We start from the raw sequence: 50,440 nt of genomic DNA, 5'->3' as shown, positions 1-50,440 counted from the left end.
CTTGGTGGGCCGTTACCTCACCAACTAGCTAATCAGACGCGGGTCCATCTCATACCACCGGAGTGTTTTCACACTGTGTCATGCGACACCGTGCGCTTATGCGGTTTTACCAGTCGTTTCCAACTGCTATCCCCCTGTATGAGGCAGGTTACCCACGCGTTACTCACCCGTCCGCCACTAAATCGGCCGGAGCAAGCTCCAGCTTCAATCGTTCGACTTGCATGTGTTAAGCACGCCGCCAGCGTTCATCCTGAGCCAGGATCAAACTCTCATTAAAAAGTTTGTAAATCCTATGTCAGAAATCATACTAGCTTGTATTTTTCCTAACCATCTTTACTGTTATTGGTTTGTTAGATCTTTGATATCATCTCTGATCCGACGTTCTTGAAATTCTTTTTTGGAATTTCAGGGTTGTCATGTTGTTAATTTTTCAAGGTTCTTATATAGCTCTGATACTAAGTATGTCTAACGGAGAAGGAGGGATTTGAACCCTCGCGCCGCTATTAACGGCCTACTCCCTTTCCAGGGGAGCCCCTTCAACCGCTTGGGTACTTCTCCAGTATCAAGCGCTTGAACTTTCATTATATATGAAAGTCAGCGGAGAGAGAGGGATTCGAACCCTCGCGCCCTTTCGGACAAACGGTTTTCAAGACCGCCTCGTTATGACCGCTTCGATATCTCTCCAAGTTGTTTTTGTTCGTCGCCATCAACCGGCGACTTGTACATATTATCACTTTACCATCTTTGTGTCAACATCTTTTTTCAAAAAATTTGAAGCAATTTTTAAATCCTCAGGAGTGGTGATTTTCAGGTTCTCATACGCCCCCATTATCACCTTCGTTCTGACGCTGCTATAACGCTCCACTATCATTGTGTCATCCGTTATAACCTGACATTTGTCATGCGCCAGTCCATCATAACAGGTAAGCAGAAGTTCCCTGTTAAAACTCTGTGGAGTCTGAACCTGCCACAGCCTGGATCTATCAGGAGTATCCACTCCCATCTGATCCTCATCTACTATCTTGATGGTATCCTTCACAGGTACACCCACTGTACACGCAGAATATATCTTTACTGCATCTATGGAATCTGTGATGATTTTCTGGGTTATGCATGGTCTCGCACCATCATGGATGAGTACATACTTCGCACCATCCGCCGCAATAAGTCCATTATGTACGGAGTCATAGCGCTCTGCCCCACCGGTCACGATCTTCCTGACTTTGGTGATGTTGTACCTGTCTACTATGTCATTTCTGCAATATTCTACATAATCCTCACCTGTGACAAGGATTATGTCATCAACCGGACTGTCCTGAAAGGCCTTGAGCGAATAATACAGTACGGGATAATCCCCCAGCGTCATAAACTGCTTAGGTATATCGCTGTGCATCCTGCTGCCCTTTCCGGCTGCAAGGACTATTGCCGTGACCTTTACTTCATCCACTGTACCAAAGATTTCTATATTTGATTCCTTGTAATCAGCATTATCCGCATCGCCCATGTTCATCTTCTCCCTAGTAGTAGTCTGACACCATCACACACTTGACCAGGCTGGTTATCTCTCACCCAGCTTGAGGTTTGGTATGGCATTCAGATCCCATCCATGTCTTGTTCCATTTATGTATTCGTAGTATCCCGCTGCACCTATCATGGCCGCATTGTCCGTGCACAGTATCGGCGATGGATGATACAATGTAAGCCCAGCCTTCTCACAGGCCGCCTTCATGCTGGCTCTGAGAGCAGAATTGGACGCAACTCCGCCAGCTATGGCTATCTTATCCATATGGTATTCCTTTGCCGCAGCAACCGCATGCTCTGTGAGCACTTCCGTTACTGCTTTCTGGAATGATGCTGCCACATCGGCATCATTGATCTGCTCGTCTCTCATATGAGCCTGATTGATATAGTTGAGCACTGCGGACTTCAGGCCACTGAAACTGAAGTCATAGGCTGATTCTGCCACCTTTGCCCTTGGAAATTCTATAGCGTCAGGATTGCCCTCCTTCGCCTTGCGATCTATCTTCGGTCCTCCCGGGTAACCCAGTCCTATAGCCCTTGCTACCTTGTCAAATGCCTCTCCTGCCGCATCATCCCTTGTTATTCCCAGTATCTCAAACTTGCCGTAATCGACTACCTTTACAAGATGTGTGTGACCTCCTGACACAACAAGGCACATGAACGGAGGCTCAAGCTCCTTGTTCTCTATATAATTCGCTGCTATATGACCTTCTATATGATGCACACCAACAAGTGGTATATCTTTTGCAAATGCTATGGCCTTGGCTGCTCCCACACCAACGAGAAGAGCGCCAACAAGCCCCGGTCCATATGTGACTGCAACCGCATCTATGTCATCCAGTGTGCACTCTGCCTCTTTGAGCGCCTGTCTTATGACCTGTGTAATCTTCTCTATGTGCTTTCGCGAAGCTATCTCCGGCACAACGCCTCCATAAAGTGTATGGATATCTATCTGTGAATATATTATATTTGACAGTACGTTTCTTCCATTCACAACAACCGCTGCGGATGTCTCATCACATGAGGATTCTATAGCCAGTATCTTTACATCTTTCTCCATAATTCATCTCACCTTTGTCGATCTATTCTACTCCTCCGAAAACTTGAGCGTTGTTGTCGTCCTGTCCTTTGCTGCAATAGTTCTCGGGAATATCTCTCTTATCTCATCCATAAACACCGCCGGTTTTGCCATCGACGGACTGTAATGTGTAAGCCACATCTCCCCCACATCTGCCTTTGCCGCTATGGCCGCAGCCTCCTGCATCATCATATGCTTATGCTCTATAGCTTTTATCTCTTTCTCCTTTTCGCCGTACATGCCCTCGCATATGAACAAATCTGATCCGGCTGCATACTTCTCTATAAGGGGGGTCGGTCTGGTATCTGTGCAGTATGTGAGCTTCAGGCCCTTGCGGTCAGGACCAAGCACCATATCAGGAGTATATATGTGTCCATCCTCCTCGTATGTGTTGCCCTTCTGCAAGCCATTCCAGTATTTCATTGGAATCTCATTCTCTCTAGCTCTGTCCACGCTGAATTTTCCTGTTCTTGGAAGCGAAAGGGAATATCCATAACATGTCACATTGTGATTCACCCTAAATGCATCCACCCTGAGATCCTCCCACATAAAGCTCTCCTCAGCCTCCGAGAGCTCCTGGAACCTGATCTCAAACGGAAGCTCAGGCGCTATAACCCTGAGAGAATTGACTACCTTCTCAAGTCTCTTTGGGCCAACCATAAGAAGTGGCTCCGTTCTCTCGGCATTGCCTATCGTGAGCAGCAGCCCCGGCAATCCGCTTATATGATCTGCATGAAAATGTGTGAAGCAGATCACATCTATCTGCTTAAAGCCTATCATGCCCTGCTGACGCATTGAGGTTTGGGTTCCCTCTCCGCAGTCTATCAGCATCTCGTGTCCGTTATATCTGACCACGAGAGATGTAAGTGCCCTGTATGGCAGCGGCATCATCCCTCCGGTCCCCAAAAGACATACGTCTATCATCTTCTATCTCCATTTCTAAGGCAGAGTCTATATGCATACTCTATGCATACTCTGTCACATCATCTATCCTTGGAGGTATGACACATTCATTTACAAGTCTGTCGTAACAGTCCTCACACATCCTGAGTGTGTATTTTCTGCCATCCTTGCGTGAGAAATATCCCCACTCCTTCTGAATAAGGACGTAATCCTCCTTGTTATGCATATCTCCAAATACAATTATCCTTCCACACCTATTACATCTGATCTCACTCATATTTATCTCCTGTCCGACTGCACGCAGCCCTGTTATGGGTCTGATTATAAGCCAGATCCTTCACAGAATATACCGACAATGTTTTCCAGCCGTGCAAATGTGGTCTCCACGCACTGTATATTCTGCATATATCTATTACTACAACTGTTTTTGCATAACCAGACCATCCTCCACCGGTGAGTCGTAGTATTTTTTTCTTGTAGAAATTTTTATAAATCCAAACTGCTCATACATAGCTATCGCAGCAGCGTTGGATTCCCTGACTTCCAGAAATATGCTCTGCACATTCCTGTCCTTGCAGTCATCGATCATGGCTTCCATCAGCTTAAAGCCGATGCCACGACGTCTTGATCTGGCATCCACTGCTACCCTGAGCAGATCTGCACTGTCACACACCGCCGAATATATGATATAGCCGGCGATTTCTCCTTCAGAAGTCTCAAGGATCTTGACATGATCGTATGTCCCCTGTATAGATGAGGACACCATCTCCTCATTCCACGGATGCGAAAACACCGCCATCTCAAGTGCAGCTATCCCGGCCAGGTCTTTCATATCTGCCAGTCTCGGGCGTACATGGGAAAAACAGCTATTCATGTCCATCATTCTCCAGTTTTGCCTTTTCAGCTCTCTCCCGCTCTGCCTGTGACTGTCTGAGATATTCAGGGGCAAATGTATCCCCCTCCTCATACTGTCCGGCTGCATATCTCACCTGGGCTGCGGCTGCCACCGAGCCAGCTCTCTGCTTATTCATGTGTGCCGGAGCAAATGCGTAGTCTGCCGTCATCTTCTCTTTTAAAATATCAGCATACACATCTATTCCATCTCCCACAAATATAACCTTTTCCCCTCTCTCATTGAGTTGGTCTATAAGGTCAGCAATATCCATAGGAGTCTGATCCATTATCGTCTCAAGCCTGTCATCACTGTTAAAACTGTAAAGTCCCGTATACACCTGTTTTCTTCTCGCGTCCATGATAGGGCAGATAAGTCTGTCAGTTCCCCACACATTGTATGCAAGCCCCTCAAGTGTCGGCACCGCAATAACCGGTATATTCCATGCAAGTGCAAGTCCCTTGACCGTCGCTGAGCCTATCCTGAGTCCTGTAAATGATCCCGGTCCTGCAGCAACAGCCAGCGCATCAAAGCTCTCTTTGTCCGTCTCTGTCATCTTCACGATCTCTTCCAGCATAGGAAGCAGTGTCTGGGAATGTGTCTTCTTGTAGTTGGTTGTATATTCAGCTATCAAATTATTGTTCTCGACTATGGCAACGCTCGCCACAAGTCCCGAGCTGTCAAATGCTAAGATCTTCATATCTGATCATGCCTCTCTTCTATCGTAATACGCCTGTAATCAAGGCCCTTTGAAAGGTCCTTCTCTATGTTGATTCTGGTGTATGTGCCAGGTAATATCTCCTCGATGAGGTTAGCCCACTCTATAAGACATACTCCATCTCCATACACCATCTCATTGTAGCCTATCTCATCCATCTCGTCCACATCGCCGATCCTGTACACGTCAAAATGATACAGAGGCAATCTGCCCTCGTCATACTCCTTCACAATAGTGAAAGTAGGGCTGTTCACCACTTCAGTGATTCCAAGTCCAGCTGCCACCCCCTGGGATATTATCGTCTTGCCAACTCCCAGATCTCCATATATACAGTACACCTGGCCAGGAGCTGCATTCTGTCCAAGCTGCACTCCTGCATTGTAGGTTTCTTCCTTGCTATTACTCTCTATGACCATATTCTCTCCTGTCTGTCATACATATGTGTTCTCTCCGGTATTCCGGAACTATTCTGTTACCTCTAAAGATTGAGCGTGATCTTCCTGCCTTTTGCTTCAAATGGTCTGTATGCAACACCAGCCATGTCAAACATTTTCTTGGAGGCTATGGTGCTCTCTGTCATCGCATACTTGTCTGACATATACACTACTTCCTTTATACCGCACTGAATAATAGCTTTGGCACATTCATTGCACGGGAACAGAGTAGAATATATGATCGCATCCTTGAGATTGCCACCTCTGTAATTAAGAATAGAGTTCAGCTCCGCGTGGCATACATAGAAATATTTGTTGTCAAGCGGGGCTCCGGACTTTCCCCACGGCATTGTGTCATCGTCGCATCCTGCCGGCATACCATTATATCCCATGGACAGAATTCTGTTGTTCTTGTCCACTATACACGCACCAACCTGCGTTGACGGGTCTTTGCTTCTCTCTGCCGACATCATCGCAATGCCCATAAAATACTGATCCCACGATATGTAATCTGTTCTCTTCATACCCTGACTCCTTTCAAATTCTTTTATGTTCCCGCCTTATACGGGTGCAGCCGCATGAAAAGCGCTTCGCGCGGCGTCTGCTTCATCATAAGGAATCCCCCGCCTTAACGGCGGTTCCCCCTTATGATAATTTACGCCGGAGTTTCCCCCGGCGTATATTGTAAGGTCCTGCAGAACAGAACTTCATATGATTCTGTTAGAATTAACGATCGCCGAGTGCGAACTTGTCATGGATCGCGTTCATTGCGCGCTCTGTATACTGCTCGTCGATGAGAACTGTAACTCTGATCTCTGATGTTGAGATCATTCTGATGTTGATGTTCTCATCATAAAGAGCCTCGAACATCTTGGCTGCAACACCTGCATTTGACTGCATTCCTGCACCAACGATAGAAACCTTTGCAACATTCTTGTTGACATCTATGCTCTCAAACTTGCCTATGTTGTTCTTGATGATCTCCTCTGCTTTGTCTGCATTCTCATCACTACATGTGAATGTAATATCCTTTGTTCCATGTCTTCCTACTGACTGCAGTATCATATCTATATTGATGTCATTCTTTGCAAGCAGGTTGAAAAGCTTGAATGCAACACCCGGTGTGTCCTCTAATCCTACAACTGCCACTCTCGCTGAATCTGCATCCGCTGCAACTCCACTAACTAACATCTTCTCCATTCCAGTATCCTCCTTAACTATTGTACCCTCTGAAAAATTGAGACTTGAACGAACAACCAGCTGAACACCGAACTTCTTTGCAAGCTCAACTGAACGGTTGTGCAGAACGCCTGCTCCAAGTGTAGCAAGCTCAAGCATCTCATCGTATGTTATCGTATCCAGCTTACGTGCGGTCTTTACCTTACGTGGATCTGCTGTATATACTCCATCCACATCTGTGTATATCTCACACGCATCAGCGTTAAGTGCCGCTGCAAGTGCAACAGCTGTTGTATCTGAACCACCACGACCAAGAGTTGTGTAATCGTCATACTTGTTAATTCCCTGGAATCCTGTGACAATAACTATCTTTCTCTGCTCCAGCTCATGTCTTATTCTCTCAACATCGATTCTCTTCAGACGCGCATTGCCATACACTGAAGTTGTATGCATTGCCACCTGGAATGCGTTCAGAGAGATTGCAGGAACTTTAAGAGAATTCATAGCCATAGCCATAAGCGATACGGACATCTGTTCACCTATTGTAAAAAGCATATCCATCTCTCTCTTAGGTGGATTCTCATTTACCTGCTTAGCCATATCTATCAGCTCATCTGTGTATTTACCCATCGCAGACAGAACTACGACTACGTCGTTCCCCCTCTGCCAGTCCTCAATACATCTTTTGGCCACGTTAAAGATTCTTTCGGTATTTCCAACAGAAGTACCACCAAACTTCTTTACTATTAACATATTGTCCTCCTGATCGCTCATTTGAAAATTTGTATATTTAACTCTTCACCGGAGCGGTCCGGTAAAAAGAAATAAGCCTTTTGTAAAATACCGCAATTCGACTAGGATTGCAAGGTCATTGAATAATATTGTACTAATCCAGCACTCTAAGAGCACTCTTGACACCAATCTTATTGCAACATGCCTCAAATTCACCCTCTGTGATCACTGCTGTAACAAATGCCTTTTCATCGAGATCAGAATCGACATACTCAACATCACCAAATACCGCCTTGATGGCAGCCTCATTCTTCTCATCTGTTCTGACAAAGAATCTGCTCTCTGAGTCCGCAAATGTACCCATCTCAAGTTCTTCGTCCTCCCATATGATAGGAACATGTCTTCCCGCATTCTTCACTGCATCAATAACGTCTGATACAACCGCAGACGCTGTTGGAAGCTTTCCGGCGCCCTTGCCGTAGAACATTACGTCGTCAAGTGCATTACCATGTACAAGTATGCCATTGTATACATCATCTATCTTTGCCAGCGGATTGTCATGTGGAAGCATGACCGGGGCAACATATGAATATAGCTTGCCGTCTGTTTTTCTGGTTGTTCCGACAAGTTTTACAGAGTAACCCATCTTATCCGCATACTTGAAATCATCTGTTGTTATCCTGGTTATTCCCTCCATATGTATCCTGTTGTAATCCAGGTTCTTGCCATATACGAGAGATGTAAGTATAGCTATCTTTCTACACGCATCGCCACCCTCTACATCAGCCTCAGGATTGCGCTCCGCATATCCGAGCTCCTGTGCCTGCTTCAGCACTGTCGCATAGTCAGCCCCCTCTTTATCCATCTTGGTTAGGATGTAATTCGTTGTACCATTGAGTATTCCTGTGATCTCCGTAACATCATCCGCAGTTATGGATGTGTTAAGTGGTCTTATAACAGGAATTCCACCGCCTGCTGATGCTTCAAAGAAGAAATTGATATTGCTCTCTCTGGCAATCTTTATAAGCTCAGGTCCATGAACGGCCACAAGCTCCTTGTTGGAGGTTGCCACACTCTTTCCGGCAAGCAGGCACTTCTTGACAAATGTATATGCAGGCTCAACACCTCCCATAACCTCCACAACGACGCTTATATCATCATCGTTAAGTATATCTTCAAAATCATGGGTGAGAATGTTCTCGACAGGATCCCCAGGAAACTTCCTGAGATCAAGCACTCTCTTAACGTTTATCTCCTGTCCAGCTCTCTTGTTAACAATATCATGGTTGGTGTTAATCACTTCCACAACTCCTGAACCCACTGTACCATAACCTAATACTGCTATATTCACCATGTTTTTATCTCCTTCTTATCTCCTTTTTCTGCATAATAATGCAAGTTTAGTACGTCATTACTTTATCAGTATAAAGCGTCATTGTCAAAGACTAATTTCTTATCATCAAATGACTCTCATGTGCTGCTACACCTCAACCTTATTCACCCATTTGAGATAGGCTGTCATAAATCCATCAAGATCTCCATCGAGAACCGCCGATACATTTGAATTCTCATAGGATGTACGTTTATCCTTGACCATGGTATACGGTTGGAGCACATACGATCTTATCTGACTTCCAAAACCATTGTCAGTTACCTCTCCGCGGATGTCCGAAATCTTCTCCAGATTCTCCTGTTTCTTCAATAGATAAAGTTTGGACTTCAGCATCTGCATAGCCTTATTCTTGTTCATGAGCTGTGATCTCTCATTCTGGCACTGAACAACTATACCGGTAGGATAATGTGTGATTCTGATGGCCGATGATGTCTTATTGATATGCTGGCCACCTGCGCCGCTCGATCTGTAGGTATCTATCCTTATATCTTCATCCCTGATCTCTATCTCCAAATCCTGCTCTATATCCGGTATGACATCACAGGATGCAAACGAAGTCATTCTTTTGCCGGCCGAATTGAATGGTGATATTCTTACCAGTCTGTGCACTCCCTTCTCTGACTTGAGATATCCGTACGCATGCTGCCCATTTATCTGAATGGTCACAGACTTTATACCAGCCTCATCGCCCTCAAGGAAATCGAGCACCTCAACACTCATGCCGTGCTTTTCTGCCCATCTGGTATACATTCTGTACAACATACTCGCCCAGTCGCAGGACTCCGTTCCGCCCTCTCCTGAATGGAGTGTGAGTACCGCATTACAGTCATCAAACTCGTCAGTGAAGAGAAGATTTATCCTATACTCCTCAAATTCCTTCGTAAATATATCTATCTGCTCCCCTATCTCAGGCACAAGACTCGGATCATTCTCCTCCTCCGCCATCAGGATCAGTGTATCTATATCCACATAGTCATTTTCAAGCTTCTTATAGTTTTCAACCAGATCCTGAAGTCCCTTCAGTTCCTTCGATACCTCACGGGATCTGTCGATATCATCCCAGAAATCCGGCTGTTCCATCTCATAATTAAGCTTTGCTATTCTGTCTGTCTTGTTTTCAATGTCAAGGGATGACTTGACCTCCCCCAAGGGATCCCTATAGGAGGCCATCGTCGCCCTGAACTCATCCAATTCTATCACTTGGTTTCTCCTGTATCACGTATTTATGCGTTCTTACCGCAGCAGTTCTTATACTTCAGACCGCTTCCGCATGGACAGAGATCATTTCTGCCTATCTTCTTGGCTTTCTTTACAGGTCCCCTTGACACTGTGTCATCCTTATTGGTTCCTGTAACCTTATTCACCTCTTCACGCTCAATCTTCTGCTCAACCTTTATTCTGAGAAGAAGCTTTACAGTATCCTCACGGATCGCTGCTGTCATGTCATTGAACATGTCATATCCTGCGAATTTGTATTCTACAACAGGATCTCTCTGGCCAAGTGATCTAAGTCCGATTCCCTGTCTCAGATTATCCATGTCGTCGATATGATCTGTCCACTTTCTATCTATAGTCTTGAGGAGTATAACTCGCTCGATCTCTCTCATCTGATCAGGATCACCGATCTCTTCCTCCTTGGCAGCATAGAGCTCAAGAGCTTCATTGTACAGTCTGTCCTTCAGCTCGCTGATATCTGCCTTTTTGATCTCCTCTTCGGTAAGTGTAACCGGCTCAGCAAATGGAACTATGCCCCTTATCATGTCATCCAGCTCTACCTGATTCCAATCCTCAGGTGCTGTCTCTGATGAGCATACCTGATCTACTGCTGCATTTATATCATCCTTTATCATCTTGAGGATAACCTCGTGCATGTTCTCGCCGTCAAGAACTCGTCTACGCTCCTTGTAAATGATCTCTCTCTGCTCGTTGTTAACACGGTCATACTCAAGAAGATTCTTTCTTATGGCAAAGTTGTTACCCTCGATCTTCTTCTGTGCCTTCTCTACGAAGTTGGAAATAGTCTTATGCTCTATCTCCTCGCCCTCAGGTATCTTAAGGGTATCGTACACTGACATAACTCTCTCTGATCCGAAAAGTCTCATCAGATCATCTTCCAGTGACAGATAGAACTTTGACTCTCCCGGATCTCCCTGTCGTCCTGAACGTCCACGGAGCTGATTATCGATACGTCTGCTCTCGTGTCTCTCTGTACCGATGATCCTGAGTCCTCCGAGCTCTGCAACACCCTCGCCGAGCTTGATATCAGTACCACGTCCTGCCATGTTAGTCGCGATGGTTACCGCATTCTTCTGTCCAGCGTCTGCAACTATCTCAGCCTCAAGCTCGTGGAACTTGGCATTGAGCACCTTGTGAGGTATCTTTCTCTTGGACAGCATATGACTGAGTTCCTCTGATGCGTCGATATTGATCGTACCGACAAGCACCGGCTGTCCCTTTCTGTAACTTATATTAATCTGCTCAACGATCGCATTGAGCTTTTCTTTCTTAGTCTTAAATATAGAATCCGGCTGATCTATTCTCTGTATAGGTCTGTTCGTAGGAATGACAACAACGTCCATTCCATAGATCTCTCTGAACTCCTCTTCCTCTGTCTGGGCTGTACCTGTCATACCTGCCTTCTTGTCAAACATGTTGAAGAAGTTCTGGAATGTGATCGTTGCAAGAGTCTTGCTCTCTCTCTTGACCTTTACATTCTCCTTTGCCTCTATAGCCTGATGCAGACCATCTGAGAATCTACGTCCGGGCATGATACGTCCGGTAAACTCATCAACGATGAGTACCTCATCATCCTTCACCACATAATCTCTGTCTCTGAACATGAGGTTATGTGCACGGAGTGCCAGGATGATATTGTGCTGGATCTCCATGTTCTCAGGGTCTGAGAGGTTGTCAATATGGAAGAATTGCTCTACCATCTTCACACCATTTGCAGTGAGCATGACGTACTTGTCCTTCTCATTTACAAGGAAATCTCCATCCTCCTCTATCTCTGTCTTCATGAGCATATCCATCTTGGATATCTCTCCATCACCCTCACCTCGCTTCATCTGTCTCGCAAGGTAATCACACATCTTGTAGAGCTCTGTAGACTTGCCGCTCTGACCGGATATGATAAGAGGAGTACGTGCCTCATCGATAAGAACTGAATCCACCTCATCGATTACACAGTAGTGAAGATCTCTCAGAACAAGCTTCTCCTTGTAGATTACCATGTTATCTCTCAGGTAATCGAAACCGAGCTCGTTGTTGGTAACATATGTAATATCGCAGTTATACGCCTCACGTCTCTCGTCTGTTGTGGAACTGTTGAGTATGATTCCTACCTTAAGTCCGAGGAATTCATGCACCTGCCCCATCCATTCAGCATCTCGCTTTGCCAGGTAGTCGTTGACAGTTACAACATGGACACCCTTTCCTTCAAGGGCATTCAGATAAGCAGGAAGTGTTGATACAAGTGTCTTTCCTTCTCCCGTTCTCATCTCTGCGATTCTTCCCTGATGGAGAACTATTCCTCCTATGAGCTGTACCCTGTAATGCTTCATTCCAAGTACACGGTATGCAGCCTCTCTCACAACCGCAAATGCTTCTACCAATATATCGTCTAACGTCTCGCCGGCAGCAAGTCTGTCCTTAAACTCTTGTGTCTTGCCCCTCAGCTCTTCATCTGAAAGTGCCTGCATCTTCTCGTCGAGTGCCTCTATCGCATCAACTATAGGATTGATCTTTTTCAATTCCTTCTCGCTGTGCGTTCCAAATATTTTCTCAAACAAACCCATGTTGTTTTTGACCTCCTAGCTATCGTTATTCAGGGTACATTCTAACATCATATGACATTTATATCAAGCAAAAAGGAGACCTTCTATAACCGAAAGTCTCCTTTAAAATACTATATTCAATTATCATCGGCACTTATATTAACCGTGCTTTTGCCAATATCTGATCTTAATATTCAGGCTCGATGATTCCGTATGTGCCGCCCTTTCTCTTGTATACGACATTGACCTCATCTGACTCTGCATTCCTGAATACATAGAAATTATGTCCAAGCAGATCCATCTGGATACATGCATCCTCTGGATACATAGGTTTTACTTCGAACTTCTTAGTTCTCACGATCTTGATATCGTCATCATCCTCAACGTCCTCGTCGACAAATGCATCGTTCAGGTATGCTACATTCTGCTCCTTGTCAATGAGCTTCTTACGATGCTTGGTAACCTGTCTCTCAATAACCTCTACAACGAGATCGATCGAAACATACATGTCATCACTAACCTGCTCGGCTCTGATGATATGTCCCTTCATAGGAATCGTTACCTCTATCTTCTGTCTATCTTTCTCAACGCTGAATGTGACCTGTGCGCCAGTATCAGCCGCAAAGTACTTCTCAAGCTTTGAGAGCTTGTCCTGTACTGCATTTCTAAGTCCTTCTGTAACTTCAATGTTCTTACCGCTGATTATGTAATTCATGATGCCCAACTCCTTCTTTTTTGGATATGATCCAAATTGATATGACCATTATACCACAACGAGTCTTTTTTTCAATATATTTGACGTATTTTTATGTGCATATTGACAACTTTATTTATTTTCGCTGTCATGTTTTCGCCATTTTACACAAAAAGCGCACATGTATACCATGTGCGCTTCAATGTATTCATTATACCCTATTATATACAGCTTGTCTACTGTCCTATGATTCTGACTGCACAGAGCGGATCTCTGTAGAATGCAGAGGATATCTTGATACCGGTCTCCTCTGTGCTGGCATGTACTATCATTCCGTCTCCGATATATATAGCGCAGTGCTCTATAGAGCTGTCTCCATAGAAAAGTATGTCTCCAGGCTCAAGACTTGAAGTGTCTACTCTTGTTCCATACTGTGACTGTGCTCCCGCTGAGTGTGGAAGTGAATATCCAAACTGAGCGTATACAGCCATGACAAAGCCTGAACAGTCAGCTCCATCCGTAAGGCTCGATCCGCCATATACATATGGATTACCCACAAACTGTGTTGCAAAGTTCGCAAGGTCTATTCCTGTCTGGCCGCTCGGTGCCACTACATTGTTCTGTGAATCGTCTGAATCGCTGCTGTCAGATGATGTGTCGTCTGATGTATCCGATGACTGATCTGCAGAATCTGTATCCGGCTGATCTGGCGTGTAGGAATCATCCTCTGTGCTCTGGCTGTCATCTGATGCGTCCTCAGCTTCTGCCTCGTCTGCGCTCTCCTGTTCCTGTCTTGCCTGCTCCTCTGCCGCCTTTTCTTCCGCAGCCTTCGCATCAAGCTCTGCCTGGATCTGCTCCATGGACTTGGCAGTTGCAAATGCATATGTATCATCTACAAATTCAGTGCTGACATAACCATTCGTCTCGTCGTCAAGTGCTATCTGCACCCATTTATCATCCTGTGATATGACATCAAAGCTCTGGCCTGATCCAACCTGTGTTATACAGTCGGAGTTCACATCAGCCTCTGTTCTTACGTTGAGTGTCTCTGTATTGACAGTTACCTGCTTCGGACAGTTCGCCTCGGCATAGGCTCCCGCATCATCTCCAAAAAGAAGCAGGTCATTCCTTATATATCCTGTACAGTCACCTGATGTGACCTTGGTCCACTCCTTGCCCTTCTTCTCTATGGTTGCTATTCCATTGTTCCCTATGATACCAACTACATCTGAATCAGTTCCGGCTCCCGATCTTATATTCACATAATCCTCGGTGGCAACAAGACACTTATCCTTGAAATCAGGATATTTCACCTTGTTCTCTTCGCTTGTCTTGTCCTTCTTAGCCTCCGCAGCATTCTTTCCTGCGGATGCTGTAGTCTTCTGTGCATCTGTGGACGTTGCCGCCTTTGCAGCATCGCCTGCGTTTTTATCATTGCCCGCAAGGGTGTTAGCATATCTGTCAAATGCAGATGAAATACCTACAGTTGAATCGCTGTATATCTGTCCCGCGCTCACCGTTCCTATGGAAGTGGTGATCATCATTCCTGCCGCTGCAGCAACAACTATAGTCTTCTTAAATGACTTTGCTTTAGACATTATAAAAAACCTCCTGTGCTGATCTTAACGCAACAATTATTACATCTTTGTTACAAATCTATTGTAGTATAGCAATAATGATTACATTTGTCAACACAGGAGGCGTTGTTTTATACGTTTGTATTTATTTTTTGTTACATATTTGTTACATATACTAGTTTGAAATTACAACTCCATCCTCGCCATTTACAGTAACTATAGCGCCAGACTTAAGTATCTTGGTCGCGTTCTGTGCACCCAGGATAACAGGTATGTCACGGCTGAGTCCGACTATGGCAGCATGTGAATTGCCACCGTTCTTCTCACACACGATCGCAGATGCAGTCTTGAGCTGATCCATGATCCTGTTGCTGGTCTCATTTATGACGATTATGTCTCCATCCTTATAGTTCTTGATGAGCTCATCCTCTGACTCGCATACACAGAGCGGTGCGGTTGCAGATCTCTCATTTATAGAGAAGCCCTTTACAAGGATATGTCCTACAACGTGTACCTTTATCAGGTTTGTCGTGCCGGTCACGCCAAGTGGGACTCCGGCGGTGATTACAGTCACCTCACCGTCCTTAACATAGCCGTGCTTCTTTGCCGCATCAACAGCATGCTCGAAGAGATCGTCAGTGTTGTTCTCCTCACCTATAAGAAGAGGCTGAACTCCCCATGAAAGATTGATCTGTCTGGCAACCTTCTTAACAGGGGTACATCCGATGATCGGACATTTTGGTCTGTACTTTGAGAGCATTCTCGCTGTCTTTCCTGACTTGGTAACAGTGATGATGGCTGCCGCTGCAAGGTCTATGGCCGTTGTACATGTCGCATGTGATATAGCACTCGTTATATCAGGATTCTGCACCGCATCCCTGTTGAAGAATCTCTTGTTGTAATCTATGTCTCGCTCTGCTCTCTCTGCGATGGTCTTCATGGTGTGAAGAGCCTCAACCGGATACTTGCCCGCTGCGGTCTCTCCTGAGAGCATGATTGCACTTGTTCCGTCATATATGGCATTTGCAACATCTGTCGCCTCTGCTCTGGTAGGTCTTGGATGTATCATCATGGAGTCAAGCATCTGTGTAGCTGTTATGACCTGCTTGTCCGCATTGTATACCTTCTTGATGATCATCTTCTGGATGATAGGCACATCCTCAAGAGGTATCTCAACACCCATATCTCCTCTTGCGACCATGATTCCATCGGACACTCTGATTATGTCGTCTATATTGTCAACGCCCTGCATATTCTCAATCTTGGCGATGATATTGATATTGTCACACTCATACTCGTCAAGGATCTTCCTGATCTCAAGTATATCGTCGGCTGATCTTACAAATGATGCAGCGATGAAATCGAAATCATTCTCAATACCAAAGATTATATCCGCCCTGTCTACATCGCTTATGTATGGCATGGTGAGGTTAACTCTTGGAACATTTACACCCTTGTGGTTTGATACAGGTCCGCCATTCTCCACGCGGCACACGATATCTTTATCAGTAACCTTCTCTATCTTCATATTTATAAGGCCGTCATCGATGAGTATGGTATCTCCCGGCTTGACATCGTTCACAAGATTCTTGTATGTAATGGATACCTTTGCCTGGTCGCCCACCACATCCTCTGTCGTCAGTGTAAATGTCTGTCCTTCTACGAGTTCAACCTTGCCCTCCTTGAAGTCCCCAACTCTTATCTCCGGGCCCTTAGTATCAAGCAGTGTTGCAACCGGAAGTCCAAGCTCCTCACGAAGCTTCTCCACTCTGTCCTTGTTCTTCCTGTGCTGGGCATGATCACCATGAGAAAAATTGAATCTGGCAACATCCATCCCCTCGATCATGAGCTTTCTGAGCACCTCATCATCGTCCGTCGCCGGTCCCAATGTACAAATTATCTTTGTCTTTCTCAAATTCATATGAATACTCCTCCTACTGTTTTATATATTGTATTTGAATGTGTCTTCTATAATTATTTACCTTTGCTCATACTGGGAAAATTCCTGCGCCAGATCATTCTGTTCTACCTGTGCCGGATCTTCCTGTGGATCGTCATCCGGGTTATTCTTATGATACTGTGATACAGCGGCAAATATGTATATCACAGATATGAAAAGCGCCAGCATCCCCATCGTTCTCTTCGCCGGCCATATGTATGTTGCAATGACCATCATGAGGAAATACCATAATAACCTTATATATATGGCAGATTTGTAAATAGTGCCAAATGATACCTCGATCTTCTTCATGGATGCCGCTATCAGTCCCGCTACCGTTATGAGCAGTGACCAGAACAACGTGAGCACAAATCCAACAATTATCTGCAATACCCATGCAAGCACAAGCACTGGTGTGTCGAGCTTATTTATGAGATTGATCACATCCTGCTTTGTAACAGCCTTGAATCCATATGTCTCATTCAGGGATTCATATATATCCTTACATCTTATGATCTGTGTTCTTCCTGAGTTATATGTGAGTATCTCATCCGCTGATATGATGAATACGGTACGATACCCGCCGTCTGCAGCAAGGTCTCTTGCAACAGCTTCATCCACTTTCGTCTTCGATGTGTCGATCTTTATGTAGGACATGTTCTCATCATCCGACCAGTCGAATGTCCCATCGTAGTAAAAGCCATCTCCGGTCAGTGAAAAATCCTCCATATTCCGGTCTATCCTGTCCGCAAACCTTCCGCCGCCAAACAACTGGTTATATGGAATAAAGAATATCACCAGATAAGTCAGTGTGCTCATGATAAATGTTATCAGCATCGCCGATGACATCCGTCCAAATCGTCCATTTCTGTAATAAGCTTCCGGTTTTGCGACACCTACGAACATGTTCTTCAACGCGCCTAAAAATCCAACTCTTTTTTTATCATCCAACAGTTATTGTCCTCCAAATTTCATATGCCTGCTAATTATAACATAGACTTTATGTATTTAATATGAAAAACATCAACCTTTACCGACTTTTTTCTTGTTTTTCATTCAGGCTTTATGTTTTAGCTGGATTTTAATAAGCATTTTGTAATATATTCGTAACAAATCAGTGCAGTTTTATTGACTTTTCATAGCGTACATTATATTATGTAAACTGTGCTCAAAACTTTTTACAAAACGGGAGGAATTCATGATTATCAGAAAATTTACTAGGATAATTCTGGGCGCTGCTCTGGGTATAAGTGTATTCGCATTTGCCGGCAACGTGCCCGAAACAGCCTATGCCGCAAACATGTCCGACATAAGCGTTACATCAACGAGGGAGGATGTACAGCAGGTGGTGGACGATGGAAACTTCGACTACACAGAGCTTGACGGTACAGAGATCGATCACATATACGAGTTGTATAATAACGATCCCGAAACCATCAAACAGCTCCAGCGTCAATCCGATTACAACGCCACCGGCGATATAGCTACGCTGAGTGCCAGATATACCCACTCTTCCATGTTCGATGGCTACAAAGTCATCAAGGGCATAGACGTATCCGAGTGGAACGGCGACAACATCAACTGGAAAAAGGTTAAAGCCGCAGGAATATCCTACGCATTCATACGTGTGGGCGGACGCTACTACGGTTCAGGAAAATATTTCATCGATTCTACATACAAGGATAATATCAAAAATGCACTGAATGCAGGTGTTGACGTGGGTGTGTACTTCTACTCACAGGCCATCAGCACATCGGAGGCCAAGACAGAAGCCAAATACACTACCGACCTGATCTCAGGCTACAACATAACTTATCCCGTTGTCATGGATTATGAATACGCATGGGAAGATGGAGGTCTGAGCGGTCGTCTGTACAACGCCCACCTTTCCAAGAGTGCAGCTACACATGTCATAAAAGCATTCTGTGCGGCAGTTGAATCAAAGGGCTACGTAGGCATGATCTACGCCAGCAAGACTGTCATCACAGACGACATGAACGCATCTTCGATCGCACAGTCATATCCTATATGGAATGCCCAGTACAACGACACGGACACTCTCACAGTGAAACATTCATACTGGCAGTACAGCGACGTCGGCAAGGTGTCAGGAATCAGCAATGCAACTGATATGAATTTCAGATATGTCAAATCTCCTGCCGCGCCTTCATCTCTGACACAGTCAGCGTGCACAGACTCCACTATCACACTGACATGGACGAAGATCCCTGAGGTCTATGCTTACCAGATCGTGCGTTACGACAGCTCCGAAGATAAATATGTCTCCGTGGGAACTGCCAAGGGTGCCGGAACGACTACATTTACAGATAAGAATCTTCAGGACGGTAAAAAGTATACATACAAGGTACGCGGATATTACAAATTGAGCTCAGGAGCCATCTACGGAACCTACTCAGCAGAGTGTACCGGCATTACAATAGCTGATACCATAGAGAACTTTGCGGCTGCAGTTACAGCGCCTACATCTGTAAAACTTTCATGGTCACCTATCCCTGCAGCAACAGGATACAGAGTATACAGAAGCAACGGTTCATCAGGCAGCTACGAGACGATTGCCACGACCAATTCACCTGACGACTGCGAGGTTACCGACAGCCAGCTCAATCCTGGCACAAAATATAACTACAAGGTACGCGCATACACAACAACTGATACCAACACCATCTGGCACGTTCTATCAGATGCCAAGACCATAACCACCGACCCAGGCGAGGTTACAGGGCTCAAGATCACTTCAGCCTACACAAGCTCACTTACACTGAAGTGGAATAAGCAGGAAAATGTTGACGGATACATCGTATATGTATGGGAGCCATCCAATGCTACTTGGACAAGGCTTGCAAAGATCTCTTCCAAGTCTACTGACACATACACACACAAGGGACTTCCTCATTCAACTGAGTACAGCTACACGGTATGTGCATATTACAAGAAAAATGGAACATACCACTACACAGAGACAGCCAGCGCAGTGAGCGGATTTACCGGACCTGCTGTTCCTTCCCAGATCGCAACCGCATCAAGGACAGCCAATTCCGTGACCATAAGATGGACACAGATATCTGATGCCACAGGCTACACGGTATACAAATATAATACGTCCAGCAAGTCATTTGAGCAGGTGGCACGTATCAGCGGAAGCAGCAACAGAACATACACATTTACAGGACTTAAAGCCGGAACAGAATACAAATTTGGAGTGAGAGCATACACAGAGCGGAATGGATTCACAGGCTTCAGTGACCGCAAGGATTTCAGCTCCTGCACTCTCCCGGCAACCTTTACATCATCCTTCAAATACACACCACTTGGATCGCAGAGATTCCTCCAGTGGTCAAAGCTGTCATACGCTGACGGCTACATCGTATACAAGTATGATCAGAAGGCAAACAAATACACAAGAGTTAAGAAGATAACATCCAACAAGACAAATTTCTGTTTTGTTCCTAACCTCAGAAGAGGCTACGGTTACCGTGTTCTTGCTTACATGAAGTACAACGGCAAGATATACTACGGTGCAATTTCAAAAGCACCGATCAAGAATACATCTCTTACCGGAACGATCACTGACAGCAGCGTAAACCTCCGTGCAAAAGCCGGAACAAACAGCAGAGTAGTCAGAACGCTTGCAAGGGGTTCAAAGGTCAAGATCTCCGGCTACGCAAAGTCTGGAAGATATATCTGGTATAAGGTCACATACACCAGAGGCTCCAGAAAATATACGGGCTATATAAGATCTGATTTCATACGTGTCAAGTAATTCTGATTCTTATACAATTAAAATAGGGAAAAGCATACATACTATGTATCTCCTGCTTTTCCCTATTTTTTTTATATTTTTTCTCAATATTTTTCTCATGCAGGCCTTTTATTAATAATATTTTAATAATCTTTTTGTAATATAATCGTAACATTTGTATTAGGAGGCTTACATGAGAATAAAACGATTATCTAAACAACTTTTTATTATTTCCCTTGGAATATTTATACTGACTGCGGCAGATAATATCTTCGACTCTGCCACAGTATACGCGGCTGACACCTCCACCATCTCAACATCATCGACCAGATCTGAGGTCCAGGAGGTTGTGGATGAAGGTAACTTTGACTACACTCAGTTGAGCGATGCCGAGATCGACCACATATATAGTCTTTACGGCAACGATCCTGAGACGATAAGGCAGTTGCAAAAGCAGTCAGACAGCGCTAATCCTTATGGTGTTGCCACGCTCTCATCGACAACATATACACACGCATCCCAGTTCAAGAACTCCACTGTCATGAAGGGGATAGATGTATCGGAGTGGAACGGTTCCATCAACTGGAGAAAGGTAAAATCCAGCGGCGTTACATTTGCCTTTATCAGGGCTGGAGGAAGGTACTATGGCTCAGGTGCATATTTCGTCGACTCCAAATTTGCTGAGAATGTCAAGAATGCAACTGCGGCAGGGATTGATGTCGGAGCGTACTTCTACTCTCAGGCCATAAACGCCACCGAGGCCAGGCAGGAGGCGGCATACACCTTGAACATCGTATCCTCTTACAACCTGACACTTCCCATCGTCATGGACTACGAATACGCATGGGAGGGTGGACTGACCGGCAGGCTCTACAATGCGCACCTGTCCAAAAGTGCTGCCACCACGGTCATCAACACTTTTTGCAGTACAGTGGAAGCAAGCGGCTACGTGGGCATGCTGTATGCGAGCAAAAGTGTTATAACCGATGACATGAAGATCACCAGTATAAACAACAAATACCCGATATGGAATGCGCAGTACAACGATTCAGACACGCTGACCGCCACTCATTCATATTGGCAGTACGATGACAACGGAACCGTCGCCGGAATAAGCTATCCGACGGATCTCGATTTCAAATATGTAAATACACCGGCAGCACCTACAGAACTCACATTTAAGTCATCGACCAACTCATCCATAACCCTCACATGGAATAAGGTTCCGGAGGTATATGGTTATCAAATAGTTCGTTACGATGAGGCCGAAGGAAAATATGTGTCGATCGGAACAACAAAGGGGGCTGGAACTCTGACCTACACTGATAACGGTCTCACCAGCGGTAAAAAATATACCTACATGGTGCGCGGATACCATAAATTAAATACCGGCACTGTATACGGAGCTTACTCGCAAGAATATAGCTGCACCGCCACCTATGCAGAAGCTGTAACTGCATCGACAGATCCTGAACCTCCAATCTTCGATACCGCCCCGGACATGCCTACCCAGGCCGCAATAGCAGACAGGACTTCCAGTTCCATTAATGTCCGCTGGAGCAAGATTTCCGGAGTCACAGGCTATTTCGTGTACAAATACAACACGTCCACTGGTAAATATGACAGAATTGCAAGATGCATAGGCGACGAATCCAGAAGTTATAACTTTACCGGACTTTCTCCCGCCACAACATACAAATTCGGCGTGAGGGCGTATTATGAATACAACGGTGTGATCATGTACAGCAACCGCCTGGAGTTCAGCAAATGTACAAAGCCACGAACCTTTACATCTTCATTTAAGTATACTCCTATCGGTTCGTATCGCTGTCTGCACTGGCAGAAGCTTTCAAATGTATCCGGCTACATCATATACAAATATGATATTGCCCATAACAAATACACAAGAGTAAAGAAAATATCCTCTTACAAAACAACCAGTTGTATACTTCCTGCTTTGAAGAGTGGCTTCGGCTACAGGATTCTTGCATATAAGAATGTCAATGGTTCGATAGTATATGGCGACATTTCAAAAGCTCCCGCAAAAGCCAGCTCATTGAGCGGAACAGTCATTGACAGCCAGGTCCGTCTCAGGGCAGGGGCAGGAACCAACAAACGTATCATCCGGGAACTTGCCAGAGGATCAAAGGTCAAGATCAGCGGCTGCAAATATTCCGGCAAGAATGCGTGGTATAAGATCACTTACACCAAGGGCTCAAAGAAATACACCGGATATGTAAGATCCGATTTCATAAGAATAAACTAGTCTTAATTCAAACAACAAAATAGGCATCATACCTGATCAGGTATGACGCCTATTTTGTATCTATCATAATGATCGTCTGTTAGCGGAAACTATTTCACAACCTTGAATGAAGCCTTTACATAGCCATCTGCATAAAGCACAAGCTCTCTGCCATTGCTGCCCCACATGAGCTCTTCCTCTGCGTATGAAGGCTCTACAAACTTAACATCAAGTCTCTTCAGGTCCTCGTGTGCACATGCTGCTGTGCGGAGGAGCAACATTCCCTGAACTACAGGATGGTCTGTGAGGTGGATCTTATTCTCGTCTCCTGTCTCCTTGCTGAATGCATAAACCTCTTCCTTTGTAAATGTGTGGAATGGCTTCTCGTCCTCATAATCCGTCTTCTCCACTCTCTTGATCTCCTTCTCCTTGTCTGATGCCTTTACGAGTGTGATGGTCATCTTCTCAACAGGAGTCTCTTCTCCCTCTACCTTTCCAAGGATAGAGAGTATGTACATGAATGCGTTCTCCTTAACATCACCATACTCATATGTAATGCTGTCGGCAGCCTCTGCCTTCTCTCTGTCTACTGTGTAGGATATCTTGCCTATGAATGCGCCCTGATATGTGGATGCATCCATGTCTGTCATCTTTGTTCCAAGTCCCATGATCCTGTCATAAATCTTCATATACTTCTCCTTCTAAAACTTATTCTGCATGTTATATTCTCTTATTTGCGTGCAGTTAATCCTTCTCATCCAATTGCCTTGCGCACGGAGCACCTACTAATGTCTATGAATGTTTTCTGTCCGTGACAAATCCGTTTCTTCTTATCATGTCAAAGTCAAGGTCAAATGATGTGCCATCGGTGGTCAGGAAGTCACCGCTTATGACCGCATTTGCCCCGGCTGCAAGTGCAGCCTCGCCGTTGTCCTCATATCTTCCTCTTCCAGCCGCAAGCCTTATCATGACTTGGGGCATGACAAATCTGTATACTGCTATCGTTCTGACGTACTCCTCCTCAGTGAGAGGTGTCTTGTCATAGAATGGCGTCCCCTCCCTCGGATTGAGGAGGTTCATCGGAACCGAATCCACGCCAAGCTCTCTAAGTTCAAATGCAAGCGCCACCCTGTCCTCAAGTGTCTCGCCCATGCCGAACAGACTGCCACTGCACACCATGAGTCCCGCAGCCTTTGCAGCGCGTATTGTCGCCTTCTTCTGTTCCTGGGTGTGACTGGTGCACACCTCCGGAAAATATGCAGGTGATGTCTCAAGGTTATTGTGTATCATTGTAAGTCCCGCACCCTTAAGCTTCGTAAAGTCCTCCTGATCCAGCAGGCCAAATGACGCGCATATGTTGATATCCACATTGTCGTGTATATCCTTGACCGTTTTCTCAGCAAGCTCAACCTCCCGCTTTGAAAGTCTCCTGCCCTCAGCCACAAGGCAGTACCTGAAGCTTCCCTTGTCATAGTCAATCGATGCACCCTCAGTAACCGCTTCATTACCAAGCAGATTTATCTCTGGTATATCCTTCTTCGCTATCCTGGACTGTGCACAGTATCTACAGTTCTCTGTGCATCTGCCCTCCTTCACGCTTATGACCGAACACACATCGCACCGGTCTCCGCAGAAATACTCTCTTATCTCATTTGCTGAAGCCGCCAGTATATCCAGATCCTCATGTGCAAGCTTTAGAGCCTCATCATATGTGATCTCCGCTCCACCATTCAGCACGCGGTTCTTAAGCTCCTCTACATACTCTCTGCCCATATGATTCCTACCTCTTTTCTGTAAAGTTCCCAGTTTCATCTGGTCTTCAGCCCTTGTGTATGTAAATCACAGAATCTGCCGGATGTCTGCAGTGTCTACCGCCCATCTGACAGTTCATATGTATATATGGAAAGAGCCTGCCACCGGCAGGCTCCCCCATCTGTATATAACTCTCTATATCTTTCACAGATATTTAGTATCAGCTATTTATCTTGTGTTCTCTGTTATGTCTCCAAATGATCACATTAGGATTACAGCGCAGCCTTGATCTGCTTGTAGATACCCTCGGCATCAAGCTCATACTTGTGAAGCAGTTCCTTTGCAGGGCCTGACTCACCAAATGTATCTCTCACACCGATCCTTGTCAGCTTTGTAGGACACTTCTCAGCAAGCACCTCTGCAACAGCACTTCCGAGACCACCTATGATGGAGTGCTCCTCAACTGTGAACACTCTTCCTGTCTTCTGAGCTGTCTCAGCGATGATATCCTCATCGATAGGCTTGATAGTGTGGATGTTGATGAGTTCAGCATCTATACCGTCAGCAGCGAGCATATCCACAGCCTTCACAGCCTCAGATACACAAAGTCCTGTAGCTATGATAGATATGTCCTTGCCGTCCTTGAGCTTAACCCCTTTGCCGATCTCAAACTTGTATGTGCTCTCATCATTGAGTACTGGAACTGCCAGTCTTCCGAATCTGAGGTATACAGGTCCTACATACTCATATGCAGCCTTGACTGCTGCTCTGGCCTCTACATCATCACATGGGTTAATGACAACCATGCCTGGTATCTCTCTCATGAGTGCGATATCCTCACAGCACTGATGTGTTGCTCCATCCTCACCTACTGAGATTCCTGCGTGGGTTGCACCGATCTTCACATTCAGATGTGGATATCCGATAGTATTTCTCACCTGCTCAAATGCACGTCCTGCAGCGAACATTGCAAATGAACTCATAAATGGAACGTATCCGCATGTTGACATTCCGGCAGCTATTCCTGCCATGTTCGCCTCCGCGATGCCACAGTCAACGTGTCGCTCAGGATAAGCTTTCTTAAAAATAACTGTCTTGGTTGCCTCTGCAAGGTCTGCATCTAAAACAACAAGATCATCATGCTCCTTTGCGATCTCTACTAAGGCATTGCCATAGCTCTCTCTGGTTGCGATTGCTTTATTCTCTATCATAATGCTGCAGCCTCCTTCTCAAGTTCTTCCATGGCGATCTTATACTCTTCTTCATTCGGAGCCTTTCCATGCCAGCCGGCCTTGTCCTCCATGAATGATACACCCTTGCCCTTGATCGTGTGGGCGATGATCGCTGTAGGCTCACCCTTGTGGGACTTTGCCTCAGCAAATGCCCTGTCGATCTCGTCAAAGTCATTGCCATTGATATTGATAACATGGAAGTTGAATGCCTTGAACTTCTCATCTATAGGATATGGTGAACATACATCCTCAACCGTTCCGTCAATCTGAAGATTGTTGTTATCTACTATAACGCACAGATTGTCAAGCTTTCTATGTCCTGCGAACATAGCTGCCTCCCATATCTGTCCCTCCTGGATCTCTCCGTCACCGCAGAGACAGTATGTTCTGTAATCCTTGCCCTGCATCTTTGCTGCAAGTGCCATACCTACTGCAACTGAAAGTCCCTGTCCCAGTGATCCTGATGACATATCCACTCCTGGAGTGTGCTTCTTGTCAGGATGTCCCTGAAGGTAAGATCCAACATGTCTGAGTGTCTTTAAGTCTTCTATTGGGAAAAAGCCTTTTAACGCAAGTGCTGCGTAGTAGCCCGGAGCTGTGTGTCCCTTTGAGAGCACGAATCTGTCACGATTCTCGTCCTCAGGATTCTTAGGATCCACATTCATCTCCTCGAAATAAAGATAAGTAAACAGGTCTGCTGCTGATAATGAGCCGCCTGGATGTCCGCTCTTTGCATTGTATACACCTGTAACAATGCCCTTGCGAACTTCTACAGCTTTTTTCTGAAGTTCTAATTTGTTCATCTCATTCTCCTTTTAACTGGATACTGTATTTGTATCATACAGAGTCATTATAACATAATTTCTTCTATTTAGAAGTACGTTTTTACATGCATTTTTCAAGAAATATTACAAGGTTTTTTTAAGGTTATCTGTGCATTTCGACCAAATATACCTGCATGGGTGTCCGGCGGATCATTGTATTCACTTTGTCCGCCTCGCAGCGCACCTGTCCACATATCAGCCGCTGATCCACTCATACAGTATGCCTGCCATCTCCCTGACATAGTATGTCGGAAGCAGCCACCATGCAGTGCTTCCGGCTATGGAACCCGTATCTATACCCTGCTTTTCCGCAATTCTCTTTGCCCTGTACTCATGGAATTCATTTGTCACGATATTCATTCCGTCAGGCAGGTCATTCTGTTCTATTATCTGAGCCGAAAACTTTATATTCTCCCTTGTGGATGTGGACTTGTCTTCCATATATATTCTCTCCGGAGCAATTCCGTGCTCTGTAAGGTATTCATACATGCACTGAGCCTCCGACATGCTCTCATCTGCGCCCTGTCCACCGGACACAACACATACAGCCTCCGGGTTCTCATCAAGATAATCCTGTGCTGCTATAAGTCTCTCTCTCAGCATAAGGCTTGGTCCACCGCCTCTAACTGCGCATCCGAGCACTACGACTGTGGCATCCTGTTTAGGCTTTACACAAGCCGCATAGACCATGTGATAAGTGATGACCACAACAAGGGCAAGCGCAGCAGTGACAAGTGCAAGCACGAAACTTAAGCATATCTTTCCTGCTTTTTTATCCCAAAGCTTTCTGACAGATTTGTCTATCTTTGCCCTGAATACTCCATACAATGTGAGAAGTGCAAACACGCCTGTTCCCAGCAGGGTTCCTATATTCACATGACAGCCTCTAAGCACCGGATATATGAACATCAGCATTCCCAGCACGCCTATTATACAGAATATAACTCTCCATATATGATATCCCCGTGTACGCACCGCCACACCATCTTTGTTTATTTCTTTACTCATATCTTCATGGCTCTTCTGAGTCATTTTATCTGTCATCTATTCTATCCTCCCTGTTTTTTCTCTTTTCAGCTTCTTAATACCATTCACACAGAATAACAGTGACATAACTGTTGCTATAGTCCAGCCTATCGGCCAGGCCAGCCATATTCCTGTGGCGGAACCTATAACTCTTGACAGCACTATCGCCAGCACCACTCTAAGTATCAGATCCGTAAACGTCGATGTCATGAATCTGCCCATCATGCCTGTTCCCCTTAGTATTCCATCAGCTACAAGTTTTGCCGATACTACAAAGTAGAACGGCGCCAGTATCCTGAGATACGTGACTCCCGTGTCAAGGGCAAGTCCTGTCCTATTCTCCATAAATGGATACATGCCATAACGGCCAAAGAAGAAGTACAAAACCGCAAATGGTATGCATAGTCCCCATATGAGTTTTATTCCAGCTTTAAGTCCCTGTCCTATCCTGTCGATCTTACCCGCGCCAAGATTCTGTGCGGTATAGTTGGATATTCCATTTCCAAGTGTTGTAAATGACGTTATGACGAGATTGTTGAGCTTTACAGCCGCCGCATAGCCCGCTATGACAGAGGCTCCAAATCCATTGATGACGCTCTGAATAATTATATTTCCAACTGAGATAAAGCTCTGCTGAAGTATGCTCGGTATGGCTATGACTGCTATCTTGCCCAGCATGCTTCCCGAAAATACACGGACCTTCCCCTCAGTGCGAACTGCTGTCAGGCGTCTGAACACAACTATTATCGCAAGTACAGCGCTCACGCCCTGACAGATGAATGTAGCCCACGCAACTCCATTTACCCCCATCTCAAATGTCTTTACAAACAGTATATCAACGGCTATATTGGACACCGATGAGATGGCAAGGAATATGAACGGTGTTCTCGAGTCGCCCAGCGCAGAGAATATTCCTGTCGCTATGTTGTAGAAGAACAAAAATGGCACGCCCAATATGTATATGTTCAGATAAGTAAGCGAATCTCTCATCAGCTCATCCGGGGTATCAATAAGTGCCAGCAGTCTCTCTCCAAGCAGGAATCCAACCAGCATGAGAACCGCCACAAGTACCGCGCTTGCTATGAGAGTAGTCCAGACCGCAGTCTTCATCTCGCTGTATTTCTTTGCCCCGAACAGCTGGGATACTATGACCGAACAGCCTATATTGCATCCAAATGCAAATGCTATGAAAATAAGTGTTATCTCATAGCTATTGCCGACCGCCGCCAGAGCATTTTCTCCTATGAACTGCCCCGCCACAAAGCTGTCCGCTATGTTATAGAGCTGCTGAAATATCACACTTCCGAAAAGTGGCAGGCAGAATCTCCAAAGCACGGATTCAGGCCTTCCCACAGTAAGATCTTTGTTCACTTTTTTCCCTTCTTTTCTATAATTTACTCCTGTTTTCGGTTTTATTCTAAACTCGTTCACCCGGCATTACAATAGGCAAAATAGTAAACATCTTCGGCTGAACACCCGTTTTTTGTACTTATTCCCATATATTTTCTATCATGTTATGCATATAAAAACGACAGTACATGCCGAGATGGACATATACTGCCGAATCTTTTTATATTTTAAGTTTCTTGGTAATTACAGTATATCTATGTATTCCCCTGACAGCGCCTTGTTCATCGATCTGACAGCACAGAATTTACCGCACATACTACACGTGTCGCTGTACTCGTCATCAGGCTTTCTGCTGTCCCTGATCTCCTTTGCAGTCTCAGGATCTATGGCACATGCAAGCTGTGCATCCCAGTCGAGGACACGTCTCGCATCCGCCATCTTGTCATCTATATCCCTCGCTCCAGGTATCCCCTTTGCTATATCTGCCGCATGGGCTGCTATCTTGGAGGCTACGATTCCCTGCTTGACATCGTCTACATTTGGCAGGGCAAGGTGCTCTGCTGGTGTTACGTAACAGAGGAATGCTGCGCCGTTCATGGCTGCGACCGCTCCGCCTATGGCACTTGTGATGTGATCGTATCCCGGTGCTATATCTGTGACAAGAGGTCCAAGTACGTAGAATGGTGCGCCCATACAGAGTGTCTTCTGAACTTCCATGTTGGCTGCAATCTGATTGAGTGGCACATGACCAGGGCCCTCAACCATAACCTGTACGTTATGATCCCACGCGCGCTTTGTCAGCTCTCCAAGTCTGACAAGCTCCTCTATCTGACATACATCCGTTGCGTCCGCAAGACATCCCGGACGACATGCATCTCCAAGTGATACTGTCACATCGTATTCCTCGCATATATCAAGGATCTGGTCAAAATACTCGTAGAACGGATTCTCATTGCCTGTCATGGTCATCCATGCAAATACAAGACTGCCGCCACGGCTGACTATATTCATCTTTCTCTTATGTTTCTTGATCTGTTCGATCGTCTTTCTTGTTATTCCGCAGTGGAGAGTCACGAAGTCAACTCCATCCTCCGCGTGGAGACGTACCACATCGATGAAATCCTGTGCTGTCAGTGTCGCAAGATCTCTCTGATAGTGGATAACGCTGTCATATACCGGCACAGTTCCTATCATAGCCGGACACTCTGAAGTGAGCTTCTGTCTGAACGGCTGTGTATTGCCGTGGCTTGACAGATCCATGATCGCCTCTGCTCCCATCTCGACAGCACTCATAACCTTCTGCATCTCGATACCATAATCCTTGCAGTCTCTTGACACACCGAGGTTGACATTGATCTTGGTCCTCAGCATGCTTCCAACTCCCTCTGGGTTTAAGCATGTGTGCTTCTTATTGGCAGGTATCGCTACCTTACCCTCTCCTACCAGTTTCATCAGCGCCTCAGTGGACATATGCTCTTTCTCGGCAACTTTCTCGATCTCAGGAGTTACTATGCCTTTTCTTGCTGCGTCCATCTGTGTTGTGTAATTTCTCATCTGTTCCTCCAATCTGATCCGGCTTTATAAATCTGTTCCAGATCTAATATTTGTTTCTCTTACACTTTTATAGTGGCGGAAGGTGGTGCCCCCAATCAGCCACTTTAGGAATATCCCACTCATGTAGATTATTCCTTATAAAGGAGCAGACGCATGAAAGGCGCTTACGCGCGGCGTCTGCGTAATATGTCGTCAAGCACCGCTTGATGACCTGCGCGCACATCAGTGCGCTTCCACTCTTCACAAGGAATCCTCCCACTTACGTGGGCCCCTCCTTATGAAAATAAAAATAGACACAGGAATGCGTCTCTTCTTTATTACTTACATCATTATGTATGTATCAAACGTATCCCTACGGCGGCATTATCCGCATCAGGTTGTGGGTCGAAGCGTTCAGCCTCCTCTCAGCCGGCTAACTCGCCAGCTCCCCATATACTATCCAATTCTCTGACAACAAGTATACCGCTGTCAGATCGTAACATCAACATATTTTTCTGTGATGTTACACCATATGCTGCAACTCATTACTGATCTGCATCTTTTCTAAGGTCATAATAGTGCGGAATGATATCCTCGTAATGTCCATCCGGCATTCTGAAGCCTCCCGGTATGACTCCCAGCGGAGTAAAACCAATCCTTTTATACAGATGGAGTGCATGTACATTTGATGCTACTACGGCATTGAACTGGAGCACTCTAAAGCCTTTCTTCTTTGCCATGGATATACAGTCAAGCACAAGCTTTTCTCCTATGTGCTCACCGCGGATATCGCGTCTCACGGCATAGCTGGCGTTACATATATGTCCGCATCTTCCCACGTTGTTCGGATGAAGTATGTAGAGTCCTACCACCTCACCACTCTCTGAGTTCTCGGCGATACCGGTATATGTCTGCTCCTTGAAAAAAGCATCTCCCTCTTCCGGAGACAGGCCTTCTTCCTGTGGAAATGCCACGCCATCATCCACAACCTGGTTCCAGATCTCTGATGCTGACTTTGCATCTGCTGCCATGTACTCTCTTATGTTTATATTCATCTATGCGTCCTCCTATTATGATAAGATTTCACTTATGTTCTATTTATTATTATATCGTTCTGTCTGGCAGCGCACTATGTATACATCAAAACAGTGTATATTGCCGATATTCAGCAATAATAATCAGATTATGGTGCTGACAGTTATGGGCATATAGCTGTCAGCACTTTAAACATTGTACTACTGTCTATTTATGTTGCAAATTGCACCTCCTTTATCTGCTACATATCCACAGCCTGCCTCACTTCTCTCTTTTTCCAGCTCACAAATCCATACATGTCGTTCACAAAGAATATGACGAAGTTTACAACTACAGGAATATATGCCGGATTCTCAAAAGATGCGAGGACCCATAATACTATGAGTACTACATCATTTGCTGCATATCCCACCGCATAGTATGACGATCTCAGCATGGTGAGCGCAGCTGCCAGGAAACTTGTGACTATGGATATTGTGCTGAATACTATATTCGGCGTGTCAAGTATCATGAGTATATAGTAGAATACAACCGTTACAAGCACTGTGCTGACAGTGAGCCATATCACATGCCTGCGTGTCAGTTTCTGTATGGCTACCTCACTGCTGTTGCCCTCCGATGGATTCTTAAACCATGTTATGGCTGACCACACCGCCATCGGCATCGTCATCCCGAGGTAGGTTATCATCTCCCCCCAATAACGGAACCTGAAGGATATGATACCGTATAATATGCTGAATACGACCATCAATATCTGCGCCCACACATTTCCCTTTGCCGCAAATATAAGCGATGTCACGCCTATGAGTGCCGCCGCAAGTGTGAGTATGTCCAGATCTGCAGTAAGAAGATTCGACACCAGCACTATAGCCAGGGAACTCAGCCAGATAAGCCATTCCCACTTAGTCAGTTCTTTTATTGGATTGTACATTTCGATCTCTCCTTTTTATCGCCTATCTTTAGCAAACTCTTTTCTAGTTGCCTGAATTTTCAAACAATTCTATTGTTCAAGAAAGTCATTCATCTTCTAATTTCTCTCAGATTTTGACTATATTCTTTTTTGACTATATTCTTTCCTACCCATCTCTAAAATCTTATTTTCTCCAAATCATCTGGCACATGCAGGTTGCCACTGTAATACCTTTTGCCCTCTGCCACGTACAATTCTTTTCTATGTGTTATATTTTTATCCTCTGTATGATATAGCAACAGATTCTGAACTTCAAGCTTTTCTGCAAGTTCACAGGCATCCTTGACTGTTGAGTGATGTTTCTCGTATGGATCAAATATATCCGCCTCGGAATACAGACAGAATGCCTCATGTAGCAGCCATTTGCTACCTCTCGCATACTTCTCCTCACAATCATTGTAAGGCTCGTCTCCGCAGCACGTAATTTTCGCACCATCACCCATATCCATACAGAATCCAAATTGCTTTGTCTTAGTTGAACCAGTATCAAAAAATGTGACCTTTCTGCCCATTATCTCTTTCGTATCGCCGTCATTCACCTCAACCAGATGAAGTCTGTCACCAATATATACTGTCTCCTTCTTATTAAGAAGTTGCATTGCCATCTCCCTAAGTAATGCGATGACCTCGTCATGTCCGTATATAACGGCTTCGCCTTCATACGAACCTTTTTTCATATGCTGGCATATCATGCGGATCATCCACACCGCGCCGAGTATATGATCCACATGTTTATGCGTCACAAATATTGTCCTCATGTCCTGCCAGTTAAAACCCGCTTTCTTAAGCTGTGACAGTATGCCGTTACCACCACCGCCATCCACTAGAAAATGTTCGTCTCCATCTGACAGCACAAAGCATGTATTATAACACTCTGTCACAAGTGCACTTCCTGTTCCAAGCATCGTTATGTCCATACACCCATTCTTCCTTTCCCAAATACTTAATTCGTATAATAAGCACCATCCGCAGACTCATATTAACCTGATTAACAGCTTACTTCTCCGGCTCCTTGCACACATCAACCCAGCCGGCAGCCCCAGATGCATCCTCAAGCTCAGAGATGGTGAGATTCACTGCACTGTGGTCATTGCCCGCCGCAGGAAAAACCCTCTCGTATCTCTTGAGGCTCTCATCAAGGTATATATCTATCCCCGGATTTATGCCAAATGGACACACTCCGCCCGGTGCATGTCCGACAAGCTCCTCCACGCTATCAAATGGCACCATCTTCGCCTTGACGTGGAATCTGTCTCTATATTTCCTATTGTCAACTCTGGCTATGCCCTCGGTGAGTATGAGTACTATCTTGTCATCCTGTATGAACGCCATGGTCTTAGCGATCATGCCCGGCTCAACTCCAAGCGCCTCCGCCGCCATGGCAACAGTTGCCGTCGGAGCGTCCATAAGTATGATCCTATCTCCATATCCTTTATCTTCAAGAAACTTTTCTGCCTTTTCCAGTGACATGGCTGTACGTCCTCCTTGTTGTAATTATCTGTATTCCAGCACTTCATCCATTTTCTTTCCAGGCCGCATCTCCGGATTCTCTGCAGCAGGTTCTGGATCGCCGCGCCACGATAAGCTGTCTATTATCAAAAGTATCATAATTGCTGTATATCTATAGCCATGCACTCCTCAGATGCCTTAAATCCCACTGATTCATACAGCGGTCTGCCGCTTTCCGTGGCATCAAGGCTTATCTCCGTGGCACCATGTACGCGCGCGTCCTCTATAAGCATATTCACAAGATGCCTGGCGATTCCTCTTCTCCGATAGTGCTCTTCTGTATATACATTCATGAGATGTGCTCTCTTTCCTGATGGGTGAGAAAATGTTGGCATTATTTCAATATAAGACATACTGGCACACGCCACACATCTTCCGTCATCGACAGCTACAACTGTTGTCTGATCACCCTCAAGAAAATACCTTCTGCTGCTCACCACCAATTCATCATCAAATATGTAATCAGCAGGAAGATCATTGACTATCCTAAGCATGGGCAATCTGACATCCATCAGCATATCTATATCATTTGCATCTGTCACTCTATACTCCATAATACCCCCTTATTACTCCTTGACATTTTTATGCCTCCTGCTATAATAACACAAGTCGGACGGTATGTTGAATATTAATATACCTTGCAAGGTGTTCTGCAGATGCAGGATTCCCGGATGGAACATGAATCGCGATAAAAACATATCAGAATTTTCATGAGCCAGATAAGATACTTTATCTTATCTGGCTCTTTTTTTATGCGGCTGGCAGGTTAATGTGTCCCCGCGATCATGTGCCTTTCCGATTTTCAATGATTTTCAATTATAAACTATTTTTGTTAAGGAGATTTACAAATGGACCTGTTAAGAGACAATCTGAAAAAGCTTTACTTCAAATTCCTCATTCCCTCCCTTGGAAGTGCCATGGTCATGTCCATATACACCCTGACTGATGCCATCGTCATCGGCAAAGGTGTTGGAACTGATGCCCTGGCCGCTCTGAGCATCACAACGCCTCTGCTGTGCATACTTATGTCAACCGGAATTCTCTTTGGCGTAGGTGGATCAGTACAGATGAGCGTGCACAGAGGAAGTGGCAACACAGTGAAATCTAACCGCTACTTCACCGTGTCATTCATGATGATCGCAGCAGTCACCGCACTGCTGTGGATACTGTACGTAACATGCATGCCATCACTGCTGAGGCTCATGGGTGCAAATGCCACTCTATACCCATATGCCATGTCATACATGCACTATATAAATATATTCCTGCCGGTTGCAGTATTTTCCAACTTCGTAGCTATATTTGTGAGGGCTGACAATGATCCGAACCGCGCCATGGCAGGCGTCCTGCTGGGTGGAGTGTTCAATATCGTGATGGACATTGTACTGGTATTCCCACTGAAGCAGGGAATCAGCGGAGCCGCACTTGCCTCCGTAATCGGTATGCTGATCCAGATACTTGTCGCCTCATCACATTTTCTCAGCAAGAAGAATGAGCTGCGTTTCATAATGCCACACAGGCTCCTGAACAGCATGAAGAATATCGTGACAGCCGGTATCCCGAGCTTTTTCAATGAATTTGCAAATGGATTTATAGTACTGCTGTTTAACATACAGATATTGAAGTACTGCGGCGAGAATGCCCTGTCCATATACAGCGTCATCTCCAACTGCGTCATCCTGTTCAATTCTCTGTTCACAGGAGTTGGTCAGTCTGTGCAGCCTGTGATCTCGACCAACTACGGAGCAAATAACATAGGCAGAATAAACGCCATAAAAAGAATGGCTTACACAACCATCCTGATCATGGGTGCGCTGTTCTCACTTCTTGGAATACTTTTTCCAAGGGTGCTCTGCGGTGTGTTTATAGATATGAATGAAGGTCTTGGTGTCATTGCCGATCTTGGTGTCAGAGCGTACTTCTTTGCATTTGTGCCATTTGGAATCAACCTGATGACCTCCTACTATCTCCAGGCCATACTGAAATCCGGGCAATCTCTGTGTATATCACTGCTCCGAAACATCATACTCAGCAGCGTGTGTATACTGACGTTCCCTGTTTTGACCGGTGGCAACAGCTTGTGGTTTGCTGCACCTGTGACCGAGGCTGTGACTCTTACTGTCAGTCTGGTATTTCTAGCGCGGCAATCCCCAAGGTAGGGTAGCCATTAAATGTGTATGCAAATTAGGCGATATTAGATATAATGAATGTGTTGACTTTAACAAATAGGGATTAGGGGGTATAAAATGAAAATGCACGAAATGGATTTGATGGAATTCCTTATTAAAGAAGGACACACTGATATTGCAGAAAGTATTAAAGACTACCGAAAAAATACTATTAAAATGTGTGTGAAGGATGTAGAAAATGTAATTGCAAAAGGCACAAGTAAAATCGGTGGCTTTCCCGATCTTCCGCCCGAAATTCCATATCCCACAATGTCGGGCTATTCCTGCAAGCGCGGAGATGACACTGAGCGGTACGAAAAATCAGCAATGCAGCTTGTTGCTCAAATCAATCTTACGGACATTGCCGACTTGGATATTGAAAACAAGCTTCCGCACACGGGTATTTTATATTTTTTCTGGAGCGGAGAAATCGACTCAATTCACCAGACCAACAAATGGGTTGAAAGCGTTGCTGACGCCCCCGAAAATTCGGCTTATCACAAGGTGATCTGGTACAACGGCGACCTGTCAAATTTAAATAGAACTGAGCCGCCTGTTCCATATTATTCAAAGTATTTTACAGAAACTTTTGAGGAAAAGGCTGTCGAGTTTGAACTCACCACAGATTATCAGCCACTGGGAGATGTGCTTGACTGTGACCTATTTGACCGTCTTGAAGAAGTTGCTCCAGATTATGATATCGAATATCTTTCGTATGACGGAAACAAATTATTCGGTTATCCTACGGGTGGTAATATTCCGGATGTAAATGCAAAAACACATCTGCTGTTTCAATATAGTTACAACGTTGGTTGTCTATGGAATATCTTTTGGATCATTTCAGATGAAGATTTAAAGAACCGCAATTTCGACAAAGCGGTCTTTAGTTTCGATTTGGACTAATAACTATAATTCTAAGTAGGAGCAGAACACTCCTGCTCCTACTTGGTATAAATTCAGTGCTTTATACAGAATTCACAGCCACCGCTCTGTCCAATACAGTCTCTGCAATCAGAATCCATCGCAAACACATCTTCACCCGCGATCAGATATGTTCCAACAAGACTCATCTTCGGTGACATACGTTCTCCGTTCCATGACACGCCTACCTGTGATGCATCCATAAGTCCAAGCAACTCAGGTATGGTATCCATACCCATTCCGTAATATCCGGGACCGAATGATGGGCTGCAATACCGATTATCATATACACTGTTCTTTCTCTCAAGATATCCCTGTATCCACCCTCTTATGACATCCATGCATGCCACCTGAAATGCCTCCATGTAATACTGTTCAAGAACCGAACCCGCACTTTCTATGTCGATCTCCGGCGCATGGAATGCATACAGATATCCATTTTCAACGCTGCTCAGATCAAGCTGTTCAAGGACATTGCATTTTATCCTCTTCCTGCCAAATTCAAAATAGCCCTCATGAACGCACTCCACCGCAAATGGCTGCAGCAATACTGACACCTGGCAGTCTACTGAGGTTTCCGAAGCATTTTTCGTCATGATCCGGTCAAGCACTATTTCTGTCTCCCGCTGATGTTCCACACGCATGTCAGGTTCCATGTCATTTATATGCGTGATCTGTACCAACCTGTCCTTTATTTGCTGTCTCAGCTTTCTCAAGTCTACATGCAGTATCTCTTCCTGCCTCTGCAAATGAGCAATGACTTTGTCGTACATCTCCGGTCTGTGAACCACCAGACATGAGCTGCAATCCTTTATCTTCTGTCCCCTTCCATTCACTATATACTCAGGACTGCCTATGCAGCTCTCATCAAAATAAAGTGGGCAGTAACAGAACAGGCAGTTAAATTTATCTTCATCTTTTACCTTATGGCACGGGAAGAATTCGCAATCCCGGTTCTGGAAAAATTTGTAGTTGTTATTCATTGTTCAATTATTTTATGCAATTTCTTTCTTCTTTTTATACTTTCTCTTTCTTATAACTTCCATACATGCATAGAGAACAAAACCAACTACAGATGCGACCGCACCAGATCTCAGCCCCGGCGTATGATATACCATTTTTATGGTATGCTGTCCTTTACTCAGTTTAATCCCCATAAATGTATCCGCAAGCTCTTCTATATCAGCACGCTTTCCATCAACTGTCAACGACCATGTCTTTTCGTATGGTATTGAAAGGAATATCTCTGAATCACTGTCCAGCGCCACTTCTCCTGATATTTTATTTCCTGATATATTCAGATTGCTTGTATACCCTGATTTCAGCTGCTGAACGGCATTATCAAATTCTGCCATATCCAACTGCGCTGCATAAATCGTATGTCTCTTATCCTTATTGGTATCTCTCTTTATCTTCAGCTCTATTTCATCACCAGCCTTATAATCTCCAAGGTACATACTGTTAATTTCAAATCTATGACATGCATTCTGAACAAATTCGCCATTCGCATATATCCTGCAATTGTGGTCATATAAACTGTTGTGTATATCACTTCCATCAACAAATACATACACAGGACCATCGTTCGCTACACTAAGTTTCCACACCTCATTATTTTTTTTGTCTTTACGAACATATTCAGTCTGAACATCATTATATACTCTGGTATTCTTACCCGTCATTGCAGATATCAGATTTTCCTGATTCTTAAACGGATCACTTCCGAATGACAGATTTCCCATATCCTCACTAACAGGATATCCAAGCGGCAATGCATATTCATTTTTGTAAACCTCTGCATTTTTAGTCTTTATTCCTGTATCCTCATAACCTGTTGCCGCATCCTTAAGCTGGACATACTTTATAGACAGCAATGAATCAGCAAGCAACATCGGACTATTCCAGTATGTTTCACACAAGAAATATTTTTCGCCAGGGATGTCCGAATATCCCATATTTGCAAGGAACCTGTCAACATTAAAGTCATATGCCGAACTATAATGCTCTATACTGTTATATCCATACAGTAATGATTCTCCAGTTGCTATCTCTCTTCCCAGGCCATACAGATAATTATAATTGTTTTCGTATCTGTAAAAAGTATCTCCAGAATCAGCATTCAATTGATCCACAACATTTTCTGCATCCAGAGAATACTCCGTAAATGCATTTACATCATTATTATATTCCGAAAAAGCAAGGTATACATTATACACCGACTCCAAAACAGTTAATCCTATTGCGATCCAGCAAACAGTATTTATCAACAATCTACTGTTCCTAATACACCTTATCACCAATGCTCCAATGCAAAGTATAAATAAATACAATACCACAAGACGCAACGGGGAATTTATCTTTTTTATGTAATATAAAAACGCTAAACCTGCTGCTACAGTCATCATGGCTCCGGCTATTTCCTTATTCTCGACTTCGCCGCGCTCATATAACTGAATTTCCCGTGCTGCAATCATTATCATTACAAAAGAGAAAACAAAACTAAACCTGAAAAAATATGATGTACTCCTGACAAATACGGTCCATACAAGTTCCATATCTCTAAGGCAATAACTTCCACATAGCAAGGCCAGAAGACAGAACATACATATTTTTTCTGATCTTTTTACTTTTTTATTGACAAAAAATGCGATTACCGCAACTAAAACTATCGTTCCCGTGAATATCAATGGGGCATCCTGCGCATTTACTTTTGCACTCACATCAAATCCACTCAGGAACTGTGTTATGTCCATGTTTACAATTCTGCTGAGACCAACCGTATTATTTGTTGCTTTTCCACCTATTAATGATACACATGCCGGAAGTAATATACACATACTCGCCAATACTCCGCATATCATCGTTGCCACATATCTGCCTATACTTCTCAGATCATTTTTCAATGCAACTTTTATTTTGTAATCATATGCATTAAGATATTCGACAATAAACAATATTCCCGACATGAGGCATACCATATATCCGGTATACCAGTTACACAGAATTGCCATAAACACAGATCCAAACAGCAAACCTGTTCTTTTCTCATTGATACATTTCCACACACCAAGTGCAATCAGCGGAAGAATTATAACCCCATCAAGCCACATAACATTCCTACAATTATACACATTGTATTCCATAAGTGCATAAAGCGTGGATAAAACCAAAGAAGACTTTGCCGATATACGGAATCTGTTATGAATATATATATATCCTGTTATGCCGCATAATCCAATTCGTAAAATTATCATAAACACCATAAAATATGGAATATGCGCCTTAGAAAAGAAAACCAGGAAAATATTTAACGGACTAGAAATATAGAAACCAATCAGACCAATCATCCTACCACCAAGGGATTTTCCCGCAGAATATTCTATACTTGCCTTACCATGAAACACATCCCACAAATATCCATAATAATCTTTGTGTTGCAATAATGAATCCCACACCAAAGTTGACTTACTACCAAACGGAATCACCCCGCATATAGCCATAACAGCCAGCAGCACCAGAATCGGCAAGACAAAAGCCAGTATTATAATAACCGCAATTCTTTTTTTAGATCTCTGTTCACTCATCAATAACCTCCATACCTATTATGACACCGAGACGAGCACGGCTCCAACCAATATCAAAATAACTCCACCTATCTTTTTTTTCGATATTTTCTCTTTCAAAATAAAATAGGATATAACCATAGTCCAGATATATGTAACTGATGTCAAAGGCAAAACGACTGAATAATCAAGATATCTCAGAACATATATGTTTAACAGCGCTGATACAAGATACAACGCACCACCTATGTATAAATTAATATTTTTTATTGTAGCTATTATGCTCTCAGAAGCGGACGCCTTTTTCAAAAATAATGATGCCACCGCACCACTTAATGTCATAATCACAAGTACAATATAATATATCAGCATTCTTCCGTATCTCCTCCTGCTATCATTATCACTCCTGCAATTATAACAAGAACACCTATACATTTCACAAAGCCAACTTTTTCACCAAGTACTATAGCTGCAAGCACTATACTTAACACATAATTCAAACTCAGCATCGGTTGTAAAACTGATAATTTACCATACCTGTATGCAATTATCATCACAAGAGCTCCAACGCCATAAAATCCAAAACCGACTATCATGTATATAAGGCCTTTATCAGCCGACATTTTCCAGAGCATCTGCCCTATACAGGCACATATCGAGGAAATTATCATCAATATGATTCCCTTTTTATTTTTCTTTATTGACTCGAGCATAATTTTGTCTCCTGTAAAAATTTGATTTTTCTATCTACGAAACTATTTTCCGTAAAAGTGGTATTTTTTTCATGATCAGAGTAACAACATATCCACACATGAAAAGCACAACACAGTAAATCAACGATGCTAACACTGGTGTTGAATGTAATTTATCCTGAAGAAAACTCATCAAATTCTTGAATGCGTCTGTATAGTTTTTAAAATATACATGAATTAGATAAATGCCAAAAGTACATCCGCCAACCGAGACTATCGGTTTTTTCAATCTAAACAGTATGTTTGTATTCGAATTCAGATATTGACATGTTGCAAATATTGCCACGCAGTTTACCAGAACAAATGTACCAAAAAACATTTGAGAATCCTTTTCGTTACAAATTCCTGTAATTCGAGCTCTGTAATATGTCATATAACAAGAGATCACAATAGCAACTATGTTTATCCCCCACAAAACTAACAACCTTTTCTTAGTCCAAAAGTTTTTAAGTCTGCAATTAAGGAAATATCCTGCCAGAGGAAAAACAACAACGTTTGTTGCCAGCCACTCAATAGAAACATTTACATTCAATGGATGTCTATCCTGAAATACACGATACTGCAAGCATGGAACCAGCATACAAAAAGCAATATATAAAACCAGTGCATACTTATAATCATTATCAGAAAGCCCCTGTGCAAATCGCTGCAATAATGGAAGTACTATCAGCATTGAAAGATAAGCATATAAATACCAGTATGAAAAATTCCACCCGTTAGAATATAATTTTGTAAAGAAGTGAAATATATTAAATTTTTCATTTCCTTCGCCAACTTCTAACAGATAATAAAATACGGACCAGACAAGCAGAATACTGAATATATGCAGGACCCTATGCCGCCATAAATATTTTACCGGTTCCGGTTCTCGTCCCAACATAAGTGCACCTGCTATCACCAAAAACAACGGCACAGACACCTTACAGGAAATAGACAAAAACAAATATAACCAATAATGGAACGTATGAGGATCATAAGACAAAAACTTTGAAAATCCATTCGCCCCTGTATGATTATATAGCACAAAAAAAGCTGCTATTATACGCATAAGTTCAATATCCAACCTCTTTTTTGCAACCAAATTCAATTTTTCCCCCCTCAGGTATCATACCTTTTCTTTTTCATTTTGAAGTTTTCTTCATATGATCAACTTGAATAAGCTTATACTCAAAGTCTCTCTTATCCTGACTTCTAAGTGTGCTGAGAAGTACTCCCACCGCAAAGAACAGAATTGCCATCACCATCACAAATCCGCAAACGATCAGAGTTGGGAACCTGTCTACAACACCAGTTTTAAAATATGCAGAAAGTACCGGGATGAAGAATAATATGCTACACAGCGCAAGTACAAGTGATATGGCTGTAAAAAATCCAAATGGCTTGTAGTTCTTATATAACTTAACTATCGTAAGCAATACCTTTATACCATCTGAGTATGTATTTAACTTAGATTCACTTCCATCAGGTCTATCTCTATATTCAATAATTACATTCTCAACCTGCATATTTCTATCTACAGCATGGATACTCATCTCTGTTTCAATCTCAAATCCTTTTGACATAACCGGATATGTCTTAACAAATTCATAGCTGAATGCTCTGTATCCCGTCATTATATCTTTTATAGATGTCTTAAAAAGATTATTTATAGACCACCTTACTATACTATTTCCAAAATTATGAAATGGTCTTTTATTCTCCTGGAAATATGTACTGGATAATCTGTCTCCAACAACCATATCAGCATTTTTGTTTATCACAGCGTCAACCATTTCAGGTGCACATTCAGCAGGATATGTATCATCACCATCAACCATTATATACACTTCTGCATCAATCTCCCTGAACATTCTTCTGATGACATTTCCTTTGCCCTGCTTGTACTCTTTTCTTACAACTGCTCCAGCTTTTTCTGCAAGTTCAGATGTCTTATCACTGGAATTATTATCATACACATATATTGTGGAGTCTGGCAAAACTGCCTTAAAATCTGTGACAACCTTATAAATTGTCTTTTCCTCATTGTAACATGGAATCAGTACTGCTATTTTATCCATTCTATGTTCTCCTCATTCGATTATTTTCTACGCTCTATTCTTAGCGGCCCCCATAAACATGACAACCGGAACAACTATTCCAACGATCATCATGACAACGGCTATAAGCTTGCTGTCACCGGACACCAGTGTCACTATACCGCTTATTATCGCAAGTATCGCCAGAAATGCTGCCCATACAACTATGGCAGACGCCTTTGCAACCTTGTTGCTTCCGGCTATTCCAAATATACCGCCTATTATGGCTGCAAGCGATGCTATTCCGGCCACAACGCCACATACGACAGCCTTTGTCGATGGCTCATCTGCAAGCACAAGTTTTGCAATGTCATAATATCCGGCATTTACAAGCCCCCATATGAGCATGATGAGCGACGATGCCGTCACCATTCCCTTTCCAGGTAATTTTTCCATAGATTATTTCTCCTTTTTCATTCTCATATCACTGTCTGCTCCACACATAACAGAAGGCCTGTGTTCTGGCTGCAAACTTCTCAGTCTTGAGCAGTTCTCTTACCTCTGCCTTTGTGTACCATCCTGGAGTGATCTCCTCCAGAGTTGAAGTGCTCGGCTTGAACTCGCCTCTCGCCTTGCCTACAACACACATATTTGTCTCATTTGAAAATCCTACAGCACTGTAGCTTGTCCCTATTGTGTCACTGATCTCGTACAGCTCAAGTCCCGTTTCCTCCATAAGCTCACGTCTGGCACTGACCTCAGGAGTCTCCCCCGGATCTATGAGTCCGGCAGGGAAATTATATACCCATTCACCCGGAGCAAGTCTGAACTCCTTATCTATAAGGATCCTCTCATCTGCCTCGTCTGTGGCGATGATGACCACCGCATCTGCTGCCTTGCCATGAAGTCCCTCGAAATCGGTGATTTCTCCATTCCTGCTTATCATCTCATAGTTCTTAACTATTCCGTCTACAGTCTCGTACTGAACATCGTATCGTGTGATGAACTTTCCCTGTTCTTTCTTTTCAATTCCTACAAATTTCAAAACACTTTCTCCTCTACTTGCAAAGCTCTGCCACAACCTGATTGATGACCTTGCCGTCTGCCTTGCCCTTGAGTTCAGCCATGACAGCCTTCATGATCTGGCCTTTATTCTTTGTTGCTATCACATCTGCAAATTTTGTTGTGAGGATATCTCTCACCTCATCCTCTGACAGAAGCTTTGGCGCATACTCGTTGAACACATCATATCTTGCCTTGTACTGCTCCAGAAGATCTGTTCTGTCTGCAGGGCAGGTATCGATCTGCTCTTTTACAGACTTGATCTCCTTGAGGATAACACTATCAACTATATCCTCAGGAATGTTGTCTCTGCAGCCGTTATCGATTCCGACCTTCTTAACTGCTGATACGAGGGATGAGATGCTGTCCTTTCTCTCCTTATCCCTTGCCTTCATTGCTGCTATCATATCCTTCTGTAACTTCTCAAGTGTCATTTTTATTTCCTTCTTTCTTTATTTTTATCACTTTTTTATTTTATACCATATTGAACGCTGCTTTTGCAAAACAACATTCTCTGCCTGAAGCTGTTCCAATTTCTTCTGAATATCTGCTTTTTCTGTCTGAAGTTCTCCAAGTTTTGCCTGAAGATCAGATTTCTCCTTCTCAAGTTCTTTTATCCGGATACCCCTGTCAGCCTTTTCCTTATATGTCTGCTGTAATTTTGCATTTATCTCCGACTTTTCCTTGTATGTTCTTTGAAGCTTGGCATTTATCTCTGACTTTTCCCTGTAGGCACGCTCATTTTCTTCAATGCGTTTCTTTAATTGTCTGGAATTTCTACCAATCTCATCCCTCAATTCTCTGCGTTCTTTTTCATGACATTCACATACCCTGATCAGTGCATCCTCTACCGGCTCTCCATCATATTCAAGAATCTTCTTCGCAAGTGCATTATCTCCATATTCAGGTTTAAGCCATTCCTCTATCTTCTGTAACTGAACGTCATTCTGGTCGGCGTCCACATTCTTATGGTAAAGGCCTATTTCCTGTGAGCCCGGTAAGTACCGAAGATCCTCACATGGCATAGCCGCCACAACCGGAACTCCTGACATGATCTCTATTAGCTTAAGCCAGATGTCATCCGCCCACAGGCACATCTCCTCCATCTTGTCTTTGTCGAACCACTTATCATCATAAATTCCTGGTGGATATAAAGTTCCTGCGCCCCCGGTTGCAAATAACTGCATCTTTGGTCTGTACAGACAGGCAACCGTCTCCTTCATCCAATACCTGTACGGAATAAGCTGCCCTTTATCTGAAATGACCATCCAGTGTGTCCTCACAGCGGATACCGCCTCTGGATACTGTAAATATGACATATACAGATTCTCAAGCATGTATGGAGGATATTGCAGATCGTCATCTATCGTCACGACAACGTCGTCCGTGAACTCCTGCAGCGCATAGAAATACTTCTTGTGCGGCTTCAAATCATCACACCATCTGACCTCCAGCTTATCCTCAAACTGCAGCTTTCTGAGATCATCCGGGAGATCGTCATCCTTATTAGGGAACTGCTCCTCCGCCAGCCACAGAACGATCTTATCTGCCTTTCTGGTCTGTGAATATATCGACTCAAGCATCTGTGCTATGCCCGCAATTCTGGCGGGATAGGATGTGAGCGACACTATTATCCTTCTCGTCTTGAGCTTTTTCAGCTCCGATGAACCATGTTTCTTTATGATGGAATATTTGCGGAATAACTTGTCATCATTGAGTCCCTTCTCTGTCAATCCGTCAAATATCTCACTGTTAAATACGCTGTGCGCTTTCTCGTAAAACTCTATTCTCTCTGCAGAATCCAGTTCTCTGCAATACTTCTCATAATTGTCCACATACTGGCGTATGGCAAAGTACATAACAGCATTCCACAGATCAGTCCTGTCTGCCATACCCTTCACGTGCTCCGTCACACAGTCAACGGTCTTCGGAACATCCGGCAGCTTCTCATCCTCACTCTCAGGAACAACATTCCTTGAAAATGTCAGATTGCTTATATATGCTATCTTCTCCGCCGCTACAGCTCCAATTGCCGAATATATAGCTTCGCTGTCACAACCGGCAATGCCCAGTCCTGCATCTATTATGAACTGCTTTCTGTAGAGTTTATTGCCAACTAATGGTCGTACCACATTCATGATCCTGCCACGGCAGTCCTTCCAGTTAAACACCTGCTTTCCGCCGTGAACCCACTCAAAATGTACACCTCTTCCGAAGGTCTTCCCACCGTCACTGTCTATAAGCTCGCAGTTCGAAATCACCATGTCCGCCCCGCTCTGCTCTGCGGCGTCATGCAGCTTCTCCAGCATGTTCTCCGGATAAACCTCCGAGCCATCCACGAACAGTATATATTCTCCGTGCGCGCGCTCAAGCCCCGCGAATCTGTCCGCTTCTATTATCTCGTACTCCTTAAATGTCTGGCCAGCCAGCTTTGTCCGGCATGTCTCCACACCGCTTCCGGCTGTAAAAATCACTGATATAACCGGTTTCATAACCCGATACTCCTTTCATTGAACACCATCCTGTTGCTGTCCCTCATGATGTCCCGCCTCTAGGTCTGTCAATAAATTTTATATCTTAAGTATTTCCGATAGATTCTTCTGTATTCCTGCCGCAACCTCAGGCTTATTCATGGAATACACATGTATATGCTTCACTCCATTTGCCATGAGATCTATGATCTGGTCTGTGGCATATGCAATTCCCGCCTGCCTCATCGCAGCCTCTGTATCGCCAAATGCATCGACTATGCTCTTGAATCTCTCCGGCACGTTACAGCCTGAGAGCTTGACAGCATTCTTGACCTGTACTCTTCTTGTTATAGGCATAATACCCGGTATGATCGGCACTGATATTCCCACCTCTCTGATTCTGTACATGAAATTAAAGAATATGTTGTTGTCGAAGAACATCTGGGTCGTGAGATAATCACATCCAGCATCAACCTTTTTCTTAAGCCCAATTATGTCTTCGTGCTTATTTGCCGAGTCTGGGTGTACCTCAGGGTAACATGCTCCGCCCACGCAGAAATCTCCTGTCTCCTTGATGAGCTCCACCAGCTCTGATGCATGTGAGAACTCTGCAAATACCTGTCCATCATAGTTCTTCGGTATATCGCCGCGGAGAGCAAGTATATTCTCTATACCGGCATTCTTCATGTCAGCAAGCGCAGTCTTGATGCCCTCTTTGCTGGCACACACGCATGTCAGATGTGCTATGGTCGGCACGTCGTACTTCTCCTGGATCTCCTGGGCAAGCTGGATCGTATGTCCCTTGGTGCTTCCCCCGGCACCATATGTAACGCTCATGTAATCCGGCTTAAATGCCGCTATACCAAGCGCCGCTGCCTCAACATCCGCAAAGTCTGTATCCTTCTTTGGCGGGAACACCTCAAATGAGAGTGTCGCCTTGTCCTGTGTTATCAAATCTCTTATCTTCATGTACTACCTCTGTATATTTGTCTATTACTGTTTATTTCAATCTGGACTCATTTATATCCGGACTCATTTGTATCCGGTCCCGATAAATAATTTTGCTTTTTTGCTTACAGCTCTTCAAGCAGCGCCGGAATATCCATAAGTTTTTTCACCTCATAGTCCGGATGTATATCCGCCGCCTGCTGACCATCAGGGTTGAACCATATCGTCCTTATCCCAGCATTTATTCCGCCCTGTATATCTGATGTCAGACTGTCTCCTATGATCACAGTCTCATCTGCCTTTATCTCTGGTCTCCTGCCAAAGCAATAGTCAAAGAATTCTCTGGACGGTTTCTCCGCTCCGGCATCCTCAGATATGAATATATCCTCAAAATACTTTCCTATACCGCTGTCCGCAAGTCGTCCGCTCTGTACATTTGAGCCGCCATTTGACACAATGTACATTCTGTATCTTCCGTGCAAGGTTTCAAGCAGCTTTATCGTATCAGGGAACACAAATCCCTTCTGGCTGAGCTGATCCTCATAGTAGGCTGTCGCCTCCGCAGCAGAGTAGTCAACTCCCAGCTCTGCAAATAGTATCTCGTATCTGCTCTCCTTCACCTGCTGCCTTGTGAGCAGCCCCTGTTCAAGCAGCTTCCATCTTGATTTGTTGATCTCGCTGTATCTGGATATGACCTTTTCTGTAGGCTCCACCCCTATATGCCTGAGCATATTTGAGAGCGCTCTGCTCTCGCTGCGCTTGAAGTCCAGCAGTGTCTCATCCAGATCAAACAATATGTTCTGTACCATATAAATTCCTTATATCTTTCTTTTCAAATTCATATGCTGACTTATCAGTGTCTGTCGTTATGATTCTGCATTTTATACATTACTCTTATGCGCAGCTGCCGGATTTTTCCAGTGCGCACATTCTTAAATATTATATTCCACTCACCTGATAATAGCAATAGAGCCGGTTACAAATCTTCTGCTGTGACCGCCCTCTCTTCGGCAATCCTGCACAATCCGCAACCGGCTCTGTTCCGTCTATTTTATTAAGTTTAGTTGTATTTTCATTTACTTCATGCTCTTGCTGAGTCCGCTCATTGCGATCTCTGACAACTGTTTTCTGTAGAGAAGTGAACTGATCAAATACTCTATAACACCACCCAAAAGGATGGCCGCATATCCAAGGACAGCAAGTTTTACAAGCCCAAGACTTATAACATCTGATATATGATGGTGATACAGCCAGGCACTGACTATTGACATGCAGGTTATTATCACCAGCATAAACACGATAAAGCTTGCCACAAAATATTTGTAACATACACCACAGAATATCATAGCTCCGAACAATATAAATATGATCATAAACAATGTATCCTGATAGTTTTCTGTATTCTCCGGGTACATTCTAATAAGTATATATTTCTCCGCAATCAGTATCGTAAGCATTACAAGATATACAACAGTACTCACGATCACGGGCATTCCCACCTCCAGTTTTCTCTTCATCGCGCTTGACTGCACATAATCCGATGCATTCATGTATATTATCATCTGATAGGCAAACATTCCAGTAAGCATAAAGTAAAAACCGCCCAGAATATTCGTTCCATGTGATGATATTTCAATCAATAAACCTATTGCAGTGAATAACCCCAACATCATCACATTTGTCTTTAACTTATATCCATATCTGAGAAGTTTAAAACCAAGTATCAAATCTTTCATCCCTTAATCCTCCTTGTCTAATATATATCATTCCTCCCGCCGGCAGGCGGGGCGGATAGTCTAAGCCGTTTCCGGTCTTGAACAACAATCTGTTAATCCATATCCAGATAAGACGCCTCAACCTTGCGGTACATATGTCTGCGCGTCACATATATTCCAACCGGCAGCAATACCGCCAGTGCTGCAACTATGAGCCATGTAAACTTCTGCAATTCCGAAGATATCGTTATATATATAACCGCAGCTCCCGATGCTCCTGATGACAGCATGGACAGCAGACTCATGACCTGAACATTCTGGACATATCTCGTAATGTTCAGCACCCACACGGAAATATCTGCTGTGAGCAGTATCGACAGGCAAAGCAGTCTTACCGGGTTACCCACCATAATTCCATATGGTACGGCCACTATCACCATGCATATCGCGATCCTCACCGGTCGGACAAGCAGATCCGCCGTAAGCGCATTCCGTAACATGGCTTTCCCCTTTGTTGACGTCTTCAGATAATCCATTCCAAGGCAGCCCTTCACACATATTGCACCGAATCCCCAATAATCAGCCATAACCTCGATCGCAGTCATGAGCGCCGCTCCCACACCGAGCATGACCGCTGTTACATAATATTTTCTCACTCCTATATCGATCAATGCCAGTATCACTCCCAGTATGATCGGTATCAACACATTACACACTAGCCGGTATTTTCCATTCGTAATGGCTCTGTAATCC

General features: G+C 44.1%; 46 protein-coding genes, 2 tRNA genes, 1 rRNA gene and 1 riboswitch. Of the genes, 4 read left to right on the top strand and 45 right to left on the bottom strand.

Features of this window, described 5'->3' with window-relative positions; genetic code table 11:
* The 19 genes from AB5150_RS07875 to AB5150_RS07785 form a co-directional block, all read right to left on the bottom strand.
* Positions 1 to 277 (bottom strand): 16S ribosomal RNA (locus AB5150_RS07875); the annotation flags it as partial.
* 192 nt (positions 278 to 469) lie between these two features.
* Positions 470 to 558: transfer RNA gene (locus tag AB5150_RS07870), tRNA-Ser, on the bottom strand.
* A 40-nt stretch (positions 559 to 598) separates the two neighbouring features.
* Positions 599 to 684: transfer RNA gene (locus AB5150_RS07865), tRNA-Ser, on the bottom strand.
* 46 nt (positions 685 to 730) lie between these two features.
* The gene (gene ispD, locus AB5150_RS07860) at positions 731 to 1,504 is read right to left on the bottom strand and encodes a 2-C-methyl-D-erythritol 4-phosphate cytidylyltransferase (protein ID WP_015533865.1); all 774 of its coding nucleotides are present in this window, start codon (positions 1,502 to 1,504) and stop codon (positions 731 to 733) included.
* Positions 1,505 to 1,558: 54 nt separating this feature from the next.
* Entirely contained in the window at positions 1,559 to 2,584 is a 1,026-nt protein-coding gene (gene tsaD, locus AB5150_RS07855; RefSeq protein ID WP_118017376.1) for a tRNA (adenosine(37)-N6)-threonylcarbamoyltransferase complex transferase subunit TsaD, read from the bottom strand.
* Between the two features lie 24 nt (positions 2,585 to 2,608).
* The gene (locus tag AB5150_RS07850) at positions 2,609 to 3,523 is read right to left on the bottom strand and encodes a ribonuclease Z (protein ID WP_015533863.1); all 915 of its coding nucleotides are present in this window, start codon (positions 3,521 to 3,523) and stop codon (positions 2,609 to 2,611) included.
* A gap of 40 nt (positions 3,524 to 3,563) precedes the next feature.
* Entirely contained in the window at positions 3,564 to 3,779 is a 216-nt protein-coding gene (locus AB5150_RS07845) for a hypothetical protein (protein WP_015533862.1), read from the bottom strand.
* Positions 3,780 to 3,917: 138 nt separating this feature from the next.
* A complete protein-coding gene (gene rimI, locus AB5150_RS07840) occupies positions 3,918 to 4,376 on the bottom strand; it encodes a ribosomal protein S18-alanine N-acetyltransferase (protein WP_015533861.1) in 459 nt (152 codons plus the stop codon).
* On the bottom strand, positions 4,369 to 5,094 hold the full coding sequence (gene tsaB / locus AB5150_RS07835) for a tRNA (adenosine(37)-N6)-threonylcarbamoyltransferase complex dimerization subunit type 1 TsaB (RefSeq protein ID WP_015533860.1): 726 nt from the start codon (positions 5,092 to 5,094) through the stop codon (positions 4,369 to 4,371). Before tsaB ends, rimI begins: the two co-directional genes overlap by 8 nt.
* Positions 5,091 to 5,528, bottom strand: a complete 438-nt coding sequence (tsaE, locus tag AB5150_RS07830) for a tRNA (adenosine(37)-N6)-threonylcarbamoyltransferase complex ATPase subunit type 1 TsaE (RefSeq protein WP_015533859.1) — start codon at positions 5,526 to 5,528, stop codon at positions 5,091 to 5,093. Before tsaE ends, tsaB begins: the two co-directional genes overlap by 4 nt.
* Before the next feature lie 62 nt (positions 5,529 to 5,590).
* Positions 5,591 to 6,070, bottom strand: a complete 480-nt coding sequence (locus tag AB5150_RS07825; RefSeq protein ID WP_015533858.1) for a dCMP deaminase family protein — start codon at positions 6,068 to 6,070, stop codon at positions 5,591 to 5,593.
* 202 nt (positions 6,071 to 6,272) lie between these two features.
* Entirely contained in the window at positions 6,273 to 7,478 is a 1,206-nt protein-coding gene (locus AB5150_RS07820) for an aspartate kinase (RefSeq protein WP_022215807.1), read from the bottom strand.
* Positions 7,479 to 7,611: 133 nt separating this feature from the next.
* Positions 7,612 to 8,811, bottom strand: a complete 1,200-nt coding sequence (locus tag AB5150_RS07815; protein WP_015533856.1) for a homoserine dehydrogenase — start codon at positions 8,809 to 8,811, stop codon at positions 7,612 to 7,614.
* A 126-nt stretch (positions 8,812 to 8,937) separates the two neighbouring features.
* Positions 8,938 to 10,050, bottom strand: coding sequence for a peptide chain release factor 2 (gene prfB, locus AB5150_RS07810; RefSeq protein ID WP_055146426.1), 1,113 nt, complete (start codon positions 10,048 to 10,050; stop codon positions 8,938 to 8,940).
* A gap of 23 nt (positions 10,051 to 10,073) precedes the next feature.
* On the bottom strand, positions 10,074 to 12,647 hold the full coding sequence (gene secA / locus AB5150_RS07805; RefSeq protein WP_015533855.1) for a preprotein translocase subunit SecA: 2,574 nt from the start codon (positions 12,645 to 12,647) through the stop codon (positions 10,074 to 10,076).
* 166 nt (positions 12,648 to 12,813) lie between these two features.
* Entirely contained in the window at positions 12,814 to 13,341 is a 528-nt protein-coding gene (gene raiA, locus AB5150_RS07800; RefSeq protein WP_022215810.1) for a ribosome-associated translation inhibitor RaiA, read from the bottom strand.
* Between the two features lie 215 nt (positions 13,342 to 13,556).
* Positions 13,557 to 14,918 (bottom strand): C40 family peptidase, encoded by a 1,362-nt coding sequence (locus AB5150_RS07795; RefSeq protein ID WP_055146429.1) that lies wholly within the window; start codon positions 14,916 to 14,918, stop codon positions 13,557 to 13,559.
* Positions 14,919 to 15,072: 154 nt separating this feature from the next.
* Entirely contained in the window at positions 15,073 to 16,818 is a 1,746-nt protein-coding gene (pyk, locus tag AB5150_RS07790) for a pyruvate kinase (RefSeq protein ID WP_022215812.1), read from the bottom strand.
* Positions 16,819 to 16,875: 57 nt separating this feature from the next.
* The gene (locus AB5150_RS07785) at positions 16,876 to 17,787 is read right to left on the bottom strand and encodes a DUF1189 family protein (RefSeq protein ID WP_022215813.1); all 912 of its coding nucleotides are present in this window, start codon (positions 17,785 to 17,787) and stop codon (positions 16,876 to 16,878) included.
* Between the two features lie 247 nt (positions 17,788 to 18,034).
* Between AB5150_RS07785 and AB5150_RS07780 the strand changes: the two genes are divergently transcribed.
* Positions 18,035 to 20,617 (top strand): fibronectin type III domain-containing protein, encoded by a 2,583-nt coding sequence (locus tag AB5150_RS07780; RefSeq protein WP_368291612.1) that lies wholly within the window; start codon positions 18,035 to 18,037, stop codon positions 20,615 to 20,617.
* 172 nt (positions 20,618 to 20,789) lie between these two features.
* Positions 20,790 to 22,862, top strand: coding sequence for a GH25 family lysozyme (locus AB5150_RS07775; protein WP_055146437.1), 2,073 nt, complete (start codon positions 20,790 to 20,792; stop codon positions 22,860 to 22,862).
* An 89-nt stretch (positions 22,863 to 22,951) separates the two neighbouring features.
* Here AB5150_RS07775 and AB5150_RS07770 read toward each other — a convergent pair whose 3' ends face one another.
* From AB5150_RS07770 to AB5150_RS07715, 12 genes are all read right to left on the bottom strand, one after another.
* On the bottom strand, positions 22,952 to 23,530 hold the full coding sequence (locus AB5150_RS07770; RefSeq protein ID WP_022215816.1) for a hypothetical protein: 579 nt from the start codon (positions 23,528 to 23,530) through the stop codon (positions 22,952 to 22,954).
* A 103-nt stretch (positions 23,531 to 23,633) separates the two neighbouring features.
* Positions 23,634 to 24,614 (bottom strand): biotin synthase BioB, encoded by a 981-nt coding sequence (gene bioB / locus AB5150_RS07765; protein ID WP_117874602.1) that lies wholly within the window; start codon positions 24,612 to 24,614, stop codon positions 23,634 to 23,636.
* A gap of 251 nt (positions 24,615 to 24,865) precedes the next feature.
* Positions 24,866 to 25,804 (bottom strand): transketolase family protein, encoded by a 939-nt coding sequence (locus AB5150_RS07760; protein WP_015533848.1) that lies wholly within the window; start codon positions 25,802 to 25,804, stop codon positions 24,866 to 24,868.
* Entirely contained in the window at positions 25,801 to 26,628 is an 828-nt protein-coding gene (locus AB5150_RS07755; protein ID WP_004850272.1) for a transketolase, read from the bottom strand. Before AB5150_RS07755 ends, AB5150_RS07760 begins: the two co-directional genes overlap by 4 nt.
* Positions 26,629 to 26,844: 216 nt before the next feature.
* Positions 26,845 to 27,693, bottom strand: coding sequence for a YdcF family protein (locus AB5150_RS07750; RefSeq protein ID WP_349823309.1), 849 nt, complete (start codon positions 27,691 to 27,693; stop codon positions 26,845 to 26,847).
* Positions 27,694 to 29,046, bottom strand: a complete 1,353-nt coding sequence (locus AB5150_RS07745) for an MATE family efflux transporter (protein ID WP_022215819.1) — start codon at positions 29,044 to 29,046, stop codon at positions 27,694 to 27,696. It abuts the gene before it with no gap.
* Between the two features lie 222 nt (positions 29,047 to 29,268).
* Positions 29,269 to 30,579 carry a phosphomethylpyrimidine synthase ThiC gene (gene thiC, locus AB5150_RS07740; RefSeq protein ID WP_368291610.1) on the bottom strand — a complete coding sequence of 437 codons (1,311 nt, stop codon included), beginning with the start codon at positions 30,577 to 30,579 and terminating at the stop codon, positions 29,269 to 29,271.
* Between the two features lie 332 nt (positions 30,580 to 30,911).
* Positions 30,912 to 31,020, bottom strand: a riboswitch (TPP riboswitch).
* Positions 31,021 to 31,103: 83 nt separating this feature from the next.
* Positions 31,104 to 31,613, bottom strand: coding sequence for an N-acetyltransferase family protein (locus AB5150_RS07735; protein ID WP_368291608.1), 510 nt, complete (start codon positions 31,611 to 31,613; stop codon positions 31,104 to 31,106).
* 221 nt (positions 31,614 to 31,834) lie between these two features.
* Complete coding sequence (gene pnuC / locus AB5150_RS07730) at positions 31,835 to 32,524, bottom strand: nicotinamide riboside transporter PnuC (protein WP_368291607.1); 690 nt, start codon at positions 32,522 to 32,524, stop codon at positions 31,835 to 31,837.
* Positions 32,525 to 32,679: 155 nt separating this feature from the next.
* Entirely contained in the window at positions 32,680 to 33,480 is an 801-nt protein-coding gene (locus AB5150_RS07725) for an MBL fold metallo-hydrolase (protein ID WP_368291606.1), read from the bottom strand.
* A 79-nt stretch (positions 33,481 to 33,559) separates the two neighbouring features.
* On the bottom strand, positions 33,560 to 34,033 hold the full coding sequence (locus tag AB5150_RS07720) for a YbaK/EbsC family protein (RefSeq protein WP_368291605.1): 474 nt from the start codon (positions 34,031 to 34,033) through the stop codon (positions 33,560 to 33,562).
* 134 nt (positions 34,034 to 34,167) lie between these two features.
* Complete coding sequence (locus AB5150_RS07715) at positions 34,168 to 34,626, bottom strand: GNAT family N-acetyltransferase (RefSeq protein ID WP_022216116.1); 459 nt, start codon at positions 34,624 to 34,626, stop codon at positions 34,168 to 34,170.
* Between the two features lie 294 nt (positions 34,627 to 34,920).
* On the opposite strand from AB5150_RS07715, the gene AB5150_RS07710 reads away from it, so the two are divergent.
* A complete protein-coding gene (locus tag AB5150_RS07710) occupies positions 34,921 to 36,231 on the top strand; it encodes an MATE family efflux transporter (RefSeq protein WP_368291604.1) in 1,311 nt (436 codons plus the stop codon).
* Positions 36,232 to 36,318: 87 nt separating this feature from the next.
* Entirely contained in the window at positions 36,319 to 37,143 is an 825-nt protein-coding gene (locus AB5150_RS07705; RefSeq protein WP_015533839.1) for a DUF1963 domain-containing protein, read from the top strand.
* Between the two features lie 53 nt (positions 37,144 to 37,196).
* On the opposite strand, the gene AB5150_RS07700 is transcribed toward AB5150_RS07705, so the two are convergent.
* From AB5150_RS07700 to AB5150_RS07635, 14 genes are all read right to left on the bottom strand, one after another.
* A complete protein-coding gene (locus AB5150_RS07700) occupies positions 37,197 to 38,144 on the bottom strand; it encodes a cysteine-rich small domain-containing protein (RefSeq protein ID WP_368291602.1) in 948 nt (315 codons plus the stop codon).
* Between the two features lie 12 nt (positions 38,145 to 38,156).
* Positions 38,157 to 40,745, bottom strand: coding sequence for a YfhO family protein (locus AB5150_RS07695; RefSeq protein WP_238051470.1), 2,589 nt, complete (start codon positions 40,743 to 40,745; stop codon positions 38,157 to 38,159).
* A gap of 18 nt (positions 40,746 to 40,763) precedes the next feature.
* On the bottom strand, positions 40,764 to 41,096 hold the full coding sequence (locus AB5150_RS07690; protein WP_022216683.1) for an EamA family transporter: 333 nt from the start codon (positions 41,094 to 41,096) through the stop codon (positions 40,764 to 40,766).
* Positions 41,090 to 41,437 (bottom strand): EamA family transporter, encoded by a 348-nt coding sequence (locus tag AB5150_RS07685; RefSeq protein ID WP_055146450.1) that lies wholly within the window; start codon positions 41,435 to 41,437, stop codon positions 41,090 to 41,092. The genes AB5150_RS07690 and AB5150_RS07685 overlap by 7 nt, the downstream gene beginning before the upstream one ends.
* 34 nt (positions 41,438 to 41,471) lie before the next feature.
* Entirely contained in the window at positions 41,472 to 42,563 is a 1,092-nt protein-coding gene (locus AB5150_RS07680) for an acyltransferase (protein WP_368291601.1), read from the bottom strand.
* Positions 42,564 to 42,597: 34 nt separating this feature from the next.
* A complete protein-coding gene (locus tag AB5150_RS07675) occupies positions 42,598 to 43,533 on the bottom strand; it encodes a glycosyltransferase family 2 protein (RefSeq protein ID WP_022216680.1) in 936 nt (311 codons plus the stop codon).
* A 27-nt stretch (positions 43,534 to 43,560) separates the two neighbouring features.
* Positions 43,561 to 43,947 carry a hypothetical protein gene (locus tag AB5150_RS07670; RefSeq protein ID WP_022216679.1) on the bottom strand — a complete coding sequence of 129 codons (387 nt, stop codon included), beginning with the start codon at positions 43,945 to 43,947 and terminating at the stop codon, positions 43,561 to 43,563.
* A 28-nt stretch (positions 43,948 to 43,975) separates the two neighbouring features.
* Positions 43,976 to 44,536, bottom strand: a complete 561-nt coding sequence (locus AB5150_RS07665) for an NUDIX hydrolase (protein WP_055146459.1) — start codon at positions 44,534 to 44,536, stop codon at positions 43,976 to 43,978.
* A gap of 13 nt (positions 44,537 to 44,549) precedes the next feature.
* On the bottom strand, positions 44,550 to 44,987 hold the full coding sequence (locus tag AB5150_RS07660; RefSeq protein ID WP_015533834.1) for a GatB/YqeY domain-containing protein: 438 nt from the start codon (positions 44,985 to 44,987) through the stop codon (positions 44,550 to 44,552).
* A 27-nt stretch (positions 44,988 to 45,014) separates the two neighbouring features.
* Positions 45,015 to 47,045, bottom strand: a complete 2,031-nt coding sequence (locus AB5150_RS07655) for a glycosyltransferase (RefSeq protein WP_368291600.1) — start codon at positions 47,043 to 47,045, stop codon at positions 45,015 to 45,017.
* Between the two features lie 78 nt (positions 47,046 to 47,123).
* Positions 47,124 to 47,993 carry a methylenetetrahydrofolate reductase [NAD(P)H] gene (metF, locus tag AB5150_RS07650; RefSeq protein WP_368291599.1) on the bottom strand — a complete coding sequence of 290 codons (870 nt, stop codon included), beginning with the start codon at positions 47,991 to 47,993 and terminating at the stop codon, positions 47,124 to 47,126.
* A gap of 104 nt (positions 47,994 to 48,097) precedes the next feature.
* Positions 48,098 to 48,781: a YjjG family noncanonical pyrimidine nucleotidase gene (locus AB5150_RS07645; protein ID WP_368291598.1), complete on the bottom strand. Its 684-nt coding sequence runs from the start codon at positions 48,779 to 48,781 to the stop codon at positions 48,098 to 48,100.
* A gap of 267 nt (positions 48,782 to 49,048) precedes the next feature.
* Positions 49,049 to 49,708 carry a hypothetical protein gene (locus AB5150_RS07640; RefSeq protein ID WP_368291596.1) on the bottom strand — a complete coding sequence of 220 codons (660 nt, stop codon included), beginning with the start codon at positions 49,706 to 49,708 and terminating at the stop codon, positions 49,049 to 49,051.
* A 92-nt stretch (positions 49,709 to 49,800) separates the two neighbouring features.
* A partial coding sequence (locus tag AB5150_RS07635) for a hypothetical protein (RefSeq protein ID WP_368291595.1) occupies positions 49,801 to 50,440 on the bottom strand: 640 nt, incomplete at its 5' end.

The organism is Coprococcus sp. RTP21281st1_F1_RTP21281_210402 (assembly GCF_040915325.1).
Lineage (GTDB): Bacteria > Bacillota > Clostridia > Lachnospirales > Lachnospiraceae > Coprococcus > Coprococcus aceti.
The sequence above is the reverse complement of the archived record's forward strand: the minus strand, read 5'-3'. Positions and strand labels throughout refer to the sequence as shown.

What these genes read in the sequence shown, in the direction of transcription:
- pyk (WP_022215812.1), bottom strand. Translation starts at nt 16,818, where the DNA reads ATGAATTTGAGAAAGACAAAGATAATTTGTACATTGGGACCGGCGACG.
- AB5150_RS07735 (WP_368291608.1), bottom strand. Translation starts at nt 31,613, where the DNA reads ATGAATATAAACATAAGAGAGTACATGGCAGCAGATGCAAAGTCAGCA.
- secA (WP_015533855.1), bottom strand. Translation starts at nt 12,647, where the DNA reads ATGGGTTTGTTTGAGAAAATATTTGGAACGCACAGCGAGAAGGAATTG.
- thiC (WP_368291610.1), bottom strand. Translation starts at nt 30,579, where the DNA reads ATGAGAAATTACACAACACAGATGGACGCAGCAAGAAAAGGCATAGTA.
- AB5150_RS07660 (WP_015533834.1), bottom strand. Translation starts at nt 44,987, where the DNA reads ATGACACTTGAGAAGTTACAGAAGGATATGATAGCAGCAATGAAGGCA.
- raiA (WP_022215810.1), bottom strand. Translation starts at nt 13,341, where the DNA reads ATGAATTACATAATCAGCGGTAAGAACATTGAAGTTACAGAAGGACTT.
- AB5150_RS07845 (WP_015533862.1), bottom strand. Translation starts at nt 3,779, where the DNA reads ATGAGTGAGATCAGATGTAATAGGTGTGGAAGGATAATTGTATTTGGA.
- AB5150_RS07770 (WP_022215816.1), bottom strand. Translation starts at nt 23,530, where the DNA reads ATGAAGATTTATGACAGGATCATGGGACTTGGAACAAAGATGACAGAC.
- AB5150_RS07750 (WP_349823309.1), bottom strand. Translation starts at nt 27,693, where the DNA reads ATGACAGATAAAATGACTCAGAAGAGCCATGAAGATATGAGTAAAGAA.
- AB5150_RS07820 (WP_022215807.1), bottom strand. Translation starts at nt 7,478, where the DNA reads ATGTTAATAGTAAAGAAGTTTGGTGGTACTTCTGTTGGAAATACCGAA.
- AB5150_RS07685 (WP_055146450.1), bottom strand. Translation starts at nt 41,437, where the DNA reads ATGCTCGAGTCAATAAAGAAAAATAAAAAGGGAATCATATTGATGATA.
- bioB (WP_117874602.1), bottom strand. Translation starts at nt 24,614, where the DNA reads ATGGGCAGAGAGTATGTAGAGGAGCTTAAGAACCGCGTGCTGAATGGT.
- AB5150_RS07760 (WP_015533848.1), bottom strand. Translation starts at nt 25,804, where the DNA reads ATGATAGAGAATAAAGCAATCGCAACCAGAGAGAGCTATGGCAATGCC.
- AB5150_RS07655 (WP_368291600.1), bottom strand. Translation starts at nt 47,045, where the DNA reads ATGAAACCGGTTATATCAGTGATTTTTACAGCCGGAAGCGGTGTGGAG.
- AB5150_RS07670 (WP_022216679.1), bottom strand. Translation starts at nt 43,947, where the DNA reads ATGGAAAAATTACCTGGAAAGGGAATGGTGACGGCATCGTCGCTCATC.
- AB5150_RS07815 (WP_015533856.1), bottom strand. Translation starts at nt 8,811, where the DNA reads ATGGTGAATATAGCAGTATTAGGTTATGGTACAGTGGGTTCAGGAGTT.
- metF (WP_368291599.1), bottom strand. Translation starts at nt 47,993, where the DNA reads ATGAAGATAAGAGATTTGATAACACAGGACAAGGCGACACTCTCATTT.
- AB5150_RS07755 (WP_004850272.1), bottom strand. Translation starts at nt 26,628, where the DNA reads ATGAACAAATTAGAACTTCAGAAAAAAGCTGTAGAAGTTCGCAAGGGC.
- tsaB (WP_015533860.1), bottom strand. Translation starts at nt 5,094, where the DNA reads ATGAAGATCTTAGCATTTGACAGCTCGGGACTTGTGGCGAGCGTTGCC.
- AB5150_RS07640 (WP_368291596.1), bottom strand. Translation starts at nt 49,708, where the DNA reads ATGAAAGATTTGATACTTGGTTTTAAACTTCTCAGATATGGATATAAG.
- AB5150_RS07700 (WP_368291602.1), bottom strand. Translation starts at nt 38,144, where the DNA reads ATGAATAACAACTACAAATTTTTCCAGAACCGGGATTGCGAATTCTTC.
- tsaE (WP_015533859.1), bottom strand. Translation starts at nt 5,528, where the DNA reads ATGGTCATAGAGAGTAATAGCAAGGAAGAAACCTACAATGCAGGAGTG.
- AB5150_RS07775 (WP_055146437.1), top strand. Translation starts at nt 20,790, where the DNA reads ATGAGAATAAAACGATTATCTAAACAACTTTTTATTATTTCCCTTGGA.
- AB5150_RS07710 (WP_368291604.1), top strand. Translation starts at nt 34,921, where the DNA reads ATGGACCTGTTAAGAGACAATCTGAAAAAGCTTTACTTCAAATTCCTC.
- AB5150_RS07645 (WP_368291598.1), bottom strand. Translation starts at nt 48,781, where the DNA reads ATGGTACAGAACATATTGTTTGATCTGGATGAGACACTGCTGGACTTC.
- AB5150_RS07795 (WP_055146429.1), bottom strand. Translation starts at nt 14,918, where the DNA reads ATGTCTAAAGCAAAGTCATTTAAGAAGACTATAGTTGTTGCTGCAGCG.
- AB5150_RS07720 (WP_368291605.1), bottom strand. Translation starts at nt 34,033, where the DNA reads ATGTCACTGGAAAAGGCAGAAAAGTTTCTTGAAGATAAAGGATATGGA.
- rimI (WP_015533861.1), bottom strand. Translation starts at nt 4,376, where the DNA reads ATGAATAGCTGTTTTTCCCATGTACGCCCGAGACTGGCAGATATGAAA.
- AB5150_RS07825 (WP_015533858.1), bottom strand. Translation starts at nt 6,070, where the DNA reads ATGAAGAGAACAGATTACATATCGTGGGATCAGTATTTTATGGGCATT.
- AB5150_RS07695 (WP_238051470.1), bottom strand. Translation starts at nt 40,745, where the DNA reads ATGAGTGAACAGAGATCTAAAAAAAGAATTGCGGTTATTATAATACTG.
- AB5150_RS07780 (WP_368291612.1), top strand. Translation starts at nt 18,035, where the DNA reads ATGATTATCAGAAAATTTACTAGGATAATTCTGGGCGCTGCTCTGGGT.
- AB5150_RS07675 (WP_022216680.1), bottom strand. Translation starts at nt 43,533, where the DNA reads ATGGATAAAATAGCAGTACTGATTCCATGTTACAATGAGGAAAAGACA.
- AB5150_RS07705 (WP_015533839.1), top strand. Translation starts at nt 36,319, where the DNA reads ATGAAAATGCACGAAATGGATTTGATGGAATTCCTTATTAAAGAAGGA.
- AB5150_RS07725 (WP_368291606.1), bottom strand. Translation starts at nt 33,480, where the DNA reads ATGGACATAACGATGCTTGGAACAGGAAGTGCACTTGTGACAGAGTGT.
- AB5150_RS07690 (WP_022216683.1), bottom strand. Translation starts at nt 41,096, where the DNA reads ATGCTGATATATTATATTGTACTTGTGATTATGACATTAAGTGGTGCG.
- pnuC (WP_368291607.1), bottom strand. Translation starts at nt 32,524, where the DNA reads ATGTACAATCCAATAAAAGAACTGACTAAGTGGGAATGGCTTATCTGG.
- AB5150_RS07715 (WP_022216116.1), bottom strand. Translation starts at nt 34,626, where the DNA reads ATGGAGTATAGAGTGACAGATGCAAATGATATAGATATGCTGATGGAT.
- AB5150_RS07850 (WP_015533863.1), bottom strand. Translation starts at nt 3,523, where the DNA reads ATGATAGACGTATGTCTTTTGGGGACCGGAGGGATGATGCCGCTGCCA.
- ispD (WP_015533865.1), bottom strand. Translation starts at nt 1,504, where the DNA reads ATGGGCGATGCGGATAATGCTGATTACAAGGAATCAAATATAGAAATC.